Annotated in this window: 48 protein-coding genes, 1 pseudogene and 2 riboswitches (1 of these 51 running past the window's edge); of the genes and pseudogenes, 41 read left to right on the forward strand and 8 right to left on the reverse strand. The window is 44.4% G+C overall.

The genetic code is table 11. The features are described 5' to 3' along the window. Window positions 1–677: the 3' portion of a Gfo/Idh/MocA family protein gene (locus ACXAFV_RS03910; protein WP_475124581.1), read on the forward strand. 244 nt of this gene lie to the left of the window's left edge; the window shows 677 of its 921 coding nt (coding positions 245–921); its start codon lies off the left edge, out of view; it ends in the stop codon at window positions 675–677. 139 nt (window positions 678–816) lie between these two features. Here the strand turns inward: ACXAFV_RS03910 and ACXAFV_RS03915 are convergent, their stop codons facing one another. Then, a complete protein-coding gene (locus tag ACXAFV_RS03915; RefSeq protein ID WP_475124582.1) occupies window positions 817–2,172 on the reverse strand; it encodes a GGDEF domain-containing protein in 1,356 nt (451 codons plus the stop codon). A 211-nt stretch (window positions 2,173–2,383) separates the two neighbouring features. Between ACXAFV_RS03915 and ACXAFV_RS03920 the strand changes: the two genes are divergently transcribed. The 14 genes and pseudogenes from ACXAFV_RS03920 to ACXAFV_RS03985 all read left to right on the forward strand — a co-directional run bounded on the left by ACXAFV_RS03920 (window position 2,384) and on the right by ACXAFV_RS03985 (window position 19,508). Next, complete coding sequence (locus ACXAFV_RS03920) at window positions 2,384–3,400, forward strand: NAD-dependent epimerase/dehydratase family protein (RefSeq protein ID WP_475124583.1); 1,017 nt, start codon at window positions 2,384–2,386, stop codon at window positions 3,398–3,400. Beyond that, entirely contained in the window at window positions 3,401–4,456 is a 1,056-nt protein-coding gene (locus ACXAFV_RS03925) for a dihydrodipicolinate synthase family protein (RefSeq protein WP_475124584.1), read from the forward strand. A gap of 37 nt (window positions 4,457–4,493) precedes the next feature. Then, window positions 4,494–5,498, forward strand: coding sequence for a zinc-dependent alcohol dehydrogenase (locus ACXAFV_RS03930; protein WP_475124586.1), 1,005 nt, complete (start codon window positions 4,494–4,496; stop codon window positions 5,496–5,498). Window positions 5,499–5,510: 12 nt separating this feature from the next. Beyond that, window positions 5,511–6,569, forward strand: a complete 1,059-nt coding sequence (locus tag ACXAFV_RS03935; protein ID WP_475124587.1) for a Gfo/Idh/MocA family protein — start codon at window positions 5,511–5,513, stop codon at window positions 6,567–6,569. A gap of 23 nt (window positions 6,570–6,592) precedes the next feature. Continuing rightward, window positions 6,593–7,645 carry a Gfo/Idh/MocA family protein gene (locus tag ACXAFV_RS03940; protein WP_475124588.1) on the forward strand — a complete coding sequence of 351 codons (1,053 nt, stop codon included), beginning with the start codon at window positions 6,593–6,595 and terminating at the stop codon, window positions 7,643–7,645. Further along, the gene (locus ACXAFV_RS03945) at window positions 7,642–9,201 is read left to right on the forward strand and encodes an FAD-dependent oxidoreductase (protein ID WP_475124589.1); all 1,560 of its coding nucleotides are present in this window, start codon (window positions 7,642–7,644) and stop codon (window positions 9,199–9,201) included. Before ACXAFV_RS03940 ends, ACXAFV_RS03945 begins: the two co-directional genes overlap by 4 nt. Before the next feature lie 17 nt (window positions 9,202–9,218). Beyond that, window positions 9,219–10,193, forward strand: a complete 975-nt coding sequence (locus ACXAFV_RS03950; protein ID WP_475124590.1) for an acetylxylan esterase — start codon at window positions 9,219–9,221, stop codon at window positions 10,191–10,193. Window positions 10,194–10,206: 13 nt separating this feature from the next. Next, window positions 10,207–11,046, forward strand: coding sequence for a sugar phosphate isomerase/epimerase family protein (locus ACXAFV_RS03955; protein WP_475124591.1), 840 nt, complete (start codon window positions 10,207–10,209; stop codon window positions 11,044–11,046). A gap of 10 nt (window positions 11,047–11,056) precedes the next feature. After that, the gene (locus ACXAFV_RS03960; protein ID WP_475124593.1) at window positions 11,057–11,728 is read left to right on the forward strand and encodes a hypothetical protein; all 672 of its coding nucleotides are present in this window, start codon (window positions 11,057–11,059) and stop codon (window positions 11,726–11,728) included. Next, the gene (locus ACXAFV_RS03965) at window positions 11,725–12,699 is read left to right on the forward strand and encodes a Gfo/Idh/MocA family protein (protein ID WP_475124594.1); all 975 of its coding nucleotides are present in this window, start codon (window positions 11,725–11,727) and stop codon (window positions 12,697–12,699) included. The genes ACXAFV_RS03960 and ACXAFV_RS03965 overlap by 4 nt, the downstream gene beginning before the upstream one ends. 58 nt (window positions 12,700–12,757) lie before the next feature. Next, the gene (gene nagA / locus ACXAFV_RS03970; protein WP_475124595.1) at window positions 12,758–13,897 is read left to right on the forward strand and encodes an N-acetylglucosamine-6-phosphate deacetylase; all 1,140 of its coding nucleotides are present in this window, start codon (window positions 12,758–12,760) and stop codon (window positions 13,895–13,897) included. Window positions 13,898–14,123: 226 nt separating this feature from the next. Further along, a complete protein-coding gene (locus ACXAFV_RS03975) occupies window positions 14,124–17,189 on the forward strand; it encodes an FIMAH domain-containing protein (RefSeq protein ID WP_475124597.1) in 3,066 nt (1,021 codons plus the stop codon). Window positions 17,190–17,817: 628 nt separating this feature from the next. Then, window positions 17,818–19,203, forward strand: a complete 1,386-nt coding sequence (locus tag ACXAFV_RS03980) for a hypothetical protein (RefSeq protein ID WP_475124598.1) — start codon at window positions 17,818–17,820, stop codon at window positions 19,201–19,203. Window positions 19,204–19,287: 84 nt separating this feature from the next. Next, window positions 19,288–19,508, forward strand: a pseudogene (locus tag ACXAFV_RS03985) (hypothetical protein). Here ACXAFV_RS03985 and ACXAFV_RS03990 read toward each other — a convergent pair. Beyond that, the gene (locus ACXAFV_RS03990) at window positions 19,473–19,808 is read right to left on the reverse strand and encodes a hypothetical protein (protein WP_475124599.1); all 336 of its coding nucleotides are present in this window, start codon (window positions 19,806–19,808) and stop codon (window positions 19,473–19,475) included. The pseudogene ACXAFV_RS03985 and the gene ACXAFV_RS03990 sit on opposite strands and share 36 nt — an antisense overlap. A 284-nt stretch (window positions 19,809–20,092) precedes the next feature. Between ACXAFV_RS03990 and ACXAFV_RS03995 the strand changes: the two genes are divergently transcribed. The 10 genes from ACXAFV_RS03995 to ACXAFV_RS04040 all read left to right on the forward strand — a co-directional run bounded on the left by ACXAFV_RS03995 (window position 20,093) and on the right by ACXAFV_RS04040 (window position 28,017). Continuing rightward, a complete protein-coding gene (locus ACXAFV_RS03995) occupies window positions 20,093–20,425 on the forward strand; it encodes a 2Fe-2S iron-sulfur cluster-binding protein (RefSeq protein ID WP_475124600.1) in 333 nt (110 codons plus the stop codon). A 55-nt stretch (window positions 20,426–20,480) separates the two neighbouring features. Continuing rightward, window positions 20,481–21,251 carry a creatininase family protein gene (locus ACXAFV_RS04000; protein WP_475124601.1) on the forward strand — a complete coding sequence of 257 codons (771 nt, stop codon included), beginning with the start codon at window positions 20,481–20,483 and terminating at the stop codon, window positions 21,249–21,251. A gap of 32 nt (window positions 21,252–21,283) precedes the next feature. Beyond that, on the forward strand, window positions 21,284–22,747 hold the full coding sequence (locus ACXAFV_RS04005) for a hypothetical protein (protein ID WP_475126063.1): 1,464 nt from the start codon (window positions 21,284–21,286) through the stop codon (window positions 22,745–22,747). 254 nt (window positions 22,748–23,001) lie between these two features. Next, the gene (locus ACXAFV_RS04010) at window positions 23,002–23,730 is read left to right on the forward strand and encodes a TenA family transcriptional regulator (protein ID WP_446244467.1); all 729 of its coding nucleotides are present in this window, start codon (window positions 23,002–23,004) and stop codon (window positions 23,728–23,730) included. Between the two features lie 92 nt (window positions 23,731–23,822). After that, on the forward strand, window positions 23,823–25,295 hold the full coding sequence (locus ACXAFV_RS04015) for an aldehyde dehydrogenase family protein (RefSeq protein WP_475124602.1): 1,473 nt from the start codon (window positions 23,823–23,825) through the stop codon (window positions 25,293–25,295). 25 nt (window positions 25,296–25,320) lie between these two features. Beyond that, entirely contained in the window at window positions 25,321–25,794 is a 474-nt protein-coding gene (locus ACXAFV_RS04020) for a GlcG/HbpS family heme-binding protein (RefSeq protein WP_446244465.1), read from the forward strand. A gap of 50 nt (window positions 25,795–25,844) precedes the next feature. Continuing rightward, entirely contained in the window at window positions 25,845–26,444 is a 600-nt protein-coding gene (locus ACXAFV_RS04025; protein WP_475124603.1) for a chromate transporter, read from the forward strand. Then, entirely contained in the window at window positions 26,441–26,974 is a 534-nt protein-coding gene (locus ACXAFV_RS04030) for a chromate transporter (RefSeq protein WP_475124604.1), read from the forward strand. The genes ACXAFV_RS04025 and ACXAFV_RS04030 overlap by 4 nt, the downstream gene beginning before the upstream one ends. A 96-nt stretch (window positions 26,975–27,070) precedes the next feature. Beyond that, complete coding sequence (locus tag ACXAFV_RS04035; RefSeq protein WP_475124605.1) at window positions 27,071–27,301, forward strand: hypothetical protein; 231 nt, start codon at window positions 27,071–27,073, stop codon at window positions 27,299–27,301. Between the two features lie 38 nt (window positions 27,302–27,339). After that, window positions 27,340–28,017: a GntR family transcriptional regulator gene (locus tag ACXAFV_RS04040; protein WP_475124607.1), complete on the forward strand. Its 678-nt coding sequence runs from the start codon at window positions 27,340–27,342 to the stop codon at window positions 28,015–28,017. A gap of 55 nt (window positions 28,018–28,072) precedes the next feature. Here the strand turns inward: ACXAFV_RS04040 and nadX are convergent, their stop codons facing one another. Beyond that, window positions 28,073–28,879, reverse strand: coding sequence for an aspartate dehydrogenase (nadX, locus tag ACXAFV_RS04045; RefSeq protein WP_475124608.1), 807 nt, complete (start codon window positions 28,877–28,879; stop codon window positions 28,073–28,075). A 178-nt stretch (window positions 28,880–29,057) separates the two neighbouring features. Between nadX and ACXAFV_RS04050 the strand changes: the two genes are divergently transcribed. The 6 genes from ACXAFV_RS04050 (at window position 29,058) to ACXAFV_RS04075 (ending at window position 37,526) form a co-directional block, all read left to right on the forward strand. After that, a complete protein-coding gene (locus tag ACXAFV_RS04050) occupies window positions 29,058–29,405 on the forward strand; it encodes a 2Fe-2S iron-sulfur cluster-binding protein (RefSeq protein WP_475124609.1) in 348 nt (115 codons plus the stop codon). 30 nt (window positions 29,406–29,435) lie between these two features. Continuing rightward, complete coding sequence (locus tag ACXAFV_RS04055) at window positions 29,436–29,618, forward strand: hypothetical protein (protein WP_475124611.1); 183 nt, start codon at window positions 29,436–29,438, stop codon at window positions 29,616–29,618. A 45-nt stretch (window positions 29,619–29,663) separates the two neighbouring features. Further along, on the forward strand, window positions 29,664–30,140 hold the full coding sequence (locus tag ACXAFV_RS04060) for a RidA family protein (protein WP_475124612.1): 477 nt from the start codon (window positions 29,664–29,666) through the stop codon (window positions 30,138–30,140). A gap of 28 nt (window positions 30,141–30,168) precedes the next feature. Beyond that, on the forward strand, window positions 30,169–31,191 hold the full coding sequence (locus tag ACXAFV_RS04065; RefSeq protein WP_475124613.1) for an NAD(P)/FAD-dependent oxidoreductase: 1,023 nt from the start codon (window positions 30,169–30,171) through the stop codon (window positions 31,189–31,191). A 215-nt stretch (window positions 31,192–31,406) separates the two neighbouring features. After that, complete coding sequence (locus tag ACXAFV_RS04070) at window positions 31,407–31,640, forward strand: ferredoxin (protein ID WP_475124615.1); 234 nt, start codon at window positions 31,407–31,409, stop codon at window positions 31,638–31,640. 255 nt (window positions 31,641–31,895) lie between these two features. After that, complete coding sequence (locus ACXAFV_RS04075) at window positions 31,896–37,526, forward strand: pullulanase (protein ID WP_475124616.1); 5,631 nt, start codon at window positions 31,896–31,898, stop codon at window positions 37,524–37,526. A gap of 78 nt (window positions 37,527–37,604) precedes the next feature. Here the strand turns inward: ACXAFV_RS04075 and ACXAFV_RS04080 are convergent, their stop codons facing one another. Then, window positions 37,605–38,705: an acyltransferase gene (locus ACXAFV_RS04080; protein ID WP_475124618.1), complete on the reverse strand. Its 1,101-nt coding sequence runs from the start codon at window positions 38,703–38,705 to the stop codon at window positions 37,605–37,607. 708 nt (window positions 38,706–39,413) lie between these two features. On the opposite strand from ACXAFV_RS04080, the gene ACXAFV_RS04085 reads away from it, so the two are divergent. The 5 genes from ACXAFV_RS04085 (at window position 39,414) to ACXAFV_RS04105 (ending at window position 47,620) form a co-directional block, all read left to right on the forward strand. Further along, a complete protein-coding gene (locus ACXAFV_RS04085; RefSeq protein ID WP_475124620.1) occupies window positions 39,414–40,226 on the forward strand; it encodes an SGNH/GDSL hydrolase family protein in 813 nt (270 codons plus the stop codon). Window positions 40,227–40,385: 159 nt separating this feature from the next. Then, a riboswitch (cyclic di-GMP riboswitch) is annotated at window positions 40,386–40,469 on the forward strand. 366 nt (window positions 40,470–40,835) lie between these two features. Then, on the forward strand, window positions 40,836–42,011 hold the full coding sequence (locus tag ACXAFV_RS04090) for a beta-ketoacyl synthase N-terminal-like domain-containing protein (RefSeq protein WP_475124621.1): 1,176 nt from the start codon (window positions 40,836–40,838) through the stop codon (window positions 42,009–42,011). Between the two features lie 46 nt (window positions 42,012–42,057). After that, the gene (locus tag ACXAFV_RS04095) at window positions 42,058–44,457 is read left to right on the forward strand and encodes a putative bifunctional diguanylate cyclase/phosphodiesterase (protein ID WP_475124623.1); all 2,400 of its coding nucleotides are present in this window, start codon (window positions 42,058–42,060) and stop codon (window positions 44,455–44,457) included. Between the two features lie 107 nt (window positions 44,458–44,564). After that, the gene (locus ACXAFV_RS04100; RefSeq protein WP_475124625.1) at window positions 44,565–44,999 is read left to right on the forward strand and encodes a VanZ family protein; all 435 of its coding nucleotides are present in this window, start codon (window positions 44,565–44,567) and stop codon (window positions 44,997–44,999) included. Between the two features lie 194 nt (window positions 45,000–45,193). Beyond that, a complete protein-coding gene (locus tag ACXAFV_RS04105) occupies window positions 45,194–47,620 on the forward strand; it encodes an immune inhibitor A domain-containing protein (protein ID WP_475124626.1) in 2,427 nt (808 codons plus the stop codon). 367 nt (window positions 47,621–47,987) lie between these two features. Further along, window positions 47,988–48,072: riboswitch (cyclic di-GMP riboswitch) on the forward strand. A 48-nt stretch (window positions 48,073–48,120) separates the two neighbouring features. Here ACXAFV_RS04105 and ACXAFV_RS04110 read toward each other — a convergent pair. Then, the gene (locus tag ACXAFV_RS04110; RefSeq protein WP_475124628.1) at window positions 48,121–48,609 is read right to left on the reverse strand and encodes a sigma-70 family RNA polymerase sigma factor; all 489 of its coding nucleotides are present in this window, start codon (window positions 48,607–48,609) and stop codon (window positions 48,121–48,123) included. A 320-nt stretch (window positions 48,610–48,929) separates the two neighbouring features. Between ACXAFV_RS04110 and ACXAFV_RS04115 the strand changes: the two genes are divergently transcribed. Further along, window positions 48,930–49,490, forward strand: a complete 561-nt coding sequence (locus ACXAFV_RS04115; RefSeq protein ID WP_475124629.1) for a competence protein ComK — start codon at window positions 48,930–48,932, stop codon at window positions 49,488–49,490. A gap of 93 nt (window positions 49,491–49,583) precedes the next feature. Here the strand turns inward: ACXAFV_RS04115 and ACXAFV_RS04120 are convergent, their stop codons facing one another. Further along, window positions 49,584–51,248, reverse strand: a complete 1,665-nt coding sequence (locus tag ACXAFV_RS04120; RefSeq protein WP_475124630.1) for a M4 family metallopeptidase — start codon at window positions 51,246–51,248, stop codon at window positions 49,584–49,586. Between the two features lie 432 nt (window positions 51,249–51,680). Between ACXAFV_RS04120 and ACXAFV_RS04125 the strand changes: the two genes are divergently transcribed. Beyond that, window positions 51,681–52,805 (forward strand): histidine kinase N-terminal domain-containing protein, encoded by a 1,125-nt coding sequence (locus tag ACXAFV_RS04125; protein WP_475124631.1) that lies wholly within the window; start codon window positions 51,681–51,683, stop codon window positions 52,803–52,805. A 62-nt stretch (window positions 52,806–52,867) separates the two neighbouring features. On the opposite strand, the gene ACXAFV_RS04130 is transcribed toward ACXAFV_RS04125, so the two are convergent. Continuing rightward, on the reverse strand, window positions 52,868–54,193 hold the full coding sequence (locus ACXAFV_RS04130) for a UDP-glucose dehydrogenase family protein (RefSeq protein WP_475124632.1): 1,326 nt from the start codon (window positions 54,191–54,193) through the stop codon (window positions 52,868–52,870). A gap of 3 nt (window positions 54,194–54,196) precedes the next feature. After that, window positions 54,197–55,129, reverse strand: coding sequence for a UTP--glucose-1-phosphate uridylyltransferase GalU (gene galU, locus ACXAFV_RS04135; RefSeq protein WP_475124634.1), 933 nt, complete (start codon window positions 55,127–55,129; stop codon window positions 54,197–54,199). Window positions 55,130–55,363: 234 nt separating this feature from the next. Between galU and ACXAFV_RS04140 the strand changes: the two genes are divergently transcribed. The 3 genes from ACXAFV_RS04140 to ACXAFV_RS04150 are packed head-to-tail and all read left to right on the forward strand — an operon-like array spanning window position 55,364 to window position 57,313. Beyond that, window positions 55,364–55,801 carry a PulJ/GspJ family protein gene (locus ACXAFV_RS04140; RefSeq protein ID WP_475124635.1) on the forward strand — a complete coding sequence of 146 codons (438 nt, stop codon included), beginning with the start codon at window positions 55,364–55,366 and terminating at the stop codon, window positions 55,799–55,801. Beyond that, a complete protein-coding gene (locus ACXAFV_RS04145; protein WP_475124637.1) occupies window positions 55,798–56,235 on the forward strand; it encodes a PulJ/GspJ family protein in 438 nt (145 codons plus the stop codon). Before ACXAFV_RS04140 ends, ACXAFV_RS04145 begins: the two co-directional genes overlap by 4 nt. Then, on the forward strand, window positions 56,225–57,313 hold the full coding sequence (locus ACXAFV_RS04150) for a hypothetical protein (RefSeq protein ID WP_475124638.1): 1,089 nt from the start codon (window positions 56,225–56,227) through the stop codon (window positions 57,311–57,313). The genes ACXAFV_RS04145 and ACXAFV_RS04150 overlap by 11 nt, the downstream gene beginning before the upstream one ends. Window positions 57,314–57,671: the final 358 nt, after the last annotated feature.

The raw sequence follows: 57,671 nt of genomic DNA on the forward strand, positions 1-57,671 counted from the left end.
CTATCCTCCTTGAATCCGTTGATGGCGGCACCCATTTGGAGCAATTACGAAGATTGATCGTCTATAAGAAGCCGGTTTTTATCGATAAACCTTTTAGCTTAACATCTGCAGAATCTGAGGAAATGGCTGCCTTGTCAAACACATATGGCACCCCGATTATGAGTACGTCGGCTCTGCGTTTTTCAGAGGGATTAAGAAACGTATTGTCACGTTCAGATAAAGGGAGGATCATCGGGGCTGATTGTTTCGGGCCAATGGATATTCAGGATGGTCAGGGGTATTTCTGGTATGGGATCCATGCAATCGAAATGCTCTTCACGATCTTGGGAGAAGGGGCGGAAGCAGTAAGCGCCTGCTCGAATGATACCCAAGACTGCATTGTCGGACGATGGAAAGATGGAAGGTTTGGGACAGTCAGGGGCAATCGGCTGGGTAATCATCAATTCGGCGCTCTTGTCCATTTTGAAAATGGGACGGAGTATGTCGACATTGGTGCTGATTCTAAACCATTTTACGCAAGTCTGCTGGAGCAGGTCATCGACTTCTTTAAAGACGGAGTTTCGAGAGTCAAAATCAGTGAAACGCTTGAAGTGATCCGTTTTATCGAGGCAGCCAATGAAAGTAAAGTCTCAGAGAAGCAGGTGGATGTGGGCAGACTGAATAGTAAGAAAGTGTAAGATTCACTTTGGGAATTGTCCAGCTCCGGCGGCTAGAGGCTCGAGACATAAGCCATGCCATCCAAAAAGGCAAAGATCGCCTTTATGGCTGCCCTGTCTTATGCTTGTCGCCTCTGAGCGAGCCGCCTCCGCTTTTCTATTATACTTTTTCATCCATTGTAAAACTCAGCCTGTAGATGCGGCGAGGCCTGCCTTTGTGGGTCAATTTCTCTTCGCCGACGATGTCCACCAGTTCGGCATCCATCCATTTCAACAGGATCCGGTGGGCGCTCCTTACCGTAATGTTAAGGGTCGATGCAAGTTCCTGCGCCGTGTAATCGACAATTCCGTATCGTTCAACTCGTGCCATCAATTTGGTCATATAAGAGGCCGACATCCCTGCTTTTTCGGCTCTGTCGAGAAGCTCGGCATCCGTAATCGCCAAATCGTATCGTTCGTATTGGGTATTTGTCGTGATATCAACCGGACCAAGGACACTTCTATTTTCCCGGACAATATAGCACACATCCCCGCCCGAATCCTTAGCCTGCCTGAGTGCAAGCCGTGCATGGCTGCCTGCTTCGGCTGCGGTCGATCCAAAGCCTACCCCGATGCTCAAGGTGATGCCCATGGCATGATTGGTTTCCTGCAGAAGCGGGATGAATTTGTATCCGCGTGTTTCCCGTTCGAAGATGCCGCGGGTCGTGATGAAGGAGTATTCCTCACCACCGAGGTTGATCAAGTGCCCATCCAATTGTTTTATGTAATCAAGCAGCATTTGCTGGATGTTTAATTTTAATAATTGTACATCGTGTTCGGAATGATATTTCTCGGTGATTTTTTTAAAATCATCTACATTGATCAATCCAAATACGATTTGTGATTCCTTGTTCCTGCGTGTTTCTGTTGCGAGGAGGGCCCTCTCGAGGGAGACGATCATGTCCTGCTGGGTCGGGGTGACCCATTCGCAAGGGATATTCATTTCAGAAAGTCGCTTTGAAACTTCCTGGATACCGGTAAGTGCGATGGAACCCTGTATTTCATGATTTTCTACATGGAAATTGACGATGTCACTGATCAAGGGCGGGTTGGAATGCTTCTGGAATACCCTTAGTTCGTAGTATTCTTCCCCAAGTTCGACCAGTATTTTTTCAACATATTTCTTTTCGATGGTATCAATCGATAGGTTCTTCAGTCCATGGCTGCTTTTAATCAGAAAGAGAGATCTGTATAATCCGGTCCCCATTAACGGGACATGATGAACAGGGATGGGAAAATCCAGGAATTGTTTCGCGAGATTGTATAGATGATACTCGGTGAACATGAGGACATCCACATCGTACATTAAGTCTTTTGCGGCTTCAGCAATGATGCTTCCAGGTTTGATGACGGAGAAATAGGGCTTGAAATTCGGGAATGATTTCAATGTCTCTTTCGTTTGATCGACAAGCTCTTCTGGACCGATGATCCCTATATTGATTTCAGAGTTATCATGAATGGTTTTTTTGCTTCTCAACTTGCTCCCCCCAATGCGTCACATTATAGACATGTCTTTTTATCCAATGATACGTTTAATTATCAGAATTGTCAAAAATCTATTGCGGGAATTATTCATGTCTCCCCACTTTAAAGACCATTTAAAGACTTGTCTTTTAATAACCGGATTCATAAGATGTTGGTAAGTAATTTTCTGAAAGTTCAATCTTACAGTTTAGGAGAGTGGTTTGATGAAAACGATTGATGAATTAGAGGTTTTTATGACAGAGCCTTCACAAGCGCTGATTGAAGATGTAAGGAAGCTTGACGGAGATATCATGGTCGTCGGAGTAGGTGGGAAGATGGGTCCGACATTGGCCAAAATGGCGAAAAGGGCGATTGACAAGGCAGGGGTGGATAAAAAGGTTTATGGTGTATCGAGATTTTCAACGCCTGACTTGAGAAACGAATTGAATGCGTTCGGTATTCATACAATCTCAGCCGATTTATTGAAGGAGGAAGATCTGCAGGCTTTGCCTGAGGTGAAAAACATCATCTATATGGCTGGAAATAAGTTTGGAACCGTAGGGAATGAGCACTTTACTTGGGCCATGAACGCTTATCTGCCGGGAAGGTTCGCTGAGAAATTTCTGGAATCCCGTATCGTGGCATTTTCAACAGGCAATGTTTATCCGCTGACGGACGTGATCAAAAGTCATTGTGCAGAAGACCAGCCAGTCAATCCGATCGGGGAGTATGCCCAGTCGTGCCTGGGCCGTGAACGAGTACTCACTTACTTTTCCCATAAAAACAACACACCGGTGCTGATGTTCAGGTTGAATTATGCAATCGATCTTCGATATGGGGTTCTGCTTGAGGTGGCAAGACAGGTATACAACGGAAAGCCGGTCGACTTGACGATGGGAAATGTCAACGTCATCTGGCAGGGGGATGCGAACGAATATGCCATCCGGTCCCTGCTGCACACCGATTCACCACCTAAAGTCCTGAATGTGACGGGGCCAGAGACGATCTCCGTACGCTGGCTGGCCGAAGCCTTTGCAAAACGTTTCAAGAAACGGGCAGTGTTCGTCAATGAGGAGCAGCCTACAGCTCTGTTGAATGATGCTTCACAGGCACACAAGTTATTCGGTTATCCGAAAGTCACGATGCAGCAGATGATCGACATGACGGCAGATTGGGTGGAGCAGGACGGATATACGTATAACAAACCAACACATTTCCAAGAACGGCAAGGAGCGTTTTAGATGTTGAATCCAGCGGTCAAGAAATCATTACAAGAAGGGGCATTCATCCCGGCGCACCCCCTGGCGATAACGGAAAGGAAGGAACTGGACGAAAAAAGCCAGCGCGCATTGACACAGTATTATATCGATTCCGGAGTCGGCGGACTTGCCGTCGGGGTCCATACCACGCAATTTGAAATCCGAGATCCCAAGTTTAACCTTTATCAAAGGGTATTGAAGATTGCTGTCGAAGAGATGAAAAGAGCGAATGTCCCTGATTCTTTCATAAAAGTGGCGGGGATCTGCGGCCCGGTTGATCAGGCGGTTGAAGAAGCTGAATTCAGCATGGCAGCCGGTTATGACCTGGGGCTACTGAGTATGGGAGGCTTACAGGATCATTCAGAGGAACAGCTGCTGGAACGCACAAAAAAAGTGGCTGAAATCATCCCGGTATTCGGATTCTATCTGCAGCCGGCCGTCGGGGGCAGGGTATTATCCTACGAGTTTTGGGAAGCATTCGCAGACATCCCGAATGTTCACGCCATCAAACTCGCCCCGTTCGACAGGTATTTGACAACTGAGGTCGTCAGGGCAGTCTGCCATTCCAATCGGAGCGATGATATTGCCCTCTACACTGGAAACGATGATAACATCGTCAATGATTTATTGACGACCTATAAATTCAATGTTGATGGAGATGCGAAAGAGAAGAAGATTGTCGGCGGCCTGCTGGGGCATTGGTCGGTCTGGACGAAACGGGCGGTCGAATTGTTCCATGAAATCAAACAATTGAAACCGCACGAGTGTGTTCCTGATCGAATGCTTACCCTTGCTCATGAAATCACCGATGCAAACGGAGCCTTCTTTGATGCGAAGAATCAATTCAAGGGAAGTATTGCGGGAATCAATCAGGTCCTGGCTGCACAGGGGTTGATGAAAGGACGATGGTGTCTGATTGACAAGGAAGTATTGAGTCCCGGTCAACTGGATGAAATCAACCGTGTTCACGCAGCATATCCTCATTTGCATGACGATTCTTTCGTAGAAAAGAACTTGGCAAGGTGGCTGGGTAACTAGAAAAGATTTTTGTAGAGGAAATGGGAGGAAAGTGATGATGAGGAAAATAATAGTCCGCAATAAACAGGTGGAAATCGTACAAGAGGAGCGGCCGGAAGTAAAACCTTCCTATCTCCTGGTCAACACTCTTTATTCGGCGATTTCCCCTGGTACAGAGTTAACGATTCTTCAAAACAGTGAAGATACCCCGATCACGCTCGGCTATAGTGCAATGGGGGTGGTTGAAGAAGTGGGGAGCGGCATCACAAATGTGAAAAAAGGGGATCTTGTAGCAGTTTACGGTGCCCCTTATGTCCAACATGCCGATACCCTTCTTGTACCCAAGACGCTCTATGCAAAGGTACCTGAGAATGTAAAGCCGAAAGAAGCAGCCCTTGGGGGGATAGGGGCGATTGCCATCCATGCGCTCAGAATAGCCAATCTGCAATTCGGTGAAACGGTTGTAATCGTCGGAATGGGACTGCTCGGTCAGATGATCGTGAAGATTGCCAATGCTGCTTCCTATCATGTGATTACATATGACCTGCACGATGAACGGGTGGAAATGATCAAGGGGATGCCTGGTATTAAAGCATTTTCGACGGCAGAAGAAATGAAAGCCGAACTGGATCGAAGCACAAATGGAGAAGGGGCAGACGCAATTTTATTATGTGCGGGAGGGAAGAAGTCACCATTGACCGGCCAGAGCCTGGAGTGGATAAGGAACAAAGGGAAAGTGGTCATCGTCGGTGATATCGAGCCGGACTTTCCTAGGAACTTGATGTTCAGTAAAGAAGCACAGCTCCTGATTTCGCGCGCCGGTGGTCCTGGCCGGTACGATAAGGTTTATGAGGCGGAAGCCATCGACTATCCATACGGCTTTGTCCGTTGGACGGAGGGAAGGAATCTGGGTGAATATATCCGGCTGGTGAGCGAAGGGCGAATCGATGTGGGACCTTTCATCCGGGATGAAGTTGAAATAAGTGAAGCACCTGCTGCATATGAAGAGCTCTTGAATAAGCCATCTGCTACATTGACGAAAATAATCAACTTCTACAGTTAAGGAGTGGTGTGGATGAAAAGTGATTTACACATTGGGTTAATTGGAATTGGATCCATTGCGGAATCCAGTCATATTCCAAACTTGAAGGCTGCACCCGATGTTACGCTGGCTGCAGTGGCCGATGTGGATCTTGACCGGGTGAGGCTCATCTCTCAAAGATATGATATCCCCCGGTTTTTTCAAAATGCAGAAGAGATGTTCGAGAAGTCTGATTTGGATGCCGTCATGATTTGTACACCCAATATGACCCATATCCCGATTGCCGTGAAGGCTGCCGAAAAAGGGATCCATGTTTTCATGGAAAAGCCGATTGGGACGGATCTAAAAGAAGTGGAAGAATACTTAAAACTTGCAAAAGAAATGAATGTGTTGACGATGGTCGGTATGCCCCATCGTTTTCGTCATGAAGCAAAAATATTGAAAGCATATGCATCAAAGGGTGCCTTCGGGAATGTCTATTATGTGAAAGCTAAGCTTTTCAGGCGCAGGGGAACACCAAAGGGGTGGTTCACGAATAAGTCACTGGCCGGCGGCGGGGCACTGATGGATATAGGTGTTCATGTTCTGGATCTGGCATGGTGGCTGATCGGCAGGCCGGAAGTGCAAAGCATCACAGGAAAAACAATCGCAGGTCTCGGGAACTATGAAACGAAATATGTATCGAGCTGGAAATCGAGCAACAAACAATTAAACAGCAGTCGTACCTTCAATGTAGAGGATTTTGGTGCAGCCTGGATCCGTTTCCGGAACGGGGCCGTCCTTTCATTGGAAACTGCCTGGGCGGTGAATGGCGAACAGGATGAAGGAATCGCGATTGAAATCTTTGGAGACAGGAGCGGTGCCGCTTTATTCCCATTGTCCATTTTTACAGAAGTGGATGGCCTTCTCAGTAAGCATCAGCCTGTTTTTGAGAAAAATGAACCGTTCAAGGATGAAATCGACCACTTTATCCATTGCATTCGAACAGGTTCTCGTCCGTTGATTGATGGGGAGGATGGATATGAAGTGCTGAAATTACTGTTGGGAATCTATGAATCTTCTTCACTGGAAAAAGAAATTCGATTCGATTAACTCGACGAGGGGAGAGAGGATGCATGTTGAAAGTAGGGGTTATCGGGACTGGTTCCATTTCGGAATTTCACATAAAGCCATACATGGCAAATGAAGAGGTGGAGATCGTCGCTCTATGTGATCTGAATGAGGCGAGGCTCACAGAAAAAGGAAAGGTGTATGGAGTAACGCAATTGTACAGCGATTACAGGGAGCTGCTTCAAAATGATGAAATCGATGCAGTCAGCATCTGTACCTGGAACAATTCACACTCAGAAATCGCCATATCCGCACTGAATGCAGGGAAACATGTACTGGTTGAAAAGCCTTTATGCATGACCGTCGAAGAAGCACTGGAGGTGGAAGCAGCGGTTGAAGCGTCTGGGAAGATCCTGCAGGTCGGGTTCGTAAGGCGTCACGGCGACAACGCCAAGATTTTGAAGAAATTCGTGGAACATGGGGAACTCGGGGAAATCTATTACGCGAAAACATCGTGTCTTCGAAGGCTGGGCAATCCCGGCGGCTGGTTCAGCGACCGGACGAAATCAGGCGGTGGTCCGCTGATCGATCTCGGGGTCCATATGATCGATATCTGCTGGTACTTCATGGGGAAGCCGAAGCCTGTATCTGTAAGCGGGAATGCATATAAGAAACTAGGCAACAGAAGCCATATAGAGAATCTATCATTCTATCAGGCGGCTGATTATGATCCGGTGCATAATGATGTTGAAGATTTGACGAATGCCCTCATCCGGTTTGAAAACGGTGCGTCCTTGTTGGTCGATGTAAGCTTCACATTACAAGCTAAAAAGGATGAATTGTACGTCAAGCTGTTCGGGGATAAGGGAGGCGCAGAAATCGAGCCGGAACTCGCGATCGTTACAGAGAAGCATAATACGATACTGAACATCACCCCCCAGGTGGATGACCTGAAGTTTGACTTCACAAAAGCCTTCCATAACGAAATCAATCATTTTGTTTCATGCTGTCTTGAAGGAAAAGAAACCATCGCTCCCGTATCGGATGGCGTTCAGGTCATGAAAATGCTTAACGCTGTATACGAATCAGCGCGGACTGGTAAGGAAGTGTATCTATGAGAAATGATAAAAACGTTGATTTACTCATTGCCGGAGGAGGACTCGGCGGATGTGCAGCAGCGATGGCAGCCTGCTCGAGAGGCCTGAAGGTGATCATGACCGAAGAGACGGATTGGATAGGCGGCCAGGTTACCGCACAGGGCGTGCCGCCGGATGAACATCGCTGGATCGAAGAATTCGGCTGTACAAAAAGGTACCGGAACTATCGCAATAGAGTAAGAGAAACATACCGGAAGAATATGAATCTTACCCCACAGAAAGAAAAACTGAATCCCGGGAACGGTTTGGTAAGCAATATCTGTCATGACCCGCGCGTCACCCTTCATGTATTGAATGAAATGCTCCTGCCCCATCTATTGACCGGCGGTCTGCAAATTCTCCGCGATACAAGGGTGAGCTCTGTAACGAAAGAAGGAAAAAAGCTGCACACGATGACGCTGTTGAATGAGAAGGCAGGGGTCACGGGGGAAGTGGCAGCGAAGTATTTTATCGATGCGACGGAAGCGGGTGATATTCTGCCTCTTGCCGGAATGGACTATGTGACCGGTGCAGAGGCAAGGACTGATACCGGTGAACCGCATGCTTTGGAAGAAGCTGATCCTTTGGATATTCAGGCTTTCACGTATGTCCTCGGGATGGAATACCGGGATGGTGAGGATCATACAATCCCCGAACCCGCAATGTATTCGTTCTGGAAGGATTTCCATCCTGATATCTGGCCGGATAAATTACTCAGCTTCTTCGCACCCCACCCCATCACCAAGGAAAAAAGGAAGTATACGCTGTTCCGGGAAAAAGAAGGGTTCCCGCTCTGGGAATACCGGCGGATCTTTGATGGCAGTCAATTTGGTGGATTGGCGTCTGGCATTGGGGATGTCACATTGATGAACTGGCCGCAAAATGATTACTTTCTCGGGAATATCTACGAGGTGCCGGAGGGTGAGAAAGAAAAGAATCTGTATCAAGGGAAACAGCTAAGCCTCTCGCTCCTTTATTGGCTCCAGACGGAGGCACCGAGGCCAGACGGAGGAAAAGGATACCCGGGACTGAAATTGAGGAAAGACTTATTCGAGACGGAGGACGGACTGGCAAAAGCCCCTTATATAAGAGAATCGAGACGCATCAAAGCCGAGTATACAGTCGTCGAGCAGGATGTGTCCCCGGACTTCAATGATGGACCGGCAGGCAAGAAGTTCGTTGACCGGGTCGGAATAGGATCTTACAGCATCGACCTGCATCCGAGCATGGCCGGCAGGAATTATCTCGATATCAATGCCCTCCCGTTTTATATCCCGATGGGCGCGCTTATCCCAAAAGATGCTGATAACCTCCTCGCAGGATGTAAAAATATCGGGACTACCCATATTACAAACGGCTGTTTCAGGCTGCATCCGGTCGAATGGAATATCGGGGAGGCGTGCGGGGCCCTCGCTGCCTTTTGTATCGAACATCGCGCAGATCCTCAAGTAGTCCGGGAAGAACCGACACTATTAAAGAAGTTCCAGCAACGACTGCGGGAAGACGGCTTTGAGCTTGAATGGCCTTTTAATGAATGAAAGCGGGGTGATTCCATTTGGGTAGGAACGTCGGAGATTTTCCACTTGAACAATTACGTGAATATCTGCCTGGATTATTCGGAAGGCCATCAGATTTCCAAGTATTCTGGTCGAGGCAGAAAGATAAGGTGAAGTCTTTCCGTCCAACGGTTAAGGCTTCAAGGCGCCCGTATCCCGTACCGTCAGTAGAAGTGACCGATCTCGTACTTGAAAGCTGGGACGAAACGCCTCTGACCGGGATCTTCGTCAAACCGGCAGGAGTGAAGGAATGCCCGGTCATCGTTTGTTTCCACGGCTACACAGGCAGCTGCGGACTGGCGGCCGATTACTTAAAATGGACAGCGCTCGGTGTGGCTGTCTATTCATTTGATGTGCGCGGTCAGGGGTCTTCCCCTGATTATGCAAGGTACGAAAACGGGAGCAGGGTTCCAGGCTGGATGCTGAACGGTATCCTTTCTCATGAAAACTATTATTATACCAATGTGTACCGGGATCTTATCGTACAGCTGCAATGGGCACGATCGGAAGAGGCGCTTGTTGCCCCATCATCATTTGGGGTGATGGGTTCCTCACAGGGAGGCGGGCTGGCGCTTGCTGCAGCGGGTCTCAGGGATGGTATCGATTATGTTGTTTCAGATTGGCCGTTCATGACCCACTTCGACCGTGCGCTTGACATTGCACTTCAAGGACCATATATGGAAATCGTGAACTATTTTAAGTGGAATGACCCCCAGGGCAAAACTCAGGATACGGTGAAGAAGACATTAAGCTACATTGATAGTCTCCATTTCTGCGATTCTATCACCTGCCCGGCTTTGATGGCTGTCGGATTGGAAGACAGCGTCACGCCGCCTTCAACCGTTTTTGCAGCCTATAATCATCTGCAGACAAACGAACGAGAAATAGAAGTTTATCCTCAGTTCACTCATGAGATGAACGGGTTTCATGAAGAAAAAAGGCTCGCCTTCGTTGCAAGGCAGATAACGAAATAAGGAGGGATCTCCCATGAGGATCAGCGTTAGCATGTACAGTCTCGCATCGACGATCAGAAAAGAAAATTGGTCCATACTTGATTTTATTGATTATGCCAAGCGAATTTCCTTGGATGGTGTCGAGCTGCTTGATTTTTACTGGAAAGATGATGACAGAGAAAAGGAAATAGAACGTGTCAATCAAGCATTGAAGGAAAACGGCCTGGTCGTATCCGCTTATGATGTATCAAACAATTTTGTGAAAGATTCCGAAGAAGAACGTGCTAAAGAAGCTGAGAAGGTCCTGGAAGGAATTGATACCGCAAAGAAGCTCGGTACAAACATCGTACGTGTATTCTGCGGTGACCTTCATGGTGACTTGACTTATGAAGAGGGTCAAAGTTGGATTGTGGAAGGACTGAAAAAGTGTGCTGAAAAAGCGGAAAAAGATCAAGTCTATTTAGCGATTGAAAACCACGGGCTTCTTGCCGGGAAGAGTGGGCAGGTTCAAGAAATCATTGAAAAGGTGGACAGTCCTTTCGTTAGGTCAACCTTTGACACAGGAAACTTTTTGCTCGTGCACGAAGAGCCACAGCATGCTTTCGACAGATTAAAGCAAGATATCGTGCATGTGCACTTTAAGGATTTCAGGGTAAAAGAAGCAGATGAAGAGTTGAAAGGGTTCAAATCGACAAAAGGTGTCGAGTTGATTGGGACCGTGCCAGGAGATGGGCAGGTTGATTTGGCCTATATTGTAGAAGGGTTGAAGGGTTCGAATTATCGGGGATGGCTCTCGATTGAATATGAGGGGCATGATGATGCGAAAGAGTCGAATGAAGAAGCCGTCAGACGCCTGAAAAAACTGTTGGGATAGGAGGTTTCGTATGAGGAATGCGGTGATAGGGAAATTAGATAAGATTGACCAGAGCGCCGTACAGGATGAGACGGTGCTCCTTTCCAGGGAAGATGGAAATGGGACAGTGGATAAATTAAAAGCGGATAACCTGTTTATTCCGGTGGAATTAGCCGCGGTTTACAACGGCAAGAAGAACGTAAACGTCTATTTTGATCTTGAGCTTTATCCATTTTTTCAGAGAATAAAAGAAGTCATTTCAGCTGACGGGGATGCCAAGGGGGTCCTCAGGCTGAGGAGGACTATCCCGGAAAACGGCAGTGAGTCTGTTCTATATGGGGACCTTTTCGTTCTGTCAGCCATCGCCGGTGAACCTGAAGATCTCCGTGTAAGGTCCACGAATCGTGAGGTCACTCCCCAACATATCATTCTTACGATTCGGTTTGGCGGCGGGAAGATGGTACATGCAGAGTACACATTCGGGGGAGTGGAAGAAAGGATTGAAGTTGAATGGAGCGGCATCAAAACAATCGCCGAGTTCGACAGTGAAGAAATGACCCCTATCAAACCTAACGGCCACACCCGTCTGCCGCTCGTTTATTCTGTTGATGACATTCTTGAAAAGTCGCGCAGGGCTGATGAGAGATTTTATGAGCAGTTGGAAACATATAAGACTCTTTTAGGAGGGGGCGGCAATCTATGAAAATCGGAATGATGAGCTTTGCCCACATGCATGCATACAGCTATGCAGACAGTCTGATGAAACTGCCGGATGTAGAGATCGCTGGGGTTTATGATGACGATGAGAAGCGTGGGAAAGAAGCTGCCGTAACCTTTCACACGAAGTACTTTCGGGATCAGGCGGACTTCCTTGCTGCGGATATGGACGCCGTCATCATCTGCAGTGAAAACAGCCGCCATAAAGAAATGGTCGTGAACGCGGCTAAAGCAAAAAAGCATATCCTTTGTGAAAAACCGATTGCCACGAATATGGAAGATGCCGAAGAGATGATTGCCGTCTGTGAAGAGCAGGGGGTGATCCTGCAGATTGCCTTCCCGGTCAGATTCAGCAACCCGATCATGCGCTTGAAGAATATGATCGATGATGGCGAACTCGGTGACATTGTGGCCTTCCGGACGACCAACCGGGGACAAAATCCCGGCGGGTGGTTCATCGATCCGGAGAAGTCAGGGGGAGGGGCGGTGCTGGATCACACCGTTCATATGGTGGACATCATGCGCTGGTACTCTGGAAAGGAAATTTCCTCTGTCCACGCCGTCGTCGATTCCTTTTTCCATGACATTGAGATTGACGATGCCGGGATTCTGACCCTTGAGTTTGAGAATGGGGTGATTGCCTCCCATGACGCAAGCTGGTCGAGGTTTGCTGAATACCCTGTGTGGGGTGATGCGACAATCGAGGTGATCGGGACGAAACGTACTGTCAGGGCCGATGCCTTCAAAGAACACATCAGACTTTTTAAGACCGGCAGCAAATCTTTGGAGCATGTCTTCTACGGGAACGACATGGATTACGGACTCATAAAAGACTTTGTAGACTGTGTTGAAAAGAAAAGGGAGCCTTCCATCACGGGATACGATGGCCTCAAGGCACTCGAAGCTGCACTTGCAGCATACAAATCAAGTGATTCAAAAAAGACTGTTCATCTTTAAATGGGAAAGGGGTAAGGGGACAGGTCCGTTGACCCATTTTAAAAGGGAGGAACTTGGTATGTTTTATTTGAAAGGTGACCTCATTACAGAAGGGCAAAGACATCAAAACAAAATGGTCGGGATTTTAAATGGGAAAATCACGTTTGTCGGAGACGCCCCACCCTCCACAGGTGCAATAGTGTATGAAACCAAGGGGGTAATCTGTCCGGGCTTTGTCGACCTTCATATCCACGGTGTCAGCGGCTTCGACTTTATGGATTCTCGTGAGGCCTTTAACGAGATCGCCAATCAGCTTCCCCGTTTTGGAGTCACTTCTTTTCTGGCTACTTCGAGGACAGCTGAACCGCCTGAACTTATCAATTTCATGGAGTCCGCCCAAGGGTTCAAGGGGTCCCCTTCCTCTGGTGCCCAGCTGCTTGGTGTTCATGTAGAGGGCCCGTGGATCAGCCCCAAATACCCGGGGGCCCAGCAAAAGTCGCTCATCCGCAATTTTACAGTTGAGGATGTGGAACAAATTCTCATTCCTTTCTCCGACATCATTTCGATCATCACACTCGCACCTGAAGAAGTAGGGGATCATTCCCTAATTGCAAGACTCCGTTCAAAAGGGATCTGTCTTTCTGCAGGGCATACAAATGCAGCCCTTGACGAAATTAGAGAAGCGATAAAGTACGGTTTGACACAGACCACCCATACGTTCAACGCCATGAGTCCGATCCATCACCGGCAACCCGGAGCGGCCGCCGCCGCCCTTTATTTTGATGAACTGTCCTGTGAAGTCATTGCAGACGGTCATCACGTTCATGCTGATATGATCGGGCTTTTGTTAAAAGTCAAAGGCAGGGAGAAAATGATGCTCGTATCAGATTGTACAGGTTATAACGATTTAGAAGACGGTGAATATTTTTATCGCGGAAAGGATCTGATCGTAACCGGTCACAAGGTGACGTTGAAGGGCGGTACGCTGGCAGGGAGTGCAATTACGCTCGACAAAGGAGTGAAATATGCGGTTGAGCATTGCGGCATTCAACTGGAGGATGCTGTTTATATGGCAAGTTGCGGCCCGCTTAAATCCATCGGGAAGGAGGATGGAAAAGGAAGGATCAAGGAAGGGTACAATGCTGATTTTGTTGTGCTAAATAAAGAATTGTCAGTAGAAATGACCATCGTCAATGGGGAAATCGTTTATGAGAAATGAGTGAGCTGAAATCGTATGCTTGCTCATTTTTTTGTTTGTAAAAAGGAAAGTAGGAATGGGATTGGGATTGGGTATTTATTCCTATTTGATGTCTTTTAAGAGAGTAGAAATGAATGATCAAAGGATTAATGATGGCTTTAAAAGAAGTAATTTATTGTAAATCTAATTAATGAAAAGGAGGTCCGTTCTTGTCACATACATTCGAAAAATAGGAGGGAGAATCGGAATGAGTAAAAAAATCCTGAGTGTAGTATCAGTCTTACTTTCAATTCTATTGTTCATGTCATTGTGGCCGCCGTTACAAACGGGGGTATCGGCAGATGCTGGTTGGGAAGAGCTTCAAGTGGAAAATGGTGATTTTGAAGCAGTCCCTGCATCTGACAAGAATATTCCATCATGGGTATTCTGGAGCGGGGGATATAAAGAAGGGATGAGCGTGACAGATGAAAAGTCATATGAGGGGGAACGAAGCCTTAAGCTTGATAACTCTGGAGTTGTAGGCCTATTCAGTCAAGCGGTTGAAGTGACAGAAGGTAACCAATATAAGCTTTCAGCTCAGTTATATGTAGATGAACTTGTAACGGGGAATCCTGGAATCTGGCTTCGCTGGTACAATGCTGAAGGTAAGAATTTCAGTGACAGTCCGAAATATTTTGAAGGGCTGAAACTGAATGAGTGGCAGGAGGTAACTGTGGAAGCAAATGCTCCAGCAGGGGCTGTCGGGGTGAAGATATTTATCTACCAAACGAGTAAAACGAAAACGAAAGGATATTATGACGATATTAAACTCTATGAAAAATCCAACGAGCAGTTGGAGCTGCCATTCGAATACGGTGATCCGATTAATCTTGGACCATCAGCATTAGCGGCCAAAACACAGGGAGCGGCCGTTGGCGACGGGGAAGTCTACTATGCGACAAATGGGTCCCCGGCCACTTTTTACGCCAATGATGCAGAAACGGGGGAAAAGATTTTCTCCCACGAACTTCCCGGCAGCGATGTTGTATGGGGGATGACGATCGGTTCGGATGGGAATGTGTATTTTGCCGGTACATACAACGGCATTTTGTACAGGTACCTGGTGGACGAACAGAAACTGGAGGAAGTTGGGCAAAGTCCTTCCGACAACTGGATCTGGCAGCTGGATGCTACAGAGGATGGAAAAATCTACGGAGCAACCTACCCGAATGCAAAAGTATTCGAATATGATATCGAGTCAGACACTTTGACGGATCTCGGGCGGTTCCATGAAGAACAGAACTATGCAAGGGGATTGGGCGTAACGGATGAGAACCTCTATATAGGAATCGGCACGACCGCATACTTGATGAAAATGAATCGTGAAACGGGAGAAAAAGAAGAAATCGACTTGCCGATTACAGGTACCAGTACCTCAGTCTCAAATGTCTGGGAGTACGGAGACCGGCTATTTGTTGCATATGGTACAAGCTTGCTGGTGCTGGATGTGAATACAGGAGAAGTGGTTCATGAAATGAGCTGGGAAGATGAGTCCGCCTACGATGGGTTGATTTCACCTCCTTCGCCTTATGATGACAGCTTGATCTATTTCAAGGATAAGCGCACAAGCGAGCTGTGGACTTATGACATGGATACGGATGAAACACAGCCGGTGGAGCCAAAGGTCACATTGCCTTCCTCACCGGTCAAGGCATACGAATGGACGACGAATGATGAAGGAAAACAGGTTCTGTCGATTCTTCATCATCAAATCGAGTACTCCACCTATGATCCGGAGACAAACAACTTGAAGGTCATTTATCCTGATGTCGAGCTTCAGGGACTCTCTATTCAGAGTCTTGAAATCGGCCCGGATGAAAAAGTGTACATGGGTGGATATCAAGGTTCGTTTGGAGTATTCGATACATCTACTGAATCGTATCTGCTGCGCGAACGGAACCCGCATCAGATCGAGGGCATCGGATTTATGAATGGGAACGTTTATATGGGGATATACGGTGGAGCACAAATTTACAAATATAACCCTGAAGTTCCTTTTAATTATAATGATGGAGGAAGCGGAGATAATCCTGAAATGATCCATGATATTGGTGATGACCAAAGCAGGCCGTTCACCTTTGCGGAGGGTGATGACAAGTTATTCACCGGAACGATTGCTGATTATGGAAAACTTGGCGGGGCACTGACTGTTTTCGATGAGAAAACGGGTGAGTGGAACACGATTCGGAATATCATTGAAAATCAAAGTATCATCGGGCTCGCCTACAAGGATGGAATGTTATATGGAGGTTCCACCACTGCAGGCGGACTTGGCATCGATCCAACCGAAGAAAAGGCAAGGATGTTTGAGTATGACGCGGCTTCCGGTGAGTATGAGTTATTCGACCTGGAAGTGGAAGGGATCAAAACACCTGAAATGATAGGGGAACTATCCTTCGGCCCTGACGGAAATCTATGGGGTGCTGCCTATGGAGTGAATGAAAAAGGAGAAGCAAACAGCGTCGTATTTGCAATGGATGCTGATACCAAGGAGATCATCAAGCAGAAGGAATTATACACCGGCGTCCACCGCGGCAGTCAGTGGCGTCCATTCTTCATGAGATGGGATGAGCAAGGCATGCTGTATACTACTGTCGGAAGGAAATTGACGGTCATCGATCCTGAAACGATGATGAGTAAACAGCTTATCGGGGATACGGTCAACCTGATGGATATTGATAGAGAAGGAAATATCTATTATGCCAAGGGAGCAGACTTGATGAAACTGCCTGTTGCATTGGAGAATGCAGAACTGACCGCAGAGGATCGCAGCCTTCATCAGGGAGAGACGAAGGAGCTTGATCTTAAAGTGACATTGGCAAACGGACAAGAAGTTGACCTTGCCGGTGCAGAGGTTGAGTGGAATAACAGTGATCCAAGTGTGGCAGAAATCAATGATGGAAGCGTTACTGCGCTAAACGCAGGCAAAACTGAAATCAGTGCGTCTGTTATGTATAACGGAGAAATGGTTACTTCCAATTTATTGGAAATAGTTGTGGGTGTTTCAACAAACACATTGACTGCGCAAATCAAAGGCATGGAAGAGAACGGTGACCTTGAATATGCCACGGCAAAGCAACTTGTTAACAAATTAAAGCAAGCACAACACCATTATGATAAGGGAAGAACAAAGCAAGCTCTGAAGCATTTAGATGACTTCTCAAATCATCTGCAAAGAAGCGATGCGGAAGAGAATATAAAAAACTTGCTGGAACGAAATGTCCAATCAATCAGAGATGAGTGGGACGGAGGGACAGGTTCATTGTCCCAGTAGGGGTGACCGACAAATAATTAAAAGCCTGGAGAATATGTCTCTAGGCTTTTTTATGTTGAATGGAAAAGAACAATGGGACACTGTTCCTTTCCCCCTGTCCCCCAAAAAAAGCATTCATACACCTAATGAGAAAGGATGGATGCCTTTTTATCAATCTCTAAATGAGAAAGCCTTCCTAGTATATATTATATCTTTAAAACTTTAATGTCCTTTTCAGCCTCAAGAGTTTACGATTTGCTTTCTCTAAAGCCTGTTTTGAACCAAATAAGAATTGGAACATCTGAAGCCCTCCTAATGAATACGTTTTAATAATTTGATTATAAGCGGTCTTTTTTTATTAGTCAACAATTTGGTATACCAAATACTTATATTTTTATAAAAAGTTAAGTTGAAATTAACGTATTAGTTAATTTGGTATACCATTTATGATGGAAACCATATAGATAATCCGTATAAAACATTGGTATAAAAGGATTTTTGTATGGTCAGTGAACCTTTAACACACCATGAAAGTGCATACTGATTTTTGTAATTCCAACTTTTTATCGAAATAATGTATACCAACTAATTGATTTTCATTCTCAATAGGTTTAATATATAGAATAATCAGAAAAAATGCGGTGATTTTATGATTAAACTATTATCAGGTGTTTCGATTGTCCTTTACTTGCTGAATGAACTTTTCAAGGGAATTCAGCTTTCACCTTTGATCTCTGTTATTTGTTTCGTTATTGTATGTATGACAATTTTGAAAGTAAGTAAGTTTGTCAGATTGATTGGAGGGGTGTTCCTTGCACTTGGGCTGATTATGTTGTTGAGGAGTGGTGCAGGGATTGGGGATATCGTTCTATCTTTCGGTCCGATGCTTAATCTTCTGACTCTGTTTGCGCTGGTTCCATTGCTTGCACTGCCGATCAAGCTCGGGAATTATTCTGAGAATATTCAAGGCTTTATTTCCAGGCGGGTCCGGTCCTCCACAAGCTTATACAGCTTGACCTCGGGGATATCTTACTTTTTCAGCATTTTCATGAACCTGGCTACATTGCCGATGACGTATTTCTCGGTCAGGCCCGCTGCGGATGGATTTCCCTTGGAAAATAGGGAGAGGTTCATGAGCAGGGCCATCACACATGGATTTTCAATGCCTTTGATGTGGGCGCCCGTCACCCCGATTGTGGGGATTGTCATTGATATGACGGGGGTGAAATGGGGTGCGATGCTTCCTTATGTGCTGCCTCTTAGTGTCTTGGGACTTTTGCTAGACTGGTACACGGGCGGATACAGGAAGCGGAAGCGCGCCTCTTTTGGGACAAGCACGGCAATTGATGAAACGGCTGCTGCCATCGAGGCAGGGAGCGGAAAGAGCGGAGGAGCAGGGAAGCTGTCCCATATCCTGATCGCCATAATCCTCTTCAATATCGTGATCTCCATCCTGGAGCATTCGCTGTCGCTTTCGTTCCTGATTGTGGTATCGCTTCTGGTCATCCCGTTTGCATTCGTATGGTGTCTCTTTTTAGGACAAGCAGGGAGCTTTACATCTGGACTCGTGGAGCATTATCAGAATCATTTGTTGAAAATGAAAGACCAGTTCTTTATTTTTCTTTCAGCAGGTTTTTTCATCTCGGCCATTGAATTCTCCGGGGCAGACCATGTGGTGAATGGGTGGATCACGTCATTTAAGAATACTATCGGAATCGAAATCTTCGTCTTATTCATTCCGTTGATTCCATTGGCACTGGCGTTCATCGGGCTTCATCCAGCAGTTGCTCTTGCACTGCTCGCTGGAACGCTTGACCCTCACAGCCTGGATATCTCGCCGTATATCCTGACGGTTTCGATGCTTGCCGGAGCGGTATCCGCCTTTTTGATGGGGCCGTACAATGCGACAATCGGGCTCATGTCCACCATCGTGAAGACAAGCTCTTACAAGGTTTCGAACTGGAATTCAGTATTTACGATTTCTTTTCTGAGCCTGGCCATGCTGTATCTTATTTTCTTGCAGTTGTTGATATGATGGAAAATAGAACACCTCCCTTCAGTACAACAAAGGGAGGTGTTTTTTAGGTTTGATTATTTCTGTTATAAGTCGTTCCAGCTGTTGATTGGAGTGCAAGACGAAGACTCCTGCGGGAAAAGCGAGTTAGGTGAGACCCCGCAGGAGCGCAGCGACGAGGAGGCTCAACAACCGTCCGCGGAAAGCGAAGTCTTGCACGGAAATCAACAGCGGTGTTCAGTAGTGTTTTCCAGGAAAGATTCTTTCCTCACTCTACCTCAAAAACAAAATTAAACAGCCAACTCATCAGACTTAACCAGCTTTGAATGCTTCGAGTCTTCACTGTTTCCATTTGCTTTGACGATTTCGTACAGTTCTTCGCGTGCCCCTTGGATCGTTTCAAACGATTCGAAGAATTTCATCCGGATATGGTTAATATACTCTTTCCCTTCATACTTTTCGTAAAGTTGGATTTTCGCATCATCATCCAGGACTCTTGCGATTGTGTATGTGGATTTCAATTTGTCAAAAAAATAGAAATGATAGGTTTCTACAGGCTGAAACCCGTCATTCTCCAGTACGGTTTGAAAGGTCTCCTTATTGGTCAGCACGATATACTTTTCCATCTTCAAAACCACTCCTCTATCCATAGTAATTGTATTTGGTATACCAAATATCGTTACTCACAGTCTAAAACAAGTCCTGGAAATAATCAATAGAGTATTCAGAATTTTTTATTTTTTATAAATTTGAAGAGGTGGAATCCCTTTATCCATAAGCATTTTAGTGAGTGGAGAAGAAGCTTTTTTGTGAGAAAAGCTGACGGAAGGGTTTACATTTTTTAAGATTCAAAGGTATACTGAAGAAAATTCAAAAAATTGTGATAAATGTCACGATAAGGGGTGTATGTATGCCAAATGTTAAGTTGTTTGTGGATGGGGAGATCATCGAACAAGATGTAAAAGATGGTGCCAATCTGGTTGTCCTCGCTGGTATCAAGCAGTTTCCGAAGCTGAAATATGGCTGCGGGATGGGCAAGTGCACAAAGTGTACATGCAAAGTGCTGAAAGGAATGGATGATCTGGATCCACCTAATTGGAAAGAGGACAAAATGCTGGGGGAATTGGTCGGGGAAAACTATCGTCTTACTTGCCAGTTAAGCATAAAGGCGGATATAGAGCTTACCCAGGAAGGAATCGATGTGAAGAAAAGGAAAAGGGAAGCAGCTGAGGCAAGGGGATAATTTTTTAAAATTGTACGGTATACAAAATACCGTAGTTATGTAAGGAGAGAGAAGATTGAATTCTTATCTATTAACGAATATGACGTGGGAGGAAGTAGAAGAAGCACTAAAGACGGTGAAGATGGCGATCATACCAGTTGGTGCCCAAGAACAGCACGGTCCACATATGGCTGAGAGCTGCGATGCCGTCCTTGCGACGGAAATGGCGAAGAAATTGGCAGAACGCATGTATCCGTATGTACTGGTCACTCCGACCATCAATATGGGCGTATCCCCGCATCATCTGAACTTCCCGGGTACGATATCTTTGAAGCCCGATACGTTGATCGCGATTTTGCGGGATATCGTTCAGTCCTTGAAACATCAAGGGATTAAAAAATTCTTATTCCTTAACGCTCATGGGGGGAACCAGTCAACTTTGGGTGTGGCAAGCACGGTGCTTTCACAGGAGGAAGAGGTCGACATCTATTATGCAAAGACGACCTCTTCTGCAAAAGAGTCCATCAATCAATACATCCAATCACCAATATTCGGACACAGCTGTGAGCGTGAAGTATCCGAAGCACTTTACTTGGCACCTTATCTTGTAAGGCCGGACAAGCTCACGTCAGGAGATTTCTGTGAAGGGGGGAGATATAAACAATTGAGACCAGGCAAGGCCATTCAAGGATTTTACCGGTATGAGGAAATGACGAAGAATGGATGCATCGGAGACGCTACAAAAGCAACGAGAGAAATCGGGGAACAGATTGTTAGAGAGGCAACTGAGAATATAGCAGAATCGTTAAGAGAATTATTGGGGATTGAAGTTGAATTGCTGAATTAGAATGCGATAAAAAAGGGGAAGGGTGAATGCTTTTGGAGTTATCTGCTGCTCACTGGCTTTATGCTCTGGTTACGCTTGTTGTCATTGTCACGATGTTGTTTCGCAGGGGGGTTGTACTGCCGACGATTGTAGGGACATTCCTCGTTGCATGTATCTATAAGGGTTCCGTCGTCGGGGGCTTTATGGCGGTCTTTAATGCCAATCTGGTTGCAGCAAGAGAATTATTCAGCATCTTTTTGATCATTACCCTTATGGTTGCGCTTCTAAACTCACTGAAAGATCTCGGGGCGGACCAGAAAATGATTATTCCGATTCAAAAAGTCATGGTAAACGGGCATATTGCTTATTTTGTCTTAATGGTTGTAACGTATGTAATTTCATTATTTTTCTGGCCGACACCTGCTGTTCCGCTCATTTGTGCGCTGCTTGTACCGGCTGCGATGCGGGCAGGACTTCCTGCGATGGGTGCTGCGATGATTGTGGCCATTGCAGGGCAGGGGATGGCTTTATCTTCTGACTACATCATGCAGATTGCACCGATGCTGACGGCTACATCCGGGGGCATGGAAACCGTGCAGGTTGCGGATAAGGCGATGATTTTGTCCCTCATCACAGGGGTAACGGCGGTTGCAGTCGCGTATGCGATGATGTATAAGTCGATTGCCAAGCCAAATAGTGAAGAAGCTCAGAATGCCGTCGATCTATTGGATGCGATGACGGCTGACAAGGATAGTGTGGAAGCTGAAGTGTCTGCAGCATCCGAAGTGACCATTGGCCATAGAAAAGAAATATGGGGAAAAGTGTTTGCCGTCCTCGTCCCTTTGTCTATGCTTGCGGTCATGATCTTCATGTTTTCCACAAAGGTTGGAAACAGTGAGGCGGGCACTTTTGCTGGGGGAGACGGTGCTGCGTTTATCGGCGGAGTGGCCGCTGTACTACTTATTTTAGCTTCCGTTGCTTTTGGAAGGATTCATGCGCTCGATAAAATCGGCGACCACATCACCGACGGGTTTGTGTTTGCGTTTCGTGCCATGGGGCCGGTTATCCCGATTGCAGGGTTCTTCTTCTTGGGAAGCTCGGATTTTACGGGTTCGATCCTATCATTGGGAGAAGAAGCTGCCAAGCCGGCATTCCTTTTCGATTTGGTCCAGTCTGCACAAGCGTCCATTCCTGAAAACGCTTTCTTTAGTGCATTCGGTATCCTGATTGTCGGGATCATCACTGGATTGGATGGATCGGGGTTCTCCGGACTTCCGTTGGTTGGTGCATTATCAGGGGCTATGTCGAACTCGGCAGGCATTGATCCCGGTACACTTGCTGCCATCGGACAGATGGGATCCGTATGGACGGGCGGAGGAACGTTGATCGCCTGGTCATCACTTGTAGCCGTTGCAGGCTTTTGTGGAGTTTCAGTCCTGGAGCTTGCCAGAAAGAATTTCATACCCGTCATGACGGGACTGGTGGTTGCCACGCTGGCCGCGATCCTGTTCATGTAAGAAGCTATGAAGTTAGAAATTTTTAAAAAATCAGAAAAGTATATTTACAAACAAACTTTCTTAGGGTAGTATAAAGACAATGGTATACCAAATAGTGAATCAGAAATAAACGTTTTCAAAGACTATATCTCTTGGATGTTTCTCTGTCAGTGAGAAGGGAAGATATGGTTGTTTTTTCGACACTATTTGGTATACAAAATACACAATACAATGTGCAGGATAGGTGAAGCACACTTTTTAGGAGGAGATTGATCATGACAAATCTATTATCGAAAGATGAATTCCGTAAAGAGCTGGAAGAAGCAATTAAAGGAAATCATAGTCAAAAGGCTCCTTTTACAGTCGCTTGGGCAGACGGAAAGCTAGAGAGAAAACACTTTGCAAGATGGGCTGAAAACCATTACCACTATGTAGGGCCATTCGCAAACTATCTTTCTTATATCTATCACAACACGCCGGATCATCCGAAGTTCGAAGATGCGAAAGACTTCACATTGCAAAATATGTACGAGGAAGAAATTGCAGCTGACCGCCATACGGACTTGCTGATCCGATTCGCAGAAGCGTGCGGTACGACAGCTGATAGAGTAAGAGATCCAAAGAATATGGCGGCGACAACGCTAGGCCTGCAAAGCTGGTGCTACTCAGTGGCTGCGCGTGAGAATTTCGTGGTTGCGACGGCAGCACTGGTTGTTGGATTGGAATCACAAGTGCCTGATATCTATCGTAAACAAACGCCTGTCCTTCGTGAAAAATATGGCTTCACAGATGAAGAGATCGAGTTCTTCGACCTGCACATCGTATCTGACGAAATTCACGGTGAGCGCGGATTCAAAATCGTCTTGGAACATGCTGATACACCTGAGCTTCAGCAGGAGTGCCTGGAAATCGTACGCGTCGGTGCGAAGATGCGCCGCATGTATATGGACGGCTTGTGGAGAGAGTACCTTGAACAGGATCTCGGAAGTCTCGTTCAGGCTTAATACTTAGAACTCTATGAAAAATTAATAAGTGGCAGTTTCCTTGAGGGGAACTGCCATTTGTTCATCATATCACCCGAAATAAACAGGAAAGGATGTTTCATGTGCTAGTAGCTAAAGCTGAGCTGTATAAAAATCTCATCAATGGCCAATGGGAGGATTCTTCAAGTGAAAAAACATTCGTCAGCCTCAACCCGGCCAATAAAGAAGAAGTGGTCGGTGTTTTCCAGGCATCGACGAAGGAAGACGTGAAACGTGCGATTGATTCGGCTGATGCGGCTTTCGATTCCTGGGCATCTACTGCCCCTTCGAAGAGAGCGGCGATCCTAAATAAGGCGGCAGAATATTTGATCGATCACGCCGACCAATTTGCAGAAGAATTGACGAGGGAAGAAGGAAAACCGATCGGGGCTTCCCGCGGGGAAGTGCTTAGATCTGCACAAACATTGAAGTACTATGCGGTAGAAGGGCAGAGCCACAGCGGAGAGACCTTTCCGCAGGATGATCAGGAGATGGATGTTTCCTCCCGTCTGGAGCCGCTCGGGGTCATCACAGTCATCACGCCGTGGAATTTCCCATTATCCATCCCTGCCAGAAAAATCGCGCCTGCACTGATCACAGGTAATACGTTGGTGTTTAAGCCTTCGTCTGAAACGCCGCTGGTTGCCTATCGATTGGTAGAAGCTCTTGTACACGCAGGACTGCCTGTTGGAGTGCTGAATTTTGTAACGGGACACTCCAGTGAAATCGGTGACAGCCTGGTTGACCATCCGGCGGTGAAAGCCGTGACGTTCACGGGATCCACCGGTGCAGGTGAACGCATTCACCGGAATGTATCCTTCGATACAAGGACGCAGATGGAGCTTGGAGGGAAGAATCCTCTCATCGTCATGGAGGATGCGGATATCGAGCTTGCGGCAAAGCTGACGGTCAACGGCGGCTACAATCTGACCGGTCAGGCATGCACGGGGACCAGCCGGGTCATCGTCATGAAAGAAGTCAAAGAGAAATTCCTGAATGCACTAATTGAAAAAACAAAGACACTCAAGATGGGCAGCGGTTTTGAAGAAGGAGTCACGATTTGCCCGTTAGCGAGTGAAAAACAGTTAAAGAATGTGTTGAACTATATCGAAATCGGAAAACAGGAAGGGGCAACCCTGTTGTACGGCGGCGAGCATGCGGTCGAGGGCGATTTTTCAAAAGGGTATTATGTCAGCCCTGCCATCTTCTCTGATGTGACACCGTCGATGAGGATCGCCCAGGAAGAAATCTTCGGGCCAGTCATCGCGGTCATCGAAGTGGAAAGCTACAAAGAAGCGCTGGATATTGCCAATGGCGTCGAGTATGGATTGTCGGCATCGATCGTCACCAATGACCTGAAGACTGCGCATCGTTTTACGAAGGACATCAAAGCAGGCACGGTCAAGGTGAACAGGACGACGACCGGTAACCTGATGAATGCCCCATTCGGAGGTATCAAAAAATCAAGTACCTCAACGTTCCGTGAATCGGGCAGAGCCGGTCTGGACTTTTTCACTCAAATCAAAACTATATATATAGGATACTAAAATCTTTCTGGGGGTAAATGCCGTTATGAAACAAATACTGAGACTTGAACTGGAAGAAGCAAAAGTGATCATCGAAGCAGCGAGAAAGAAATCTGAAGAAATCAATGTTTTAGAAACCATTGCCGTTGTCGATGAAGGTGGGCATGTGATTGCCCTTGAACGGATGAACGGTGCGAGGATCACGGGTCCTGAAATCGCGATTGCGAAAGCCTTCACGGCTGCCGGCCACAAGCGTTCCACTCATCTATTCAACAAGGAACCGAACGGACCGGTCCTGCCGGGTAACGAGGCATTCGGTATCCAGCAGATGCTTCCTGGTAAATTCGCGGTCTTCGTCGGCGGCTTCCCGATTGTGGTGGACGGGGAAGTCATTGGCGGAATCGGTGTCAGCGGAGGCAATGGTGAACAGGATACGGCCGTCGGTACAGCTGCCCTTCAGGCATTGCAGTCCCATTTACAGGATCATGAAGTCGTAACAGAAGCAGACATTAAGAAATAATCGATACCTCACAAGGTCCTGATCATAATGTACAGAAAGAAGGAGTCAAGATGAAATCTTATGTGGACCTTACGATTGGATTTGCAAGAACAGGGGTGACCGGCTATGGGGGAGGGCCCTCCACCATCCCGCTCATTGAATATGAAGCCGTGAAGAAGTATGAATGGATGACGGAAGAAGAGTTCGGGCAGACGCTCGCGCTCGCCAACACGCTTCCGGGGCCTATCGCCACGAAAATGGCAGCGTATATCGGTTATAAGGTCAGCGGCGGGGTCGGTGCAGCCGTGGCGATCCTGGCCCATATCCTGCCGTCCTTGTTCGGGATGCTCTTCATGCTCGGACTGCTCTACAAATTCCGGACTTCACCGATTGTCAGCGGCATGGTGCAGGGAGTGACCCCGATCATCGGCGTGATGCTCCTTGAAATGGCATACAAATTTGCGGATAAAGCCCGGAAAGGTCTCGGGATGCCGATTGCTCTCGGACTGGGGGGCGCCTCTCTGGTGCTGATCCAGTTCCTGCATCTGCATCCGGGAATCATGATCGGGGCATGTCTGCTGGGTGCCTTCATTGTTGCAACCTATAAGAAGAGAGCCGAGGATCGATCACACGAATTGCATGTCGAGCCAAGAAAGGAAAAGAGCGTATGATTTACTGGGATATTTTTTGGGCGTTTTTCATATCGAATCTTCTCGGGTACGGCGGAGGGCCATCGACCATTCCGTTGATACAAAATGAAGTGGTCAACCGCTATGAATGGATGACGTTAAATGAATTCGGGGATCTCTTTGCCATCGCCAATGTCCTCCCCGGTCCGGTGGCGACAAAGATGGCCGGCTTTATCGGATATGAAGTAGGGGGCACATTTGGGGTTGTAATCGCTCTTGCAGCCACCATCCTCCCTTCAGCGATCGCCGTCATCATCCTTTTTAAATTCGTGAATCTCTTCAAAGATTCGCCACAGGTCAAACTGATGACACTCTCCGTACAGCCCGTCATCGCCATCCTGCTCGGAGTATTGGCATACCAATTCTTCCTAACCGCATTCGAAAAAAGCGGCCTACTACAACTAATCATTCTGACCGCAGCAGGATTCCTGGTCATGAAAAAATTAAAGATCCATCCGGCCGTCGTCATCCTCTGTGCATTGGTGTATGGTGGGATTTTTCTATCGAATTGAAGTGTAAAACGATCAAGTTCCGGCTTGGTCGTTTTTGCTTTATAGAGGATGATCTGGCTAGAAAAATTGAAAAATTTATGATAACGAATCTAGCTTTTGATTGGAGTGCAAGACGAAGACTCCTGCGGGAAAAGTAGCCAATGTGAGACCCCGCAGGAGCGCAAGCGGCGAGGAGGCTCACGGGCTACCCGCGGAAAGCGAAGTCTTGCACGGAAATCAAAAGCGGCGTTCAGGGTTGCTTTTATTGAACTGGCATACTTAAATGGTATACCTTACACCAAAATATTTCTTAATAATGTGAAAATGCCACAGTCTTTGATAAAATAGACAGAAAGCGATTTTAAATCGGAGAAGGAGATAATGCAATGAAGTGGGAAGAAGAGGAACTACTTTCAATCCGTGAACGCGCCTACCTTTACTTAAAAGACTTGATCCTGAGCGGTGAATATAAACCCGGCGACCGCCTCATCGAAAGAGAAGTCGCCAGTCAATTGAATATCAGCCGGACGCCGATCCGTGAAGCGTTATTCCGTCTGGAGTCGCAAGGCTTTGTCAAAACCGTCCCTCGAAAGGGAGTCATCGTGTCCAATATTTCTGAAAAGGAAGTCATTGAAGTATTCACGATTCTTTCTTCACTCGAAGTACTGGCGGCACGGCTTGCTGCCCAGAAGATGGATGACGCCCTCACAGGGGAGTTCAATGAAAAGATTGAAAAGCTTGAAGTCTTGGAGAAGGACGAAGTCGATGGTGGCGATACCGAGCACATCGAAATGAACCTGCTTCTTTATAAAGCGGCGAAAAGCCCTAAGCTGTTCGACATCCTGTCCGGTCTGACCGACTATATTCAGATGTCTGCCAATATGGGATATGAAACCCCTGGACGGAGAAAGGAATCCATCAGGGAACATATCCAGATCATGAAAGCTGTGAGGGATCAAGAAGCGGATATGGCTGAATACTTGACCAAGATTCATATTGAAAATTCGAAGAAAGCATATATTCAATTTCTTGAGAATCAAAAGGAAAAAGCGAAGAAGAAATGAAGAAAGACTGTGTCTGGATAAGGGACACAGTCTTTTTTATGGAGGTAAATTGAAATTAGATCCCGATGACGACGGGGGATGTCAAGTTATTTAATGCTTTGCAAATGCTCATCGCGACGATATAGCCGGACTTTGGATTGTCGGCTGAAGGCGTGTTCTGAATCGTCAGTTCCACCTCTCCGAAGTACCCTTTGGCCACGATTTGATGAGTATTGTGAGTCACTGCAGGGTCGACTAGAACCTGTACCTTTGTCCGGTCAAACCCCACCCCGGCAATGCTGAGGGCTGCCGATACGTTTGTGCTTTGGGGAAACAGTTTGGCGGACTCGCGTGCGGTCCCTTCATAAATCGTATGCTCTTCACTGATCGTATCCAAATCCACACTCTCTTCCGCAATGGTCCCCTTCCAGGCGGCAGGAGGCTTCCGGGTAATGAGCTTCACTTCCTCCAGTTCATTGATCGAAGAAGCTGCAATCCGGTCGAGGCCGCCGATGGCAGCGGAAGGAAGGATCAATTTCCGTTCATGTTTCTTTGCTGCTTCCATCACTTCATCGTAAAGCTCATGGTCAGAGAAGGCTCCAACCGACACCGTAATGAAATGACTGCTGGATGAGAGAGCCTTGACCGCATACTGATAAACTGCTTCATGGCCCGCACATTCAATGATTACATCCAGGCCGGAAGAAAAGAACCATTCCTCATCGTCAGTAACTGCGAATCTTTCATTCTCTAATTCTTCATATTGTTCCTTGTTGCGTACTAGGATCGCATCTACTTTTGCCCCTGTTACTTTGTCTTCTTTTATATAGGAGACGACATCTTTCCCGATCGCTCCATACCCTATTAATCCTATTTTTTGCATGATAGAGTCCTCGCTTTCATTTAGAATGGCTGGATTTTGGTATACCAAAAAGTATATCAATCGACTCTCTATTTATCAATAATTATTCAGAAAAATTAGAAATAACTAAAAATATCGTTGTCAGAATATTTTACTTATGGTATATTGTATACCAAGAAGGATCAAGGAGGAATACTCGATGCCTAAAATCAATTACTCTACAAGTGGAAAAGTACTGGAAGTACCTGAAAACTCAAATATATTGCGAATGTCTTTACGATATGATGGCGATCTTCCCAACAAATGCGGGGGAGGCATTTGCGGGACGTGCCTATGCAAGATCGAGGATGGAGCGGAGTATCTGGATAACGTGAAAGTGCAGGAGCGGAGAAAACTTGGGGAAGAGTGGCTCGAAAAAGGGTACCGGCTGGGGTGCCAGACATTTGTGACGGATGGGGATGTAACGATTTCTTGGGATGAAGAAACAACCAAAGTCGTGAAGAAAAGAAAGCCGGATAAAATCAAAAAAGAAGCAGTGAATAAATAGCTTGCATATTAAACGGGAGAGGTGAAGCAAATGTGGACATGTAAAAAGCATGTAACGAAGGCGATTGAATTATTAGACGTCCCTCATATCCGCAAAGCACCGGAAGGAGTTCATTGTTCTTTCTGCGATAAACAGGCAAACCTCAATGTGTACTACTCTCATAAACCTTGTAAATTCAAGAATAAAGATAACGGTCTCTTAAAAACCTCTTAACGGTCTGCTTATGACGACACCAAGCCTACAGGAAGGAAGATAAATGTGGAAAAACAATCGCTGTCAATTGAAGAGCGGCTTGAGTCAATCGGGTTATCTCTTCCGGATAAGCCCAAGCCGTCGGGACATTACTTAGGGGCGGTTCAGGCAGATCCATTTTTATTTGTAAGCGGCGTGACCTGTAAGTGGAACGGGAGCCTTCCTTTTAAAGGAAAGGTCGGAGAGGATGTTTCGCTCGAGGAAGGATATGAGGCTGCGAGGCTGACGACCCTCAACCAGCTTGCGATTGTGAAAGATGTGATCGGGAGTCTGAGTTTGATCGACCGGATTGTGAAAGTGACCGGGTATGTCAGCTGTGAGCCGGGTTTTCCCGATGTACCAAAAGTCATTAACGGCTCATCGGACCTGCTGGTCGAGTTATTTGGTGAGAATGGTAAACACGCTAGGTGTGCGGTGGGCGTCAGCTCCCTGCCAGGCAATGCAGCAGTAGAGACAGACCTGCTTCTTTTATTGAAGAAGTAGAAAGAGTTTAAGGAAAGGGGTTACGTATATGAGTGAAGATCAGAGTGTTGATGTCACCATCATCGGCGGGGGTCCGGCGGGATTATTTACAGCATTCTACGCAGGCATGCGACAGATGAGCGTGAGGATCATTGAAAGTATGCCGCAGCTAGGTGGTCAGCTTTCGGCTTTATATCCTGAAAAATATATTTATGATGTGGCCGGTTTCCCGAAAGTGCTTGCCAAGGATTTAGTGGACGGCTTACTGGAACAGGCCAATCAATTCAACCCATCTGTCAGCCTTGGTCAGACGGTGGAGAAGGTGGAAAGGCTTCAGGATCAGTCGTTTCTTTTAACGACAAGTAAGGGGGAAGTCCACAAAACCAAAACGATTATCGTGACGGCAGGCGCAGGAGCATTCAAGCCTCGTCCCCTTGGGATTGAAAAAGTGGATGAGCAGTATGAAAACCTTCATTACTTCGTCAATGATCTAAGCTGTTTCAAAGGAAGAAAGGTGCTTGTCTGCGGAGGCGGTGATTCCGCTGTGGATTGGGCGAACATGCTGGAGCCGATTGCGGAGCAGGTCACCCTTGTGCATCGACGGGATAAATTCAGGGCTCACGAGCATAGCGTACAGCAGCTGATGAACTCAAGTGTCAAGGTCATGACGCCTTTCAACGTAACGGAGTTGGAAATGGAAGGCTCCATGATTACCCATGCCGTCCTGCAGCACGCCAAGAAAGAGTGCACGGAAATCATTGATGTGGATGATGTACTTGTGAATTACGGGTTCATTTCCTCACTCGGACCCATCAAAGATTGGGAGCTTCAGATCGAGAAGAACTCCATCGTCGTCGATTACAAAATGGAGACGAATATCAAAGGCATCTTTGCTGTCGGAGATATCGCCACCTACCAAGGGAAAATCAAACTCATCGCCACAGGCTTCGGGGAAGCCCCAGTCGCTGTCAGTCATGCCAAACAGTATGTCGATCCAACGGCACGCGTCCAGCCATTACATAGTACAAGTGTGATGGGAAAGACGGAAACGAAAGAAGCCATCAAAGCCTGATCCGTATAAAATAGAAGGGAGATTGAGTGAACATGTGCAAAAACAAGATCACCGGCCAGGGAACCTGCACTGGATGTAAGTGTCGCAGTCTATCATCCCCTAAAGTATACGACCATGAGGAGGAAGGCCAGAAAATATTATTTCTGGATAAGAATCAGGGAAGCACCGAAATGAAACGTCCGATACATTCCACCAGGAAAGGAGACTAATTGATTATGGCCAAATACACCATCATCGACCAGGAAACCTGCATCGCCTGCGGATCCTGCGGTGTATCATCCCCTGAAGTATACGATTATGACGAAGAAGGAGTGGCATTCGTGCTGCTGGATAACAACCGGGGCAGCACACCCATACCGGAAGAGTACATGGAAGATGTAGAAGAAGCCTATGAAGACTGTCCGACGGAATCGGTAAAGTTGTCGGATGAGCCATTTAATAGAGATTGAGTGAACAGGGCATTGGGTTGTCCTGTTTTTTCTTTTGGAGCGATGGTTATGTACCTTGAGTCTTTAGTCATATTGTAACCCCTGTAAATATCATGTAAAATTTAAAAATACAGACAATTGTAAGCGTTTGCATTTTGGTAGAAAAGAAGCTGTATCGGTTCATTTTTGGAGAGCGCTAACCTTCTTTTTATGCATATTTGTGCAAACGTTTTCACAAACAAATGTATTTAAAAACAATAGGGAGGAAAATGGACTATGGGAAGAAAAACAAAGCGTAGATTCTCCGTATTTATGACCCTGCTGATGGTAGTGAGCCTTTGGTTACCATACGTACCGGCTCAGTCCGTGACAGCAGCCAGTTCTGGAGAAGAAAATTTTGACACAACTGAGTCTGCGGATCGCACAGTACGGTTCACGTACATCCGCGAAGACCAGCAGTATGATGGCTGGAATATCTGGGCCTGGAATACAGGGGTACAGGACGATCAAATTAATTTTGATTCGTATGAAAATGGGGTGGCAACGGCGAATATCGCGTTGGCTCCCGAAACGGAACAATTCGGATTTGTACTCCGCAGCACAGAAGATTGGAATACTGCGGAGAAAGAATTCAATGACCGTTTTATAAAGGTGAACAAAAACGACACCATCACCAAAGCCTACATAACAAGCGGTGTCGAGGAAATCCGGGTCGTTCCTGATGGATCGGCTCCGGTCATCGATCAGGGTGATGCTGTTTTTTACTATCGTGACAAAGAGCTGTTTGCAAATGATGCGATGGATACGATTGAAAAAGTAGAACTAAAGTTCAACGGTGAAACGAAGGAAATGACATATGATCCTGAGAATGAGAGATTCGTGGTTTCATATGAAGACATTCCGAATGGTAAAACGCCATATACCTTTTTGGTAACAAAAGACGGTGAAACTACAGAAGTAAGTGATCCTTACAATACGGTTGATGGACAGTCTTATATTGATTTTCAAAAAGGAGACTTGACTGTATCAGGATCAGTTGAACCCAAAGCAATTGACTATAACGAAAATGCTGTCTTATCTGTGGATGTTGAGGGTCTGACAGATGGTCTTAAAGTTTCTAAAATTACTGCCAACATTACTTCTTTAGGAGGATCAGAAAAGTTTGCGATCGACCCTTCGCTGAAAGAAGTGACAATTGCAGTAGATGACAACGTGACAGCAGGCACGAAAACGATTCCTTTAACAGTGGTGGACAATTACGGAAACCCTTATGAAGGAACTGCTGAAGTAGAAGTGAAAACGAGACAGGCTGTCGGTGAAAATGATTTTGACTGGGATGAGTCCATCATTTATTTCATGCTGACAGACCGGTTCTTTAATGGGGATGCGTCAAATGATGACCCTTATGGTTTGAACTATGACAAGTCTAAGCGCGGAACTTATCAAGGCGGTGACTTTGAGGGGATCACGGAAAAACTGGATTACCTGGATGAGCTTGGTGTGAATACGGTCTGGATCAGCCCGGTTGTGGAAAATGTGAAGTATGATGTCCGTAAAGGGGAAGAAGACCAGCCTTATTTTGGCTATCACGGATATTGGGCAAGCAATTTTGGCGAGCTCAATCCTCATTTCGGTTCAATGGAAGAGTTTCATTCACTGATTGATGAAGCCCATGAACGCGGAATCAAGATTATGGTCGATGTGGTGCTGAATCACACAGGCTATGGACTTAAAGAGATTGACGGAAACATTGCTGAACGACCTGCCGGATACCCGACCGATGAAGATCGTGCACGTTTCAGTGATATCGTGCGTCAAGGGTCCAATGTCGGCACTGACGAAGTGGTAGGAGAATTAGCAGGCCTTCCTGACATCATCACTGAAGACCCTGAAGTCCGCCAGCAGATCATCGACTGGCAGACAAACTGGATTGAAAAAGCGACAACGGCTAAAGGGAATACGATTGACTATTTCCGAGTAGATACAGTGAAACACGTTGATAAGCCGACTTGGATGGCTTTTAAAAATGCCATCACTGAAAAAATGCCTGAGCACAAGCTCATCGGGGAAGCATGGGGAGCAAGTGCTGAAACGTATTACGGCTACCTCGAATCAGGTATGATGGATTCCCTGCTGGACTTTGGATTCAAGGGAATTACTCATGAGTTTGTGAATGGCAGCTTGAAAGCGGCGAATGACAAATTGACTGCACGAAATGAAAAGATTGATAACACGGCAACTCTTGGTCAATTCCTTGGAAGCCATGATGAAGACGGGTTCCTGCATTCGCTTGGCGGCGATGAAGGGAAGCTTAAAGTGGCTGCTTCCATGCAAGCCACGGCTAAAGGACAGCCGGTCATTTATTACGGTGAAGAGCTTGGCCAAAGCGGAGCGAACAATTATCCGCAGTACGACAACCGTTATGATTTTGCCTGGGACCAGGTGGAAGATAACGATGTTTTAGCACATTACAAAAAAATCCTTAATTTTAGAGGAGACCATTCAAAGGTTTTTGCTAAAGGGGAAAGAAGCTTTGTAGGAGGAACGAACAGCGATAAATTCCTGATGTTCTCCCGTACGTATGACGGAGAATCGGCATACGTCGGCTTGAACGTTGGTGAAAAAGCGAAAGAGATTACGATTACTGTTGATTCTCCTGATGCAGTCATCACGGACCACTACTCCGGTAAAGAATACACTGCTTCAGGATCTGCAGAAGTCACCATTACGATTCCGGCAAATGCAGACGGAGGAACCGTATTGCTGACCGTTAAAGGCGGATCGATTACCGGTGCCGTAGCTGTTTCCGGTGATGGCGGTGAACCGGAAGTAGAGCCGGTGCCAGAGAACAATATCCGCATTCACTACAAACGTGAAGATGGGAACTATAAGAATTATGGTGCGTGGCTCTGGAATGATGTAAAAGATCCTTCTGCCAACTGGCCGACAGGTGCGACCATGTTCGAAAAGACCGACAGCTACGGTGCGTATATTGATGTACCGCTGGCAGAAGGCGCCAAGAACATCGGATTCCTTGTCATGGATGTCTCCAAGGGAGATGCCGGTAAAGACGGTGGGGACAAAGGGTTCACCATTACATCAGAGGAAATGAATGAAATTTGGATCAAACAGGGTTCAGACAAAGTCTACACATACGAACCAGTGGATTTACCTGAAAACACAGTGCGTATCCACTATGTGCGCGATGACGCAAACTATGAAAACTTTGGTGTGTGGAACTGGGGAGATGTAGCGGCTCCTTCAGAAAACTGGCCGACTGACGCAGCGGATTTAACAGGCAAAGACCAATATGGAGCGTATGTCGACATTCCGCTTAAAGAAAACGCCAAACAAATCGGCTTCATTGTCATGGATGAATCCAAAGGAGATGCCGGTAAGGACGGCGGGGATAAAAAGTTCAACCTTTTGGACAAATACAATCGTCTTTGGGTCAAGCAAGGCGACGATACGGTGTATGTCTCCCCTCAATGGGAAGTGGCATCCGGCATCACATCAGCCGAAGTCATCTCGGAAGACACGATCCGCCTTGGTTTTACAATGACGGAAGGCTTGACTCCGGAAGCACTGAAAGAAGGACTGGCGATCAAAGACAGCGAGGGTGCAGACGTTGCTGTGGAAAGCGTTGAAATCACAGGTGACACAACCGTTGAAGTAAAAGCAGCATTCAGCCTCGACAAGCTCCCTCTATCCATCACTTATGCAAGCAGGACCGTGTCAGCATCGACCGGCTGGAGAATGCTTGATGAAATGTATGGATATGACGGTGATGACCTTGGCGCGTCTTACAAAAAAGGAAATGCAACCTTAAAATTATGGGCGCCGAAAGCAAGCAAAGTTGTGGCAAATTTGTATGATAAAAAAGATGCCGCAACCAAAATTGGCAGTGTCGACCTGACGAAAGGAGAAAAAGGTGTCTGGTCAGCCGACATTAAGTCAAAAGATGTGGGAGTCAAAGATCTCAAAGGCTACTACTATCAATACGAAGTCACGAATGACGGCGTCACGAAAAAGGTGCTGGACCCTTACGCAAAATCAATGGCAGCCTTCACTGTGAATACAGAAGGAGAGCCGGGTCCTGACGGGGATACTGTCGGCAAAGCAGCCATCGTTGATTTAAGAGGTACAAATCCAAAAGGCTTCAGCCATGCAGACATCGATGGCTATGAAAAGCGTGAAGACGCGGTGATATACGAGGTTCACGTCCGCGACTTTACATCAGATCCTTCCATTGAAGGCGACCTTGACGCAAGATGGGGCTCCTATAAAGCCTTCATCGACAAGCTGGATTACATCAAATCCCTTGGTGTCACGCACGTGCAACTGCTGCCGGTCATGGCCTGGTACTATGGTGACGAAACCAATATGGGTGAAAGAGAGCTTGAGTATTCAGCAGGCGGCAACGAATATAACTGGGGCTACGATCCGCACAGTTATTTTTCACCAGACGGAGCTTACTCGGAAAACGCGAAAGACCCTGAACTCCGTGTGAAAGAGCTTAAGCAGTTGATCGATGCCATTCACGATGCCGGAATGGGTGTTGTGCTGGATGTCGTATACACGCATATGGCACAAACAAGCACACTGAATGACATTGTTCCAAATTACTATGCGTTCCAGGATGAAAAAGGAAACTTCCTCGGAGGCTTCGGAAACAATCTGGCAACCAACCATAAGATGGCTGAAAAGCTGATGGTGGATTCAGTGAAATACTGGTTTGAAGAATACAAGATCGACGGTATGCGTTTCGACATGATGGGTGACGCGACGTATCCTGCAGTGCAAAACGCATATGATGCAGCGGCATCTGTAAACCCTGACGCTTTATTCATCGGGGAAGGCTGGAGAACGTTTGCCGGTCATCTGGCTGACCCAGAACTTAAAGGAATGGGCGCAGACCAGGACTGGATGGACAAAACCGATGATGTCGGCGTATTCTCGGATGAAATCCGTAACGAATTGAAGTCAGGCTTTGGTTCGGAAGGGGAACCGCGCTTCATCACAGGCGGTGCAAGGGATATCAACACGATTTTTAACAACATCAAAGGCCAGCCGGGCAACACAGCCGATGACGATCCTGGCGATATGGTGCAATACATCGCAGCGCATGATAACCTGCCGCTTTATGATGTCATTGCTCAGTCTATTAAAAAGGATCCGTCTATTCCGGAGAACAACCTTGAGATTCACAAACGTATCCGACTTGGGAACTCAATGATCTTAACGTCACAGGGAACTGCATTCATCCACGCAGGCCAAGAATATGGCCGCACGAAACAGTGGATGGGTGAAGGGGTTCCTGAGCAGAAATATCATGAGTTAAAGGATGAAGAAGGAAATCCATTCGGTTACTTCATCCATGATTCCTATGATTCTTCAGATGCGATTAACAAATTTGATTGGGAGAAAGCAACGAACCAGAAAAAATACAGAGTCAACTCAGTGACAAGAGAGTATACAGAAGGCTTGATCGAACTGCGTAAATCGACGAACGCATTCCGTTTGGGAGAAAAAGAGTTGGTCGATCAAAATGTGACCCTTCTTGATATCCGTGAAATCAAGGATAACGATTTGATGCTCGCTTACAAAAACGTGTCTACAGATGACACTGGCACATATTACGTTTTCGTCAACGCCGATAACCAAGCACGAACTTTGTCCGTGGGAGACTATGACTTCAAAAAGGCAAAAGTGTTGGTGGACAGCGACGAAGCGGGAGTAAAGCAGGTCAGAAAAGAATCAGGCTTTAACCTGAAGAAAGACACTTTGACAATCGATCCATTGACGACAGTGGTAATTAAAGTCGATCAGAAAGATAAGTGGGAAGGTGAATTTTGGGATAAGTTCTGGGACTGGTTCGGTCGTTGGGACTGGTGGAAGCGGGGCTAGAGAATAGTTTCCTCGTCCAGTAAGTTCAAGGCCCGTCCCTCGTCGCTTTAAAGCGACGAGGGACGGGCCTGTTTGTTATTACTGCCCCATACTATATTCTCTGCGGTTTGCCGTTTCTTTCTTTTCGGCAGTTTTTAATTTAGGAACTGTAAGAATATATTGATTTAAAGGGAATAACTGAATGATTTTGACCACTCCGATTGTCGCTAGAAGGATAACTGCATACACGATAGGGAAAAGTGCCGTTTTCCATATGGATGCAGGGGCTATCTCCTGGAAGCAATAAATCACGAATGGGTGGGCTAAATAAATGGCCATTGATAAGGTACCTATTTTAGTGAGGGTATTATTCAGCCAATTGATTTTTGTCACAGTTTCCCCAATCCCAATGATAAATAAGGTGATGATTGGAATGTTGATCATATTGGTTGCTCTATTGGATGCTATTGCCCCCACTGTCTTATATTCCCATACAGCTGCCAGCGTGATCAGAATGACAGCTATTCCTAATAAGCCTTTATATTTTCTTGAGAACGATGCTAGCGGCTCCCAATAATATGCAAGGAACCCTCCAAAGATAAAGAAGAACATCCAATGTGGCAGAAAAGCTCGCTGTCCAAGGATTTCTCCAATGATTCCATCAAATTGCCCTGGTGTGAAAAGTTTTAAAAAATATAAGTTAATAAGGATAGAACACGCTAACAAAATAATCCAGTTCTTTTTAGAACGGATTAATTGCAAGAGTGGGAATAGCAGATAAAATTGAAAGACTATCGACATAAAGTATAAATGGTAAAAGGAATTCCCGGATAAGAAGTTCATTAGAAAGCGTTTTTCACCGACGTCAAAGGGATTTACACCTTCAACTGCATACATAAAACCTAAATAAAATATACTCCAAAATAAAAAAGGGAATCCGATTTTGGTAAATCTGCTAGTGGAAAACCTCTTAATATCAAAACCTCTGAAGCGAACTTGATAAAATAATAGAAACCCACTGATAAGTGCAAAAATAGGGGTTCCGAAGCGGCTTATCTGATTGATGAAATAAGTGAAATCATTGAACTGCTGCCCCTGTTGATAATAATAAGTAGCCGAGACATGAACAAAGACCACTAATAGACAAGCAATTGCTCTTAATATATGAATTTCAGCTATATGGCTGCGTTTTTTAGTCATTTTTGTCACATCCTTGGTGTAGTAAACTGAATTCCTCCTACATCTTATATGAAAAATTTAGTGAGTTCTCGTTTGTAATCTTACTTTAATGCAATAGTTGAATGGAGATAATATAAGAACCATAATCTATTAATTGTGGAAATTTTAAGGTTATCTCTCATACTTAAGGCTCGTACCCCCATAAGAATTATTCTGTTAAGCTCAAGTTAAATGACTTCTATATATCTCGTAAAAAGGTTTTGGAGAAAAAAGAAAAGGGAATAAAAAAGTAACAATTCGACGTATTAAGCTAAATGTTCTTATAAATTCCACCATGAAAATGACAATTTTCTTATAATAAACGGTTTATAATTGGACATATACGTTCTTCAGGTAACAAATTAAGTAGAATGGGGTGCTAGAGTTGTGAGAAATGAAAACGATTTCAGTTCCGGTTTGTATTGGGGCACTCTTATAAGTATTCCGTTGTGGCTTTCTTTTTTTGGCTGGGTAAAGATTGTTAAGGCATTTTTATAAAAAGCATTGTGACTTAGTAGTTAAATATTTTGAAGGGGTGACATAGAGTGAAAATTCTTTAAGTCACCCCTTTTGTGTAAAGAAACTAATATATTGTCGTAACTTTTAGAACCGTATCCTACATATATTTACAAATAATGTAATATATCTACTGTATCATGTCTGTATAGGTTATACGGATGGGGGATGAGAATGAAGAATGTATTGTTAATCTGTCTTTTTATCATCACGGTACACACATTGACAGCAGGTAAATTACATTGGGATAAGAGAGTAGGGGCGGTTCAGACAGACTCTGCTGCATCAACCGGGTTGAATGATCAAGAAAGGGAAAATGAGCAAGTTTCAGTTGAAAAAGTAGTAGATAGGGATAAACTAATGAAGTTAGATAGAGTGAATTACCTGCCGCCTGAACTTCAACAAAAATTCAGAGAAAAAACTAGCAGTAATGATCAACCCGTCTATCTGATGATTTTGGGGTCCTCCTCTACCTCGCAAAAGGTAGGTGCATGGGCAAAACAGCTGGAAAGTAAGCTGCATGAAATTTATGGAAAGTCGCTTGTAGAGGTTTCAATAAAAGAAATTGCTAACAAAACCTCTGATCAGGTAATCAACGAGAACATACATAAAGACTTGGCGGATCAGACCCCAGACATTCTGCTATTGGAACCATTTTTACTGTATGATAATGGAGAAATAAGTATATCGAACCGCTTAAAAAACCTTTCAACAATTATAGAAGTTTTTAAGGAACATAACCCTAACATCACAGTGATGATTCAACCTGCTAACCCTATTCATGGAGCCCGTCATTATCCAAATGAAGAACAAGATTTAGAAGACTATGCGATACAAAATAAATATATCTACTTGAATCATTGGGAGGCATGGCCGGATTATAACGATAAGGAAATAAAAGATTATCTAACGAATGAAAACTTACCGAATGATAAAGGAAATGGGGTTTGGGCAAAATACTTAATTGATTATTTTGTGAGAATGTAAAAGATAGCTTTAATCTGTGAAATATTCTTTTAAGAATATACAATTTATTTTTATGATTTTTATGATACTATCTAAAAGTAGTAAAATTGAATCATTCATAACTGTAGTTTATAGTTATATAGTATGTTATTGAAACTATTTAAAAACCATTCATAATTCGTACGATAATGGCAAAATCATTGAAAAATGATGACGCAAAACTATAGGGGCTAATGTCTATGACTATGCCAGCCAGCTTCCGAAAACGGACTCCTGCGATTTATGAAACAGAGGAGGAACATTATGAAGTTGAAAAAAGTATTGTCTCAATTTAAATTTTGGTGGCATTCTATAAGAGTGCACTACCATCAAGCATTATTTGATAGTTGTCTGGATTGCCGTCTCAAAAAGAAAATTCAACAAAAGATCATGTATCATGAAATGAAACTGAATAACTATTAGTTTATGGAAAGGCTCATAATGGGCCTTTTTTTTATTTTCTGCTCTACTGATATTTATGTAGTGTGTTTTTTGTCGAATTAACATAGATTATGTCTAATGATTTCCTTTATAATAATTGGTAACGGAAGAAATTATCGGTATGACCTACTATCATAAGGATGGATTCTATTGGACAGAATTGTAATTACCGGCTATGGGATAAAGGCTCCAGGCGCTTTAACTAAACATGATTTTCGCAGCGTGCTGGAGAATGGGATCTGTACCCAGTCTGTACTCAAAAGTAACAATGCTACGCACTCTAGTGTGATTTCGGGAATCATAGAAAACGATTTTACGATTATTAATGAAAAAAATTATAAGCGTTATCCCCGTTCGATCAGGCTGGCCCTGGCTGCTGCCGATGACGCAGTATCAATGGCTCAACTATCATGTGACCCTTATCAGGTGGCTGTCATCATGGGGACTTCTGCGGGGGCGATCCTAGAAATTGAGCAGTATGCATCCGTGGCCCTTGACTTGAAAAAGTATCCGATTCACGGGGTATCCATTGTTGATAACCATACCCTTTCATCTGCAATCGCGGCACATATAGGACTTAGAGGACCTGCTTTCACCATTACTACGGGGTGTACAGCCAGCTTGGATGCCGTGGTTTTGGCCAAATTATTATTAGAGTCCGGCCAAGTGAATGCTTGTATCATAGGGGGGACAGACGCACCTCTTGGACAGTGGAGTATTAACGGTTTCATCAAAACAAGAGCCATTGCTTCAAATGTCTCGGTCGAAAAGACTGGTGTCCCTTTTTCGACCGATCACCAAGGGTTCGTCCTTTCGGAAGGGGCAGGGGTTCTCGTTCTGGAACGTGAAGAGGATGCTATGAAGCAGGGGAAGAAAATCTATGGAAGCATAGAGCGTGTGTTATCAAGGAATGAGGGAACACCTATCCTAAAAACGGATGAATCAGGACAGGAAATGCTTTCTTTATACAAGGAGGTCATCAGGGACAAAGTCCCTTCTTATGTGAACAGTCAGTCTTTAGGCCTGCAGACAAATGACCGGATTGAAGGGTATATTCATAGAGAGTTATTCGGGAATATGGTGCCTCTGACCTCAATAAAGGGAATGACCGGTCACTCATTTGCTGCCATGGGCGCAATGCAAATCATCTCAGCTCTCCTTTCAATTGAGTATGGATTTATACCCCCGACTATCAAAACATCAGGGAAGGGATACGAGGATTTGCCCATTGTTTATAAAACCCGGTTTCAGCCAATCGAATCCGTGAGCATCACCACTCATGGTAACAGCGGGAATAATGCTTGTATTGTTATTGGGAAACCCTGAAACCGATTAAAAAGGAACAACTACTTGAATGAGGGGGGATCATCTTATGTTTTTTCTGTTTTTACTATTAGTTGCACTTATCCCTCTGGTTATCGGCATTTCAATTCTTAAAATGTTCAAGGGAAATAAGCTGTCAAAGGCACTATTTTTATTTTTACTATTGGCAACGTTATGGCAGATAGATGTATCAGTGTTGTTTGCTCATCATGTTTTAACCCAGCAAGCCATTGATTTTCTGTTTAGGCTATTTAGGATCGGTTCCATCATGTTATCTCCTACTCTATTCTTTGTGGCATTTATCATTTACCAGGAAGAGCTTGCGAACTTCCAAAACAGTAAATGGAATTACCTGATGAATAAAAAGGTGGTCATCTTCTATTACATCTGCAGTTTTGCCGTGTATTTAATAGGCTGGAGCCATAAAGGGATTCATTCTTATAGATTGATAGAGCCAGCGCATGCCCCTTCTTTTTATTTTCCTGTATATGGGAGTCTATCATGGGTATTTCATGCCAATGTCCTTCTATTTATCATCAGTATTGTCGTATGTATAAGGATTTGCACTCGAATTGGTCATTCTGCTTTGCAATCGTTTTTATTCTATTTTATTCTCTCGACCGCATTAGGATATGCCATCGGAATACTGAACATGCTTCCTTATGCCATGCTGCTTCCCAGTGCAGTGTCGGTTCTTATATTCGCTATTTCCATTCTGATTCTATCTAATAAGATGCATCTTCGTATGGTCAACGATGTGAACAGTCAACTCGACCAGAACAGGGAGTTTTTAAGCAAGGTAATCGACCTTAACCCCAACTATATTTATGCGAAAGATCAATACGGCCGATACACTCTGGTGAACGAATCTTTTGCCACACTATATGGGTTGGAGAAGCGTGAAATAATAGGGAAAACCGATTTCGACGTTCATGTGAATAAGGAAAGAGCTTTTGAAATTTATCAGATTGATCAAGCAGTACTTGCTGATGAGAAAGAGATTACTGCACTTGAAGAGATCTTTATTGATCGTTTCGGGAAAGAGAGATGGCTGCAAAGTTCAAAGATTCCCATTAAAACAAAAGATTCCACTATTCTTCTGGGTGTCTCAACCGATATCACTGAGCATAAACAGCATGAAAAAGAGCTTAACCACCAAGCGAATCACGACGTACTGACCGGACTTCCCAACAGGAGGATGTTAAATGAAAATTTAACGAACATCTTAAAGCCTGCTGACAGTAAAGCTGCTTTGATGCTTATTGACCTAGATCGATTCAAATATATCAATGACACGCTGGGACATGATGTCGGAGACTTACTTTTAATTGAAGTCTCTAAACGTCTTAAACAGTTCCTTGGTGACAGAGGACTTGCAAACGCAAATGTTTACAGGCTTGGAGGGGATGAATTTACCTTATTATTTCCATATCGTCACCCTGAAGAAGTAACGGATATTGCGAAGAGTCTACTTGAACAATTTAATAGAGAATTCAGTCTAGGAGAGCAGGAATTTTTTATTTCGCCAAGCATAGGAATCAGTACTTATCCTGAAGATGGATGTGATGCAAAGACATTAATGAAAAATGCTGACACAGCCATGTACTATGTGAAGGAAAGAGAAAAAAATGGGTTTCAACTATTCACGAAAGAAATGAATCGCGATTTCTTTCGGAAAATGATGATTGAAAAAGAACTTCGTACGGCTTTGGAGCAAGGTGAATTCGAACTTCATTACCAGCCATCAATGGATATACATACAAGGAAGATTTGTGGAATGGAAGCGCTTATCCGCTGGAACAATAAGAACCTGGGTCATGTTTCACCTGCTGAGTTCATTCCGATTGCAGAAGAGACAGGTATGATTATCAGGATAGGGGAATGGGTACTCAGGACAGCCTGCGAGCAGAATATATGCTGGCAGAATGCGGAGTATCCACCTATGAAAATCGGAATCAACATTTCAATCAGACAGCTCCTGGATAAAAATTTCGTCCACAAAGCTGCTGCCATCATTAAGGAATCAGGCCTTTTGCCGACTTATATTGATTTAGAAATAACAGAAAGTATTGCCATGTATGACCCGACTCTGATGATCAATAAACTGAAAGAATTAAAGGAAATCGGAGTCAGCATTTCAATGGATGATTTCGGGACTGGCTACTCCTCCTTAAGTTATCTCAAGAAGTATCCGCTCGATACGTTGAAAATTGATCGAAGCTTTGTCAGCGGCATCACTTCCCATGAAGATAATAAAGCCATTGTGAACAGTATTATCTCCATGGCAAAGCACCTTGGCTTACATGTGACTGCCGAAGGTGTGGAGGACGAAGGGGAAATTCGTTTTCTGGAAGATAGCCAATGTGACACCATTCAAGGGTATGTAATTAGCAGGCCGTTATGCGGTCAGGAGTTTGAGCGTAAATTCCTTGCGGGAACAGTGGGATAGAAAGGAAAATGTAAGCATGAAGAATCGTTTCTTCATGCTTTTTCTCATTAGTAGATGGTATGTCGCTGTAATATCTTGTCAAAAATAGTCACAAGGAAGTGATTGTTTTGTTGCTCAGGATGGTTGCAACATGCTATTTTATTGTTATTTTTATCTTTACTTGTACAGAGAATTTAACCAAGTTTTATAGAGAAAGAATTCCTCATTTTAAATGGAATCCCAATCCGGATTATTCAACTTTTTTCGATTTCACCTCTTATCCTTTTACCAGTCGAGCTTACATTTCTCAAAAAACTGGGCATGTACTCGCATTCTTTTTACTGGCTTTGACTATTTATGGAGTGGTCCGGGTTGGAGTGACCTTGCTTATATCATTTTCATACGCACTCTTTACCGAGACTGCTCAGTTGTTTTTTCATCGAACCGGCTGCCTGGTGGATGTGGGGTATGATATGGCGGGGGTTTTTGTTTTTATGGTGGTGTTGTTCCTTATGAATGCTATTGGGGAGTTTATTCATTCTGAGCAATTCGATGTACGTTGAAAAAATGAGAACAGGTACTTTTGGTATGGAGTGCCTGTTTTTGTATTTGGTTAGAAAACAAAATATTACTAATATATTAAAATATTACAGTTATTTTACATATAAATTCTCCAGAAGGGATAGGTGTTCTGTATAAAGAATTCAGAATATAGGAACTTATGTCTATGTTCTAATTATTTTAAGGGGGAATTAGTTTGAGAAAGAAAAGAAAAGCTGCGTCCGCAGCACTAGCTACACTGCTGGGTCTTAGTACATTAGCAGTGGGTCCAGCTATGTCAACTGCTCAGACGGTTGATGTGAAGAATGTACTTAGCGAGGTGGCAGATAAAGGTCATGCGGGTCACAGCCACCATGGTGGATCTCCATTCGACTTGGGGATTGCCAATGATGAGCGTTTGATTGAGATGTTGAAAAAAGAAGGGAAGATTGCAAAGAATGCAACTCCAGCTGAAGCGGAGAAGGCACTGGCTAAGTTTTTGAATAAGAAGGCTGAAAGTGCAAAGAAAGAAGCAGGGGAACTTGAAGATGAAGCAGCTGCTAATAAGGCCAAGCTTCAAGGGGAAATGAAAAACAATGGTTTGAAATCCGGAAAAGGAAATAAGCTGGGCCAAGCGAAGAAGAATTCTCCTGATTCAGTGAAAGAAGAAACTTATGATGGAGAAATGCGAACGGATAAAGTCCTTGTTCTTCTGATTGATTATCCGGATAAGCCCCATAACGACATGACTGCCGATGAAACGGATATGTATTACGAAGGTGAAGAGGCTTACTCAAGCCAGCACTATCAAGATATGCTGTTCGGTACTGGCGGATGGACAGGACCTGATGGGAAAAACTATGTATCTATGAAACAGTATTATGAGCAGCAATCAGGTGGAAGTTACTCTGTTGAAGGGGAAGTTGCTGGATGGTATACAGCGAGCAAACCTGCAGCTGCATATGGTGGGAATGACCCTCAGCCAGATGGAAGTGACGTAAACCCACGTGGTCTTGTAAAAGAGGCTTTAGCTGCTGCAGCGGCAGACCCAAATGTAAACCTCGCCGATTACGACCAGTGGGATCGTTATGACCTTGATGGTGACGGTAATTATTTGGAAGCAGACGGTTTGGTGGATCACTTAATGATTATTCACTCCGGTGTCGGTGAAGAAGCTGGCGGCGGATCTTTAGGGTCTGATGCTATCTGGTCTCACCGTTGGAATTTGGGTGGAGTTTATCCTGTGGAAGGGACAGAAGCTACTGTTGGATATTGGGGTGGCCCAATGGCCGCCTTCGATTACACAATTGAACCTGAAGACGGTGCAGTCGGTGTAATGGCACATGAATTCGGTCATGACTTAGGTCTGCCTGATGAATATGACACTCAGTACACGGGTGCTGGTGAAGCAGTAAGCTATTGGTCCATCATGTCAAGCGGAAGCTGGGCAGGAGGCATCCCTGGTACGCAGCCTACCGGTTTCAGCCCTTATGCGAAGGAAATGCTTCAGGCTTCTGCGGTTGTTGATAACCAAGGAACAAAGGGGAATTGGTTAACAGGGACAGAAGTGGATTCAGCAGATGTAAATCGAAACGGAATGGAACTTCTTCTTGATGAAGCTGCAACCAAAGGAACGAACAATGATGTAGTGAAAGTTAATCTTCCTGAAAAAGAAGTGAAAGGAATTCAGCCTGCATTTGGTGAGAAGTACTATTATAGTACAAAAGGAGATGATCTTCACACGACAATGGTTTCTCCAGAATTTGATCTAACAAATGCCACATCAGCATCTTTCGATTTTAAAACGTTGTATGAAATCGAATATGATTACGACTACTTATTCGTCACAGCAGTTACCGACAGCGGTGAAGAAGTTGAGCTTGATGTCATCGGTGATGATGACACAAATGGTGATGGATCTGCTGAAACGACTAATGGCCAATGGGTGGATAAATCATATGACCTAAGTCAATTTGCAGGTCAAAAGGTAGCTCTTCGCTTCGAGTACGTGACTGACGGAGGGCTGGCACTTGACGGATTCGCCATGGATAATGCGACCCTTTCAGTGGACGGCCAAGTTGTATTTGAAGATGGTGCTGAAGGGGAATCTCCTGAATTTGTAACAGATGGATTCGTCGTTTCAAACGGTATAGATTATAAAGATCATTACTACCTGCTTGAATGGCGCAGTCATAACGGAGTAGATGAAGGCCTTGCCAACATCCGCCGCGGTGCAAGTCTAATGGAATTCAATGAAGGTTTAGTTGTATGGTATGTGGATGAGTCTTATACAGATAACTGGACAGGCGCTCACCCTGGAGACGGCTTCCTTGGTGTAGTGGATGCTGACCAACATGCGAACCGCTGGAGTGATAAATCAGTGGCTTCTTCAAGATACCAGGTACACGATGCAGCGTTCAGCCTGAATAAGTCAGACAAAATGTTCCTTGATTATTCTGATTTACTAGGTATCACAATGAAAGATAATCATACTGCCCGCAATCCATTATTCGACGACAGCGCCGACTACAGCAACCCAGGTCTAGTAGACGCAGGACGTAACGTCCCTAACTACGGTCTGAAATTCCGTGTGACAGGCCAAAGTGCTGATGGATCAGTCGGTAAAGTATTAATCTATAAATAAATCAATATAATGAAAGATTAGACTCCTTACTGGTGCAGTAAGGAGTTTTTCTTTGCCGTGTTTTTATTAAACAGAAACGGGACAATGACCTGTCCCCGTGTCCTAATCTGTCTCTTTTTGTCTATTAATATTTGACTAATTGTATAGATAATTCAGACTTTTGTATTGTATAATAGTACTAGAAAAGTAATTAATTGTATTTTTATAAAGGGGGATCAGGAATGCCGGTTTATTATATGAAAGAAATATGGACTCCTTTGAAGCTATTTGGGATTAAGTTCTTCAGGTGTGAGGAAAATCGAATTTACATAAAGATTCTGCAGTCTCACCGTAAACGGATCTTCGGATAAGAATTCATCTTGAATAGATGTGAAAAGGGCAAAGCCATCGAAAGGTGGTGACGCAAAGCTAGAGGGGCTTCTGTTTGATGACAATGCCAGCCAGCTGCCGAGTCTTTTCTTTTTATACCGCAATATGGCACGTAAACCTTTAAGGTTTTTTTATTTTGACTTTTTTACATATTTCCTCATCCGATCCATAGCTCCTTTTCTCCACTTCTTTACTGCACCAATGGTCACCTTTTCTCTTTCTGCTATTTCCCTTACCGTCAACATATCAAAGAATGTATACATGACCCACTTAGTTTGGCAAACCGAAAGTTCCTCGCAATAAGCAAGCAGGGTCTCCTGTGATAGAGGAACCTCCGACCATTCATCTTCCACTAGTTCCCAAAACTCTTCTTTTGGATAGGTCTGGCGATCGAAATGTTTATTTTTACCATTCAATTCTGTTAATATTCTGCCTTTGATATATGAGTACGCAAATGCTGCAAAAACACCCTTATCGCTATTGAACTTTTGGGACGCTTCCCAAAGGGCGATGAGACCTGTTTGGTGAAACTCCTGTTGGTCTTTGTAGATGTTAAGAGAATGGATGATTTTGTGAATCATAGGTTCAAACTGTCTTTGAATATCTTGAAATGAATCCAAATCAATTGTCCTTTTGAATGGCGCGCCGTTCGGTTATTCCCGGGTAGCTTTACCATACAGGGAAGGGGGAGGATTCAACAAAACAGGGAATTGTCTGTTTTATAGTAGATTAAGCGTTTTCGTGAGGAGGAAACAAACGGTTTGCGGCTGAAAAACGTTTGTTGAGGCTGAATGACGTTTTATTTTACAAAAAATTGTAAAATTATGTAGAAATAACTGGAAATAATATCCTGTTAGAGTATAATAGGTATAAAGTCACTTATTTTTAAGATTTTTCTGAAAAATAAGTTTCTACTTACATTTAAAGGATGGTGTAGTGAGTGAGAGAAAGAGAAAATCCAATTTCAATGAATACGATGGCGGTTTATCCGGCCTATCACGAAAGGTATCAATCCGTCATACTGAATCAAACGGGGGAACATATCTTCAGTAAAAGGCCGGTCATGGACCTCCTGGACGATGTGTGTATGAGAAATGGAGCTTCCTATAATGGCAGGGTGAAAGCAGTGAAGCATGTTCTGCCGTATTTCAGGAAAACTCCCGTCATAATCAGTGAAGATCCATACATACTTGCTTTCCCAACCATGTCTCCCCAACATTATGAATGCACTTGGCTTTTTTGTTCCCACATCGAGAATTTCTCCAACACTAATGGAAAAACATACGTCACCTTCAAGAACGGGTCTATGCTGGAGGTCTCTTGTTCAGTCAAGGTTCTTCGAACACAGATGGAAAGGGCATCAGCGACATTGAATTATTTTGCTTCAGGTTTGGATTTGCCGCCTTCCGCCGGAAATCCGGAAGAATCTATGTCTACTCCATCGATTTACTCGAGCATGCTCCCTTTACAGCCGGAAAATCAGCCTCCCATCCAAATGTAATAGATTGAGAGAAGAAGACTTTTAAGAAAGGCTTCTTTTTTATGGGCAAAAAAATAAGCATGAAGGAGGGCCTTCATGCTTAATGCTTTATGGTTATTCTGTAATCCCGACAGAATCAAACCCGCCGGCAGCTGCAGCAGCTTCCTCACTGCCTGCGCCGTATAGATCCTCGGCCGATTGAATGATCGCCTGACGCGCATCACTGAAATTGGACAGGCTTGTCAGGTAGGTAGTCAATGCACGGTAATAAATTTTACCAAGCTTCTCACGGCCGATATCCTGAGCCGTCAAGTAAGCGGCATGATTGATGATGGAGGAGTTGATATGAACACCACCGTTATCCATGTTGCCTGGGAGATCATAAAACTCGTCCATATGGGAAGGGTACATGCCGTCTCCATTTCCGTAAGGAACGTAATCTGCTTTTACAGGGTATTTACTTGGATCACTCAGGCTTCTGAGAGATTCCCTTCCGCTTTCCTTTGCAGCAGGGGCCATGATGTCCTCACCAAGCTCCCAGTTTTCATCATCGATCAGTGCACCGAAAATGTCGGAGAATGCTTCGTTCAATGCCCCGGATTGGAAGCGGTATAGGAGGTTGGCAGAGTTTGAAGTAACTCCGTGAGCCATTTCATGGGCGGCTACATCGAGTCCGGCTGAAAGAGGGACCATGAATTCACCGTCTCCGTCCCCGTAGACCATGAAAGTTCCGTTCCAGAATGCGTTATTGTAGTTGTTCCCGTAATGGACGACCGATTGAATAGGCATGCCTTCATCATCGAGTGAGTTTCGCCCGTGCTCATTAAGGTAGTACTCATAAACCTTTTCGGAGTTATAGTGGGCGTCCACCGCCGGCCGGTCAAAATCGGAATGGAAGGCAGCATCTTTGTCCTTGAATATTTCTAAGCGGTTATTGGAATAGTCGTACGTGATGATGCCGTCCAGGCCTTCATGACTGTAGTCGGCCATCTGGAACATCGTGCCTTCGTTTGGTTGTTTTGTTTTTGAGATGTGCAGAAGACGGTGTTCTCCTAAAACCCCGATTCCGCTTCCTGTTTGGGTTTTGATGTCTTCCGCATGCATGATGGCGTTGTACTGGTCGACTACTTCACCAGTTTTCGCATCTATGAACACAAACCAGTTGCCGGGTTCTTCTCCTAGGAAATTGACGTTCACTTTATATGTAAGGTGATTCTCTCCTTCGAATGGATAGATGACGAGCTCCGAGGTCGGTGCATAGGTTAACTTCTCTGGTGCTTTGACTGCTGATTTGGCTTTTTCGACCGCTTTACTGCTTGATAACTGAGGTGACAGGTTAAGGTCGGTTTCTTCCGCTGCCTGGTGGTAAGATCCATTCACAGAAGTGATTTCATTGTTTTTGTTGTAGTGGACGATGATTTCAGTCCCTTCTACAGGGATGCCGTTTTTAGTTTGGTTAAATCGGACGTGGGTCATGCCGAGCTCATCTTTTTCTACTTTTTTTGCTTTTAAACTTGCTTTTGGGTTCGCCATGTTGAGTTTGGATTTTTTCTCTTGAAGATAGTTGAGTGCATCATTGGAGGTAGCAGCCAGGCGTTTTACGGCATGTTTTTCTTTTACGAATAGAGGGACATTTGCTTTCTCATTCCAGTGCTTGACCGATTTTGTTTGGACCGGTGCCAGGTCATGAGGCTGAACAGCCAGTGCCTGTCCTTGAGGCAGAGTCGCAGCGATAAGAGCGGTAGAAAGTGCAATTGGTGCAATTAGTCTATTCTTCAATTTATTTCCTCCTTTTACCATTTGATATTAAGTATAGAGAGCATTCTAGTAAAATACATGAACAATTGGGACGAACTTATTCTACTGAAATTACTAGATATTTTAGGCTGGTCCAGGCTGGACGGATGGGGAATTTAGGATATCGAAAATCACTATTCGATACATTTCGATAAACGAAATAAACCGAACGACCCACCCACTGTCGAAACCAAACGAACCCTCTGGTCGAAAGTTCTTTAGTACTTTAGTAGATCGAGGGACGGGCTTTTAGCCAAGTAAAGCAATTTCCGTAGACCTGATGCTTTAGTGCTTTACCAGAGTCTGGGACGGGCCTTGTAATTTATAGAAATTATCTCAGGGGCCATTACTTTCTGTTATGATAGTAGTAAAGACAGAATGTTGAAAATAAGGGAACGAAGGGATTGCCAGTTAATGACTAGTACTTCTGATAGACTCATAGCTTTTTTAGAGGAACATTCAGCTGAGTTTTTACATAATTGGAGAGAGAAGATTGTCATTTCTGAGGATGATCTTTACAAGGAAGAAGTCCTGCAGAATGGACTCCGGATGTTTCACTTGGTGAAGCGTGCCATTAAACACCCTTTGACTGAAGAGGAAATCCAGGCACTTGCGTTTAAAACTGCTCACGAACGGGTGACAGCCAATGTAAATATCAGCGAATTTGTTTACAATGTCAATGTCGGGAAAAGTGAAATCATCAAATGGGTGAGCCGTTCCGGAATTGAATGGGATGCCCTCCAGAGGTATCTTGAGGAAATTAACACGTTATTTGACCGCTTCTCTTATCTTGCCGTGAAACAATACACGGATATCCGGGACAAACAGCTGCAGGAGAAGGAACTTTATATTGATCAGACACATAAAGAGCGGCTGACGATACTCGGACAAATGAGTTCAAGCTTTGTTCATGAATTCAGAAATCCGTTAACTTCCATTATCGGTTTTACCAAATTACTTCAGCACGATCACCCGCACCTTCCCTACCTGGATATTATGCAGCATGAGCTGGATCAGCTGAATTACCGTGTCTCACAATTCCTGCATGTATCAAGGAAAGAAATCATTTCAAGAAAAAAGGAAGATGTCGTCATTGCTGCCCTTTTCGAAGAACTGATTGAGTTTCTTTACCCCAGCCTGCTGGCAGGGGAAGTGACCATCGAAGTCAATGTTGATGAGAAGGTCAAGATCACTGGAAACCAGGATGAGCTGAGACAGGTATTCTTGAATTTAGTCATGAATTCCATCGATGCGCTTCAACAGGTGGAAGGAGAACGGAAAATTTGGATCTCTTCCTCAATCATCGATGATGAAATGTCCATCAACATTTGTAACAATGGTCCTCAAATACAACAGGAAACCATCAATGCGATTTTTGAACCTTTTTATACAACAAAAGAGCTTGGGACAGGAATCGGATTGTTCATCTGCAAAAAGCTGATTGAGAAGCATGATGGGAAAATTACATGTCAATCTAGCTCTGAACAGACTGTATTTACCATTCAACTTCCTTTAATAACAGTCCCTTCTGTTAACTAAATTAAAAAGAGTCTGAACGATTCACTGTTCAGGCTCTTTTTTACTTTATACTTTTTATATTTCTAAATAAGGGACGAGGAGTTTACAACTGCCGGTCTGCCAATGGAATAATAATCAATCATAGTTTCATTCGCTTCTTCCAAAGAAAAACAATTCCTGCCGTCAAAAACAACCGGATTCTTCATCAGTTTGGCAATCGTTTTAAGTCTCAGGATTTTAAATTCATTCCACTCTGTAGCTATGAACAACATGTCTTGATCCTCTATAGCGTCAACAAGATGTTCCCCGTAGCTCACAGAGTCTCTTAATACCGATTGAGCATTTTCCATGGCGACAGGATCATACACCGTGACATCCACTCCCGCTGCCAACAGCTGCTTAACGATTTCAATAGAGGCGGCTTCCCGTATGTCATCGGTGTTCGGTTTGAAAGAAAGACCGAGGACACCGGCTTTCTTGCCGGATAAAGAGCGGAAGTGTTCCTTTGCTTTATTTACAAGACTTACCTGCTGCTTGGCATTTACTTTGATCACGGATTCTAACAGTTCAAATTTATGGTTTATATCTCCAGCCAGCTGGACAAGAGCATTCGTATCTTTCGGAAAACAAGAGCCTCCATAACCAATACCTGCCTGCAGAAAATGAGGACCTATCCTATTATCCATTCCCATTCCTTGTGCCACATCTTCAATATTACCGCCTAATTTTTCACAAAGATTCGCGATCTCATTGATGAAGCTGATTTTAGTTGCCAGGAAGGCGTTTGACGCATATTTGATCATTTCGGCACTTTCGATGGAAGTATGCATGATCGGCACGTTGAAAGGTCTATGCATTTCTTCAAGCTTGGCAGCAGTCGCTTGACTGTCCGCACCGATGACAATGCGGTCTCCTTTAAACGTATCATGGATAGCGGAACCTTCTCTTAGAAATTCCGGGTTAGAGGCCTGGCTGAATTGGAAGGGAGCGGACAAACTGTTTTGTATCCATGATTTGATTTTTTTATTTGTACCTACTGGAACAGTACTTTTGGTCACAATAATTGTGTCGTTCTTCTGCAAATGAGCACCGATTTCTTCAGCAGCGTTTTTAATAAAGGTGAGGTCGGAAGATCCATCGTCTTTAGATGGCGTACCGACTGCCAGGATGATGATTTCTGCCTGTTTAAAAGCCTCGTGATAATCTGTTGTAAAGGTAATTTTTTGATTTTGCAGCTGCTGATTAAGCAGAGGTTCCAAATCAGGCTCGTAAATAGGGGAAGTCCCTTGCTTCAATCTATTTATTTTCTCCTGGTTAATGTCTAACACCATGACATCATGATTCACGCTAGCCAGGCAGACTCCGGTTACCAGACCGACATATCCAGCTCCAATAATCGTGATCTTCAAGTGTTATCCCTCCTTTATTTCTGTACGTAATTTGGTGAGATAGTCCAGTAAATCATTCTTTATTTCCGGACGTCCCATCGCGAACTCAATGGTTGCTTTAATGAAACCAAGCGGGTCTCCTATATCGTATCGTTTTCCTTCAAAAATCTTTGCATACAAAGGAAACTGTAAATTATATTGGTTGAGGGCATCCGTTAGCTGATATTCTCCTCCTGCCCCTGCTTGTAACGTTTCTAAGAAATGAAAAATATCAGGGGTTAAAATATATCGTCCCATAATCGCTAGGTTGGAAGGCGCGTCTGCAGGGTGAGGTTTTTCTACTAAGCCTTTCACACTTCTCAGTGAATCACCTGAGTAAAAAGAATCGATGATCCCATATTTGGAGATATCTTTTTCCAGAACTTGCTGAACTCCGATGATAGGGGCTTGCTGCTTCTCGAACGCTTTGATTAACTGTTTCAAGCACGGTTCTTCTGATTCGACGATATCGTCTCCGAGCATGACCGCAAAAGGGTCATTGCCTATAAAAGAGCGGGCACAGAGAACAGCATGACCTAAACCGAGAGGCTCCTTCTGTCTAATATAATGGATGTTTGCGAGGTTGGAGATGGATTGGATTTCTTCCAAAGCGCTCCATTTTTCTTTCTTGGCAAGCGCAGCTTCAAGCTCATACGATTTGTCGAAGTGATCTTCAATGCTTCGTTTTCCCCGTCCTGTGACAATGATGATATCGGTGATTCCTGATTGCACAGCCTCTTCAATTATATATTGAATGGCAGGCTTATCGACAATGGGAAGCATTTCCTTTGGTTGAGCTTTTGTAGCCGGTAAAAAACGGGTTCCTAATCCTGCTGCAGGTATAATTGCTTTCGTAACTAATCGTGGGGTAGAGAATGGCAGAAAAGATTCTTCGGAGCTTGAATGGAATGGTTTCATATGATACCTCCATAGTAAGGGTTAGTTATATTTTATCAGAGAAAAAGGAGGAATATTTCCTCGTAGAAAGGTATTAACAAAGAATTTACAATAAATCAAGACTGAGAGGAAAAAGAAGAGCAACGGTCCCTCATCGTAGAAAAAAGAGTCATGTAAATAAAGGTAATACTGAGTTCATAAGTGCTATAATAGATTGTAAGAAAACAGGATGAATATCTTACAAGGGGAATTGCAATGCTTGAAAACGAAAAAGGATTGACGCTTGTTGAAATTCTTGCGGCCATTACAATTTTGTCTATTATTGTTGTATCGATCCTCTCTTTCTTTCCTCAAGTGGGGATGATGAATCAACAAAATGAAGTCAAAACAAAGGGAATAAATGTAGCAAAGAAAATACTTGCTCAATGGACGATTGATGAAGAAGGTGAAATAGCCATTTTTTTAGAGGAGCCCGATGTTGCAAACGCTCCTTATGATTATCAAAGATACAACCTGGAAGATACTTCGTATTACCTTTTTAGAAAAATGGTTGAGGGGTTTGATGTAAAGATAAAACTCATGATTGATGGTCAAAATGACAGACCCCGCCAAGTCTTCATAAAAATAGATAAGAATGGTAAAGAAATTACTGAGACCTATGGGTACGTTACTGCAGAGGGGGCGATTGAATGATAAGGAATCAAAATGGCCTCACGTTAATAGAAGTCCTTGCAAGTTTAGCTATTCTTTCAGTGATTGGGCTGGTACTATGGAATGTTTTTTTTCAGGGTTTAGCCTATTCGGAAAAGGCTGTATCACAAACGGCCATGCAGCAAGAAGCTAATATTGTTTCAATGGAGTTGACACGGATACATCAGTCTTATGCTACATATAAACTAGTAAATACAGATTGTGAAATAGAAATATATGATTCTGATAGCTCTCCTCAGCCATTCAAGACGTTTTCATCTTCCGAACTCTGTCTCTCTGGTATGACCAAAGAAATCGAGGGTTCCGGTTCCCGGGAATTAGAACTGACCGTTCAGGACAAAGAACATCCTGACAATACATTTGAATTGACAACCACTCTATATAAATTGAAAGGCAGCTCTACAGATGAAGATTAAAGAAGAAAAAGGTTACGCACTCGTTCTGTCTTTACTAATACTCGTTGTATTCATGGTAATTGCTTTAAGTCTGCTGGGTGCCTCTTATAACAGCGCAAAGCAGAATGGAAAAGTAGAAAAAAATTATCAGGCTGTTGCGTTGGCTGAAATGGGGATTCCTCATTATAAGATTTCCATTAAGCATGCCCTTGAAAAAAGCAGGGCGTCGGTCCTGGATGAAATTAAAAGGGATGAAAGCATAGTTTACGGGGAAGAAGACATCTTTAATCTGATGATCCAAACGCTGCCTGACTTTTTAAAAGAAGTAGATGTTCCGGTTGATACAGATGCTGCCTTTGAAATAAAGCCAGATATCTCAAACTCGGTCTATCCTGAAATAGTCATAAATTTTACAAGCAGGGGTATAAAAGAGCAGGACGGGATCGAGGAAGACTTTATCTTGTTTGCCGAAACCACCATCCCTCTTGAGATTACGCCAGAAGGGGATGGGACTAATTCGTCAGGCGGTGATTTTCTTAAAAAAATTCCGCAGCCTACGGTGGAAGACAAGTGTAAAAACCCTGATAGCCTGTACAATAGCTGTGACGAAGTTTTAATAACTATCTCTAAAACGTATTCAGGCAATAATAAGAAAATCCAGAAAGATTTAATCTATTCTTTAAGTGACTTAACGCTTTCAGGAAATGGTAATAATTTGGAAGGTTCAAAAATCCATGTAGATGGTTATTTCATCTTGGGAAAGAATATGAACAATGTAAAAGATCTTACCTTAGAAGTGGGAAGAACTGCGGATTTCAAAGGGCACTTAGATATAGAAGGGCCATCCTCTATCTATGTTGGCGGTGATTTAAAGGTAGGGAAGCACCTAACCGTCAGTGAGGAATCAAAGGTGTGTGTCGCCGGAAAACTCGAAGTGTCAGGACATAAAAGGATTTTCGGTAAAGTGTTTATTAAGGGCGAAAATGAAAAAGAATTTTATAAAAACTGTTCAGGAGAACAACCGGCACAAAAAGAAGCTTTCATATTTTGGGAGGATTTTAAAGATAATTTTGATTATCATTACGGCGCAAAAAAATAAAACTTACATGCTGCAGAAATGTTGGGAATTCTTTCAGAGAGTTCCCATTTATTTTAACACTACCTGCCTAAACTGGTTATTACCAAGATAATAGCTAGGAGTTTCTGAAGGAAGAAAGCAATTTTTTGGGTTGGTATGGGTAACGGTATTAAGGATCCCATTATGGATTTCAATTGTCGGAGGGATAAAGCTTTTTTTAAAAGATTAGGAAAAAAATCCCGAATTTGATGTTTAGGTAGGAGTTGTAGTGGGTAATAAATACTATCTGGTTTATATTAAACTCTAAAAGATTGAGGTGCTACCTATGAATCTTTCAACCAAACAGGAAATGTGTTTCTTCTACCATCCGGCTTCCGGG

The organism is Rossellomorea sp. ABR4_012 (assembly GCF_056159545.1).

Bases quoted from the DNA above. Each gene is read 5' to 3' on its own strand.
- ACXAFV_RS03920 (WP_475124583.1), top strand. From the start codon at position 2,384: ATGAAAACGATTGATGAATTAGAGGTTTTTATGACAGAGCCTTCACAA.
- ACXAFV_RS03925 (WP_475124584.1), top strand. From the start codon at position 3,401: ATGTTGAATCCAGCGGTCAAGAAATCATTACAAGAAGGGGCATTCATC.
- ACXAFV_RS03930 (WP_475124586.1), top strand. From the start codon at position 4,494: ATGAGGAAAATAATAGTCCGCAATAAACAGGTGGAAATCGTACAAGAG.
- ACXAFV_RS03935 (WP_475124587.1), top strand. From the start codon at position 5,511: ATGAAAAGTGATTTACACATTGGGTTAATTGGAATTGGATCCATTGCG.
- ACXAFV_RS03940 (WP_475124588.1), top strand. From the start codon at position 6,593: ATGTTGAAAGTAGGGGTTATCGGGACTGGTTCCATTTCGGAATTTCAC.
- ACXAFV_RS03945 (WP_475124589.1), top strand. From the start codon at position 7,642: ATGAGAAATGATAAAAACGTTGATTTACTCATTGCCGGAGGAGGACTC.
- ACXAFV_RS03955 (WP_475124591.1), top strand. From the start codon at position 10,207: ATGAGGATCAGCGTTAGCATGTACAGTCTCGCATCGACGATCAGAAAA.
- ACXAFV_RS03960 (WP_475124593.1), top strand. From the start codon at position 11,057: ATGAGGAATGCGGTGATAGGGAAATTAGATAAGATTGACCAGAGCGCC.
- ACXAFV_RS03965 (WP_475124594.1), top strand. From the start codon at position 11,725: ATGAAAATCGGAATGATGAGCTTTGCCCACATGCATGCATACAGCTAT.
- nagA (WP_475124595.1), top strand. From the start codon at position 12,758: ATGTTTTATTTGAAAGGTGACCTCATTACAGAAGGGCAAAGACATCAA.
- ACXAFV_RS03975 (WP_475124597.1), top strand. From the start codon at position 14,124: ATGAGTAAAAAAATCCTGAGTGTAGTATCAGTCTTACTTTCAATTCTA.
- ACXAFV_RS03980 (WP_475124598.1), top strand. From the start codon at position 17,818: ATGATTAAACTATTATCAGGTGTTTCGATTGTCCTTTACTTGCTGAAT.
- ACXAFV_RS03990 (WP_475124599.1), bottom strand. From the start codon at position 19,808: ATGGAAAAGTATATCGTGCTGACCAATAAGGAGACCTTTCAAACCGTA.
- ACXAFV_RS03995 (WP_475124600.1), top strand. From the start codon at position 20,093: ATGCCAAATGTTAAGTTGTTTGTGGATGGGGAGATCATCGAACAAGAT.
- ACXAFV_RS04010 (WP_446244467.1), top strand. From the start codon at position 23,002: ATGACAAATCTATTATCGAAAGATGAATTCCGTAAAGAGCTGGAAGAA.
- ACXAFV_RS04015 (WP_475124602.1), top strand. From the start codon at position 23,823: ATGTTTCATGTGCTAGTAGCTAAAGCTGAGCTGTATAAAAATCTCATC.
- ACXAFV_RS04020 (WP_446244465.1), top strand. From the start codon at position 25,321: ATGAAACAAATACTGAGACTTGAACTGGAAGAAGCAAAAGTGATCATC.
- ACXAFV_RS04025 (WP_475124603.1), top strand. From the start codon at position 25,845: ATGAAATCTTATGTGGACCTTACGATTGGATTTGCAAGAACAGGGGTG.
- ACXAFV_RS04030 (WP_475124604.1), top strand. From the start codon at position 26,441: ATGATTTACTGGGATATTTTTTGGGCGTTTTTCATATCGAATCTTCTC.
- ACXAFV_RS04040 (WP_475124607.1), top strand. From the start codon at position 27,340: ATGAAGTGGGAAGAAGAGGAACTACTTTCAATCCGTGAACGCGCCTAC.
- nadX (WP_475124608.1), bottom strand. From the start codon at position 28,879: ATGCAAAAAATAGGATTAATAGGGTATGGAGCGATCGGGAAAGATGTC.
- ACXAFV_RS04050 (WP_475124609.1), top strand. From the start codon at position 29,058: ATGCCTAAAATCAATTACTCTACAAGTGGAAAAGTACTGGAAGTACCT.
- ACXAFV_RS04055 (WP_475124611.1), top strand. From the start codon at position 29,436: ATGTGGACATGTAAAAAGCATGTAACGAAGGCGATTGAATTATTAGAC.
- ACXAFV_RS04065 (WP_475124613.1), top strand. From the start codon at position 30,169: ATGAGTGAAGATCAGAGTGTTGATGTCACCATCATCGGCGGGGGTCCG.
- ACXAFV_RS04070 (WP_475124615.1), top strand. From the start codon at position 31,407: ATGGCCAAATACACCATCATCGACCAGGAAACCTGCATCGCCTGCGGA.
- ACXAFV_RS04075 (WP_475124616.1), top strand. From the start codon at position 31,896: ATGGGAAGAAAAACAAAGCGTAGATTCTCCGTATTTATGACCCTGCTG.
- ACXAFV_RS04080 (WP_475124618.1), bottom strand. From the start codon at position 38,705: ATGACTAAAAAACGCAGCCATATAGCTGAAATTCATATATTAAGAGCA.
- ACXAFV_RS04085 (WP_475124620.1), top strand. From the start codon at position 39,414: ATGAAGAATGTATTGTTAATCTGTCTTTTTATCATCACGGTACACACA.
- ACXAFV_RS04095 (WP_475124623.1), top strand. From the start codon at position 42,058: ATGTTTTTTCTGTTTTTACTATTAGTTGCACTTATCCCTCTGGTTATC.
- ACXAFV_RS04125 (WP_475124631.1), top strand. From the start codon at position 51,681: ATGACTAGTACTTCTGATAGACTCATAGCTTTTTTAGAGGAACATTCA.
- galU (WP_475124634.1), bottom strand. From the start codon at position 55,129: ATGAAACCATTCCATTCAAGCTCCGAAGAATCTTTTCTGCCATTCTCT.
- ACXAFV_RS04140 (WP_475124635.1), top strand. From the start codon at position 55,364: ATGCTTGAAAACGAAAAAGGATTGACGCTTGTTGAAATTCTTGCGGCC.
- ACXAFV_RS04145 (WP_475124637.1), top strand. From the start codon at position 55,798: ATGATAAGGAATCAAAATGGCCTCACGTTAATAGAAGTCCTTGCAAGT.
- ACXAFV_RS04150 (WP_475124638.1), top strand. From the start codon at position 56,225: ATGAAGATTAAAGAAGAAAAAGGTTACGCACTCGTTCTGTCTTTACTA.